Consider the following 53,904-nt stretch of genomic DNA (forward strand, 5'->3'; position numbering starts at 1 on the left):
GAGTTTGGCGGTGACGGAGGGATTCGAACCCTAAGTATAAGTTATTGATTTTAAACAATTCCCTTTTTTTAGTAAATTTTTTTACTGTCAATTTTACCGTTATTATCCAAAGTCACCCCTAAAAATCGCCATTTTTGCCCCTTTTTTTACCTTTTCTTGATACTGCCCAAAACTTCCAATTTCGCGGTCGTAAAAATTTTTTTAGGGGTCGGTGCTACAAGACAATCTTTCCAAACTTTTTACCCACCCCTAGCCATGCTTTTTAGTTGGTTGTTTCATTACTGGGATAACGCTTTCATCAAATCCGCCATCAAATCATCAAGAGTTAAACTTGGCATAATATGCACCTGCTATTTGATTGCAAAGTAAATCTAATTCGTGGGTCAATCTATAATAGTTTTTATGGTGCATTCCTTTTGGTCTGCCCCAATTCGGACTAGCAACACCCCCACCCCATCCCAAACGCTTTCTAATGGCATTTGCTCGCTGTATTAGGCGATCTGATGGCTGTATGAGCTGTGTTTGGTAGGGTAGCCCCACACAATGCCTACACTGCCAATAATGGCTAAAATAAAGCACACTTGCACGCCTGCCACACTTACAGACAAACCATTTACGGTAACCGCCATAATTACACGCTGTGGTGGCTAATCTTAAGCGGGTTTGTTTTTGATAATCACTGATTTTAAGCTTGGGTAAATCATCTAGGCTTGATTGTAGGGCAAGTTTTGGCATAATCTAAATCATTAAGCAATTTGTTATATTGTACCATCTTTCATAGGGTTGTTTTATTCTCTTACGATACTGGTCACAAAAGTCGTAAGCTGTCGTATTTCCTGACTATTATATATAACTGTAGTTGTATATACATATATGTATTTAAATATGAGTAAATCTATCTTTTTACCAATCGAAATTTAAAAATAAAATAAAAAACAGTGATTTTGGGGAAAGTGGGAAAGTGGCAGGCGATAAGCTTTGGTATATAAGGCTTTGCAAGTTTTCCCCCTATTGGGAAAGTAGGGGAAACTGGGGAAAGTATCAAACCATCCCCAATTTGGCACATCAGCTAAGGCAGTAAGATGGGGTTAAAAAACACCGTCTTTGGCTGTCCTTGTACGACGATATAATAATGACTTTCCAAGCTGTCGGTGGCGTTCTCCAAGATTTCTTTTTTCCTTAACTTTTTGGGCGTGATGGCGCTTTGCATATCGGCATAAAGTATGTAGCTCATTTGATGCTTGGGTATATATTTGTCGGCAAACCATTCAAGCACAGTTTGAGCATCTGACTTTTCATCATCTTTGCCATAGTTTATAAATTCTCTGACGGAGTGCCACACCAGTTTAAATGCACCGTCCAAGTATTGACTACTTAGCTTGGTAGCACCATCATAAAAGGCAAGCAAGGTGGCAATTCGGCTGGCGTTCTCTGCCATACGGTTTGCCACTTCTTTAGCAGTCTTTAGCTCGCCTAGTATCTTACATTCTATGGACTGCTGAAAATTGGCTAAGTGTTGTTTTGCACCATCAGCAAAGGGCATATTAAACCGCCCCTTGTCATCAGTGGGTAGCTCGCCATCAGTAAATGGATTATGCCCTGTGGGTAATAAATCCTGCATCAAGTAGCCACATCTTGTCCAATAGCCTTCTAATACGCTGTCGGTATATTCATCTTGGCTTAGCCTATCTTTACTGCTCCAATCACGAAAGCCCACTAAGGACGGCTCGGCAGTGAATAAAAAGCGTGCTAACAATCCTTGTTCTGCCATTAAACGATCTTTCAATACTGGTTCAAGGATTACACGCTGACCACTTAGGCAGAATGTTAATCTACAGTCATACGCCACGCCCTTTATGGCGTTTTTGCTATGTATTGAGCGTTTGCGTCTGACCGCTCCGCCACTGTATAGGCTTGTGATATTGCCCATCGCACTGCCTGCGGTATCTGATTTCATGGTATGACCACCAAAAAACTTCGCCGCCTCATCGGTTCGCCATACCAAATTATTAAGCTCTCCCATCACAAACCTATCTAAAGCTGGCTCAATGGTGGCATCATCTAAGATAAAATCAGGATCGTTGGGTTCTGGATTTTCCATTAGCCATGTTGCACAGTCTTTAGGCTTGATGCTGGCTAATTCTGCTTGCCATTGGTTTAGCTCGTCGCGATATGCTTTTTGAGCATTTTTTATGTGCTGATCGACGGCATGATATGCCAAATCTTGTAGTTTGGATTTACCGCCTCCGCTTTCGCCCTCGGTTAATAAAAATAAACTACTTGGCTTATAGGTGTTGCCCAATGGTGCATTTACCCTAGATTGTCCGATGGTAGATAATACGCCCAAAACTGCCATACCTGCCCATGATAAAGGCGTTTGAGTGTAATACGCCAACATCTTGACCACATCACTCAAAGGCTCGCCAAACGCCTCTACAGGATAGGGATTATCGTAAGATTTGGCAGGCTCTAGCGGTATGGGCGTTCTCCATTGAATGAGGCTAACGCTCGCCACGCTGAAAAAATCGGCATCAAGTAAGGCGTTAGGCGTCTGGCTTGGTCTGCTGATCGATGCGTAAATATTGGCATTAATTTTATTGACCAATTGGTCAATCAGATCATCTTTTTTATCCGCTGTACAATACACTTTCATTGGTTGGTAGTGACCAAAGGCGATCGCCAATAAGGGTAATTTGTCGGCAAATTTATCAGGCAAGGCGATGATGCAAGGATTTTCACCCTGCATCAGAATATGGCGATAGATGATCTCGCCATCGTCCACGCCTGCGATAACATGGTAGCTGGTAGCAGAATGTAGATCGCCAATGATGACGGCATGATTATCCCAAGCGCTCAAAGTGTGATGATAGGCATGATCATAAATAAACGCATTGGCAAGCCTGCCTTTGGCATCGTGCATCAGCAGGCAGGGCGTTTGGTTGTATAATCTACCGTTTAGCTCGGCATTGATAACACGCCATTTATCACCTTTGTAGATCTCTAGTGGGATGGCATCAGGTGGCAGGCGTGATAAATCATTCAATAGTGCATAAATATCAATTTTCATTCATCACCCCAAGTAAAAAATATCCTTTCACTCTTAAAATGTCATGGTGCGGGTAATCTATTTGTAATTGCTCGGCAAAGACTTGGGCATCTGATTTGTCATCAAACATTCGATAAATGCCTAACGCTTGGCACTCAATCCCATAATTTACTTGTGGGGCGATTTGTTCTTGGCTGTTTAGCTTGTGATATTTTTTCATCTAAACGCCCCTTTTGAATATTCATCATCTAGCACTTTGTAGCCATCATTTAGATATTGGCAAGCAGTTTCTAGCTCTTTCCACATAACAAAGGTTAGCGATCTGATGCACTCTATTTCTTTGGGATTAGCCTCACGCAAAATCCCAAAGATATTATTTAAATCTTCCATGATCGATTTTGCACTTTCAATGTTGGATAGTGCGCTGATTAATTTATCTTGTTTCATAGTGCACCCCCTGCAATAGCAAGCACAATCACAATGGCAGTGGAAATAACGCCAATGATAGAAAACGCCATGACAACACCAATGGCAAAAGATTGGGCTGGGGATAATCTGGCAAGGGTAAATAGCAGATGGTTCATTTGTGGGTTTCCTTTTAGTTTAGTTAGCTTTCGCCACCCAAAAATAGAGTGGCAGGTCTCAACTACCGCTAAAAGTCGGCTGGGGCTATTTCCTTTCGGTCTTGTATTTACCCCTATCAACCCGCCATAACTGGTGATACTGTCCGTATCTTGTAATGACGATATATTTACACCTGTGGCACTGTTATCGCTAACAGTAAGCGTAAAAATAGCCAAAGGATGACGGCTTGGCTTTACCGCTTTTAGTTTAGTAGTATGGGTATTTTGCCACAAATTGCCAATTAAGGCAATCGATAGCAATTCATGATGGTATCTTTGTTGTTTAATTTTGGTCATGTTATAATATCCTTGCTAGTAAGTTTTGCTCTATCATCTGATGATGGGGCATTTTTTATGGCGTATTGGGCGAACTGTCTTAGTGGTGTTTTTCATGCTGATTTAACCCCATTCACGCCCATTTGATCTTTAAGGCTGGCGATATAGTCACGATCTAGCCAATATTGAGCACACCGCTTGCCATTGGGTAGCTCAATCAGTTTGGATTAAATTGGCTTACCATGCGTATTTTTAAGCTCGTACACCCTAGCCGCTAACGAAAAACACCCAAACCGCTCTAAAGCCTCCAGTGGCGTAATCGTATTGCCTGCCATCAAATAATCTAGGATTTGTTGGTTTTGGGTCATTGGTTTTGCTCCCATGCAATTGGATCAGTAAGCCAAGCGTGGATATCTTGGTTTCGCCAAGCAGTGCAATTTGTACCAAATCGGACGGGCTGGGGGAACTTGCCACTTTTGACTTTTCGCCAAAGGGTCGATTTGCTAAAAGGCAAAAGCGGTAAAATGTCTTTGGCTCGGCTCATGCCTTGAGTAGGTAGTGTAGGTTCTGTCATGGTCTTACTCCCAAGTTGGTTAAAATTATCCGCTATACTGTCATGCGGTGCTTGGGGGTATGATAAGGGGTAGGTAGGGGTTGGAATAAGGCTAAATAGCCCCAAATTATTTGTTTTTGTCGTGATGCAAGGTGTTAATCTCGTTTAGCCATTTGGCGATTGTTTCCCTTGTGATTGGTACGTTGTACCTTGTAGTAAGGTTTTCCAAGGTGTTATTAGTTGCCCCTTTGGTTGTGCCATCTATGCTGTAATTATGTTCAAGTAATAAGGCATATAAAAGCTTGGTTACCGCTTTTTTGCTTGTACCTGTTAGCTCCATATCAGCAGGCGTGCTACGCTCATTAAGTTGGCGTTCAAGTTCAGCGATACGCTCATCTTTAGCTTTTTGTTCTTTATTGTTTTGTTCTGCTCGCATTAACGACTGTTGCAATCTTTCATTTTCTACTGTCAATGCGTCTAGTTTGGCGGTTAATGATAAATAATTTTCATGGCTGATTGGCTGTACTTTGTTAATTTCCACAGATGAAAACAAAGTTTTTGGCATATCGTTAGGGTGATGCTCTTGGATATACTCCTTTAAGTCATGAATCATGATTGTTCGTCTTGGGTAGGCAATATGCCCTATATCCTTTATATAATGACCTTTACCGCCATCACGCCCCATCTTTAATAAATTATTCTCAAATGCTTCATTTAATACCCTGCATCTTGGTTCTACACAAGAAATATAAGGGTGTTGGTATATTGTGCTAGCTACACCGCTATCGCCCTTTGGTCTGCAATCCTTGATGAAATTTGGTATATGTTCTTTAGCAACACCACACCAAATTAATGCGCTTTCCAAAATTGTTAATGCTGAAAAGTGATTAATTAAGTGTTCACATTGGTTAAATTGGTCATAGTTTGGCAAAAGTCCCATCTCTCATACCTTATTCATACCTTACCAATAAAAGATAGCAGGCGTGGCGGTCTAAGGTATGAAAAATAACCGCTGTTCGGTAGCTACTCCTAGCCTGCTAAAAAGATTAATTCAATTTTTTTATGTCTGCAATCTGCTGTTCATTTAGCTTATCGCAAATCTTGGTTAGGCTCTTAATAAAGTCTTGGGTATCTAAAAAGTAGTTTGGATAAGCTTTTTTGACTTGCTTTAAATTACCTGCTGATATTAGCACTACTTCAATATGCGGTATGTCTTTGGTTTCCATCTCACGGGCTTTGTAGAACATTTCTGCCAGTGCCAACTGCTTTTGATTAAACGCCAGTAGATTTACTGTGTGTTTTTCGCTGTCTAGCTCCATTAAATGATATTCGCCATTATCATTACTGCTTTCAATGTGTTTAGCAGTAATGATTAGCCCTTTTAATTTGCTAAATATTTGTAACTCTTGTTCAATATCTTTTAGCTCTTTAGCAATGGTGTGAATGTCCACGCCTGCCAGTTCTTTTAATATGGGTTGTTTTTCATCATAGGCAAACAAAGCACTAGCCAATTTAAAAAAGCGTTTAAACTCATCTGTGCCTTGCCCTGTCTTAAATGATGACTTTTCTAATATGCCCAATGTTTCAACGGCGGTTGCCCATGCGTGCTGTTTTTTGGTGCGTATCTGTAATTCAATAAATAAGCCGTTTAATTGGGGGTTGTCGTGGCTGTGATATTTAAATACTTGGTGTAAACTACGGTAGCCGTCATCTTTGGGTGTGGCGATATAGTCCGCTGGTGGCTCTAACGGGGTGTGCTGGTGTCTACCGTTTATCAATGATTGATGCAATCTATACACATCATCAACATTGCCTAACACTACTCTAAGCCCCCCGATGTCCTGCATTCTTGACAAATCCATATTGGGAAAGCGTTGTAATTTGGTGATGATAGATGGTGTGCGTTTTAGGCGTTGTGCAATAATGGGGCTTTTAAAGCCTAATTTTTTCACTCTGTTTCTTAGCAAGGCTTTAAAAGTATTAATAGGGTAGGTGTGTAATGAACGCCATTTAGATAGTATCGCCATGCTATCTATAAATTCTTGTCCTTGGGCGTTTTTGGCTAGGGCTTTACCTGCCTTTTGTACTTGTTTTTTACTTGGAATATCCATAAATTTTGCCTTTATCGTACCTGTTATTAAAATGGTAGTTCAGACTTAAACTGTGAATGAGAGCATTTACATGGCTCACACCTGCACCCAATTCTCCAATCTCACCCCATACCGCTCAAAATCTTTGGTATTGTTGGTTACTAGGGTTAATTGGTGAGCTTTGGCATGGCAAGCAATCAGCGTGTCAAAACTGGCTTTGTGGTTGGCGGTTTTCATATATTCACCAAAACATACAGCAGATTTTTCATCAAACGGCAGTACCTGAAGTAAGCCACGCAAACGCTCAAACTCTGCTTTATGCTCGTACTTATCCAAGCCTCTTAATAGCTCCGCCCATGTGATCGCACTAATGGCAACTTCGCCCACATGACAACTGGCAAAACGATCTAGCACGCTTTTTGGCTGGTGTTTTAAAAGATAAATACAAATATTGGTATCAAGCAGATATTTCACCAGTCACGCTCCACATCATCTAAATCCATGCGTTCAAATTCATCACTCATCTTATCGCCCAAGGCTTTAAAAATCTGTGGCACTTCACCTAAGGTGGTGACTGGTCTAATAGTGATCACGCCATTTTCTTTACTAAGAATTAATGGGGTGTTGGCAGGATAGGCAAACTCTTTGGGCAATCTTACCGCTTGAGAATTACCCGCCATGATTGGCTTGGTGTGTATGGGTGGCATGATGATCCCCTAAGTAATGATTATTTGTAGTTACATTATAAGGGCTTTTATCAAGTATAACAAGGTCAAAGGGCTGCCCAAAGGCATTAGATGGCGTTAGATTGTCGTTGTCTAATTAGATTTTGTCAATCTAAAACGATCTAATCTACAAATCAGCCTGTCAAAATGTAGCGGATTTTAAAAGGTGTTGGGCTAACTTTCCCTACTTTCCCCTACTTTCCTAGCAGGGGGAAAGCTTGAAAATCATTGGTATTAAAGGCTTTGCGTGGGTTACTTTCCCACTTTCCCCTTTTTTAGGTTTTTATATTTTAAACGCCAATACTGCGTTTATCTGCTCATCTGTCAAACCCAAGTCATACAATTTTTTTCTATCGCCATCTAATTGGGTGCGTGCCTGTTTGTAAGTTTCAAATTTGCCATCTTTTACCAAGTCCAAAAAGTCTGCCCATCCTTGCATGATCTCAAATCGTTTATCTAAATGCTTAGAATGGTCATATACCCCTTTAATGCCCTGTTTTACTTCATGGTGTAATTGTAGTTCAATGGCATCACTAGAATAGCCAAGCTCGTTTAAATGCGTACTACCAATGTGCCTAAACCCATGCCCCGTTTGCATACCACCATAGCCAAGATTTTTTAGGGCGTTAGTAACAAAGTTTTCGGAGTAAGGTTGTTGTTTGCTTTTGTTATAAAATACATAGTCATATTCACCCGTAAAAATCTCAAGCGTGCGTAAAATTTCTATCACCTGATGAGATAGTGGCACAATGTGCTTTTTATTTTTCTTAAGCGTGACTATATCCACATTCCAAATTTTATTTTTCCAATCTATATCCTGCCATCTCATTAAACGCATTTCTTGGGTTCTGCATAAAGTATAAGCCAAAAACTTCATAGCTAGCTTGGTTTGCTCGTTACCATGATAGCCATCAATATCATTTAGCAGGCGTGGCAAGGTAAAAATATCTACATGCTTATAATGGTGTGTTACGCCCTTGGGATAATCATCCTTTAGGTTGGCTGATACCACTTCAGCGATCAAATTATCATTAACGGCAGCTTTAAGCACACGATTAACCAAGTCAATGGTACGCCTTGTAAGCTCTCTTGGTGGTAAACCATCATTATGCTTTCTGCTTTCGATACGCTCGGCAATGGCTCTAATGTCCTTTTTGGTAAGTTCAATGAGTGGCTTATCACCAATCATGGGCAACACATCACGATTTAATTTTGATACCTCTTCTTTATAGGTGGCGGGCTTAATCTCGCCTTGTCGTTTGGCAAGATAAACAGTAATAAAATCACCAAAAGTTTGTAAGGCTTGTTTTTCTTGCTTAGCTTGATCATAAAACTGTTTGGGATCTATACCCTTAGCAATTAAAGCCTATATTTCTTTGCGTTTTTGTCTGGCATCAATCAATGATAAGGCAGGATATCGCCCTAGCGTATAAGTATTTGCCTTGTCATTTAGCTTATATTCCACACGCCAAGACTTCAGCCCCTTTGGACTGATCGCTAAATACAAGCCATCACCATCATAATAACGGTTATTTTTGCCTGCACTGTATTTGGCTTTGTCGATTTGGGTAGCGGTAAGAGGTTTGGTTTTTCTTGCCATAACAGTAAAAAATCCTGACCAATTTTTGTGATCTTGCTAGTAAACAGTAAAAAAATAAGGGTAAAAAATTATTTTACTGTCATTATCTTGGGCTTGCAAGCTAATAAATGGTAGTTACTGATAACATGTGATACAATAGAAAAACCCTTACAAGCTAGGCATTGTAAGGGTTCTATATAATTTTTGATACTGTCTGATACTGCTTGATACTCTATGAAATAAGAGTATTTTTCAGAGTTTGGCGGTGACGGAGGGATTCGAACCCTCGATACGCTATTAACATATACACACTTTCCAGGCGTGCGCTTTCGACCACTCAGCCACGTCACCAAGGTTGACTATTATACTCAATAATTGGGCATTTGTCATTGATTTTTTACGATTGAAGCAGCCCAATATCCGCCACACTCAAAAAAAGCTTACGCACTTGGCTAAGCAGTGCCAAACGATTCTGTTTTAAAGTTTCATCATCAGCATTCACCATGACATGATCAAAAAACTGCGTCAAAGGCTCCGATAAGCTCACAAGGGTCGTCAAAATGCCTTGGTAATCGCCATGATTATGCAAGGGCTGAACGCTGACTTTGGCAGATTCGATCGCCTGATACAGTGCCTGCTCAGCAGGTTCAATCAGATTTTGGGGCGTTACATCACCTTGCACAGTACCAGCTTTTGCCAAAATATTTGCCACACGCTTATTATTTTCGGCCAAAATAGCCGCTTGTGGCAACAATCGAAATGCTGTTACCGCTTGGATACGCTCATCAAAATCCATCGGCACATCTGCCTGCACCGCCTGCACCGCCTGAATCGTATCCACCAAGACGCCCTGCTCACTGTACATCGCCCGATAGCGCGCATTGATAAATTCCATGACTTCTGTTAGGGTCTGATCGATATTTTCAAGTGTATCGCCATAGCCCATTAAGGCTTGTTTAACCAGATGAGATAGGCTCACATGCAGGCGTTTTTCAATTAAAATACGCAAAATCCCAATGGACGCACGGCGTAAGCTAAATGGGTCTTTAGAGCCGCTGGGTATTTCACCAATCCCAAAAATGCCCACCAGCGTATCCAAACGATCTGCCAATGCAAGTGCAACACCCACATGAGTGGCAGGCAGCTTATCACCGCTAAATTTTGGTAAATATTGTTCTTCGATGGCATCCGCCACCACATCAGGCTCATCATTTAGGCGTGCATAGTAAGTACCTGCAATGCCTTGCAATTCGGGGAATTCACCCACCAATCTACTCGCCAAATCGCATTTGGATAACAATCCAGCTCGATACGCTGCATCGGTATTAGCACCTATCTGATCTGCAATATGGGCGGCCAAATTTGCAATACGCTCAGATTTTTCCCACAATGTACCAAGCTTATCTTGAAAAATCTGAGTTTTTAGATGATGACTTAGCTCAAACAGTGGCTGTTTTTGATCTTGTAAGAAAAAAAACTCTGCATCTGACAGACGAGGACGAACAACTTTTTCATTACCCGTAATAATCTGAGCAGAATCTTTAGAGTTGATATTACTGATAAAAATAAAATGCGGCATCAGCTTGCCTGCTTGATCGGTCAAGCAAAAATACTTTTGATCAGCCTGCATGGTGCTGATAAGGGCTTCTTGAGGAACGGCTAAAAATCGCTCAGGAAAGCTTGCTCTTAACGCAACGGGCAAATCCACCAAAGCTGTGACCTCATCAAGCAATTCTTGAGGCATGATTGCCGTGCCATTCACATCATCAGCCAATGTTTTGACTTGTGCTAAAATATCGGCTTGACGCTGATCAAAATCAGCAATGACATGATGGTTTTTGAGTAAATTTTCATAATAATCGGCATGATCAATGGCAAAAAAATCAGGTGAATGATAGCGATGACCACGGCTTTGGTTACCAGTTTTATGACCTTGAATAGTCGCCTCAATTACAACATCATCTGACATCAAAACCACCCAATGAACAGGCCGTATGAACTCATGGCGATCGATGCCAGAACGCATACGCTTAGCAATTGGCAAATCATCAAGCGCTTTTTGTAAGATATTTGGCATTAAATCGGTGATTTTTTCGCCTTTAATGGTCAAATCATAAGCGATGTATTCGCCTTTTTTATCAGCAATACGCCCCAAATCTTTGACGCTAAGATTTCGCCCAGTGGCATTTAAACCTTGCAAAAATCCTTGCCCTGCACGCGTTAAATTACCTGCGTCATCAAACGCTGCCTTAACACTTGGACCTTTTTTAGTTTCGATACGGTCAGGCTGAAACTCGCCCACACCTGTAATAGTAAGTGCCAAACGGCGTGGTGCGGCAAAGGCATGAATATCATCAAAGCTGATATTTTGATCATTTAGTAAAGTGCCAACGCTATTTTTAAGGGCATCACGCAGTGTTTTTAGGTTTTTTGGTGGCAACTCTTCGGTGCCAAGTTCAAATAAAATCGTGGTCATAAATCAGCCTTTTTTTGCCCCATAAGGCGGCAAAGTTTACAATAATCAATTGCCAAATTAGTCAAAAATTTACACTCATTTTAACACATTTTATGAGCTAAAAAATCAAGCCACCCAAAAAATCTGGACGGCTTTATCTATCAATTCATTTGCCTTATTCAGGTATACAGCTTGGATTGACTGTATTTACAATATTCATTGTATCATAAGATAAGTTTTGGTTCTTTTGGCAACCACTTCTCCAACGCTTCTGCCTTATGGGCATCATCTGCCAAAGGAAAGCCCAATTTTGCCCGAGCTTCGGTATAGCTGATTGCCACTTTGCGGGCCAGTGTGCGTACACGCAAGATAAAGCGTTGGCGTTCGGTAACGCTAATCGCCCCACGAGCGTCAAGCAGGTTAAAGGCATGACTGGCTTTTAACACCATCTCATAAGCAGGCAAGGGTAAATTGACCGCAACCAACTTATCTGCTTGCTCTTCATAAAAATCAAATAATTCAAACAATTTAGCCACATCGGCATGTTCAAAATTATAGGCGGATTGCTCCACTTCGTTTTGGTGAAACACATCACCATAAGTCACACGCCCAAATTCACCATCTGCCCACACCAAATCATACACACTGTCCACGCCTTGGATATACATGGCAAGGCGCTCAAGCCCATAGGTAATTTCACCTGTAACAGGGAAGCACTCAATGCCACCAACCTGCTGAAAATAGGTAAACTGGGTAACTTCCATGCCATTTAGCCATACTTCCCAGCCAAGCCCCCACGCCCCAAGCGTTGGACTCTCCCAATTGTCTTCAACAAAGCGGACATCATGGGTCAGCGTATCAATGCCAATGGCTTTTAAAGAGCCTAAATACAGCTCTTGAATGTTGGCAGGATTGGGCTTTAACACCACTTGAAATTGGTAATAGTGTTGTAAGCGATTGGGATTATCACCATAACGCCCATCGGTTGGACGGCGAGATGGCTGAACATAAGCTGCATTCCAACGCTCGGGGGTTAAGGCACGCAAAAAAGTGGCGGTGTGAAATGTCCCAGCCCCCACTTCCATATCATAAGGCTGCAGCACCACACAACCACGAGATGCCCAATAATTTTGCAGTGTTAAAATCAGTGCTTGAAAAGTCAAGGTCTCACCCGAATCCATATAAATCCTAAAACTGTCACAAATGAAACCTATTTTACTAAATACTGGGTATTTTTTCTATCAGTTTTTGAGTTTTTGTCGTTATCAAAGTTGGGTAAATAAGGGTAAAATCATTGATTTTAGCCATTTGCATGGCTTTCAATCATAACAATCAATTCAACCTTAAATCAAAATTACAGCGACTTACGGTCATATTGAACCAAATTCGTAGCATAAGAATTTGGTGTTGCATTTGGCATAATTAGCCAAAGCACCAAATAAATCAAAATTCCTGGTACAGCGGCCGATAAACTTGAGATAATCACAAATGCAATACGCACCATGTTAGGCGACCACCCTAAATATTCAGCAATACCACCCATCACGCCTGCAATCATACGATGGTTTTTTGAGCGGTGTAATTTTATCAGTCTTGGCATAAATTTCCCCATAGTTTATCATTGTGAGTGAAGGGCCAAAAAAGCCATCTTGGCAGGTACTTGACCTATTTTATTAAACTTAATTTATCAGTTAATCAGTTAAATAAATCTAATGATAAATAAATAATGGTTATTTTACCGACAATTTCAAGCCATTCATAGAATTTGGTTACCAAGTAGCATAAAAAGTTTACACAGCATGACACAATCTAGAAAAGACATTGATATGATAAGCGTATCAATTAATATTTGGGCAAGGCAGCTTTTGATGCGGTCTGATTTTGCCCAATGATGATGACAAAATAACATACCAAGGATATGATAATGCAACCAGACCACTTGATTTTAATTGGGGATTTTGCACCGCTCACGCTTAGCATGCTTGCCGATATTAATCATGCTGCAGGATTATCAAAGACATTACACATCATCATTCAAACGCCCAACCATGTACCTCTGCCCTGTGGTCGCACGCCAACACTTGCTGATGCGGTGCGTTGGGTTCAGATGGCTTGTCAATCATTTGGTTTTATTAAAATTCATACCTTTGGTAGTTTGGCTTTACCTGATATGTCATTTGATTATCGAAACAATACGCAGTTGACCAAACATCAATTTTTAGCCATTTGCCAAGCACTCAATATTACCGCTCATACGACCATGCTTGGTATTAAATCATCACATAAAGATACTTTACATCCATTTGAATTGGCATTACCCAAACACGACCATGCCTCAAATTATGATGATGAATTGGTACAAAACAATCCATTGGCTTATTTTCATCAACTGTCTGCCGTCTGCCGATATTTTTATACCCAAACGGTTTGTATTGTTGGCGGTGAAAGCTCGGGGAAAACTACCTTAGTACAAAAACTTGCCAATTATTATGGTGCCAGCATCGCACCTGAAATGGGTCGATTATACACACACTCCCATCTCGGCGGTAGCGAACTTGCCCTTCAATACAGCGACTACGCATCCATTGCCATCAATCACGCCAACGCCATTGAAACCGCTCGCACCACTGCCAGCTCTGCTGTTACACTGGTTGATACTGATTTTGCGACAACGCAAGCATTTTGTGAAATTTATGAAGGGCAAACGCATCCACTTGTCGCAGAATTTGCTAAACAAATGCGATTGGATTTTACGATTTATTTAGATAATAATGTTGCTTGGGTCGCTGATGGCATGCGTAGGCTTGGTGATGATCATCAACGCAGTTTGTTCGCCAATAAACTGCTTGAGATTTTGGCACGATATGATATTGGTCATCATATCATTAATGACACCGACTACCACAAACGCTATCTACAAGCATTAAGCTTGATAGACAATCATATTTTTAATCATTTTACAAAAATTCATGACAATTAATTAGGGAAAATCTGATGAAAATTGATATTTTAGATAACATCACAGGCTTTGGTAAACAAGATTGGACAACAAGCTGGGTGCTACTTTGGTTTGTTTGCGGATTTATTGCACTGTTTACTGGATTTTGGACCACAACAGCTCACACGCATTTGGATTGGTTTTATTTTGTCATCTCAGTCATCGGCTTGGTTTGTGTGGTAAGTTTGTCTTTTCGCAAAAATATCACAGGCAATGGACTTGGTATGGTTGCCACAGCAGGTGAGGTCATCGTACAAGGTACATCAGGCGCCGTTGGCCTTATGCTTGCACCGTTATTTAATTTTTTTACACATGTCTATGGTGTTAAATACTGGTCAAACCATACTGGTGCTGATGGCGATATGATTCCAAAATCTGCAGGAAAGTATGTTTGGCTCATCACCATATGTTTCATTATTTTGGGGCTGTTATTATTCCCAGCGGTCAATACATGGCTTGCGAATATGGGCTATGTGGTGGTTGAAAATGACGGCAGTCGATTTTTGGGACGAATTGACTTTTTTTGGATTAATGTCTTGGCATTTGTCTTGTCAATTACCGCACAAACGATGATGATTTTACGCTATTCCTTAAATTGGTGGCTATGGATTGTGGTTAATGCGGTTTGGCTGATTATTAATCTTATGACAGGTAATACCATTTTTGCCATTCAAACCGTGATTTATCAAATCAATGCCATTGTCGGATTATATGGCTGGTATCGCTCTGAGCAATTAGCTCGCTTACAATCGCCTTAACATTTGGCTATAGTAAGCAAAGGACCAGCCAAAGGCGTTGTGATGCCACTATTTTCAAGCCAAAAAACGCTCAAAACTTGGCTCAATGACTATGCCACAAGCCATCAAAATCCCACCAATAAACGCATTCATTAGCTGTGTGTGCCAATTATTTTTGCATTATTGCACTGATTGATCTGATACATCCTTATTTATTTGCTAAAGCCGTTTTTAAGACGGCTTTTTTATGGCTGCTTAAGATATGGCCAAGCAGCTTTTAGATAAATCATCATCGACCAAAGCGTCAAAATGACCGCAATGACCATCAGCACATAGCCGATCATCTCAAGCGATTGCCAATTAAGCAAAAATACCGTAATGGCAATCATCTGAAAAGTGGTCTTTAATTTCCCCACATAAGACACCGCCACGCTCGTGCGTGCACCAAGCTCCGCCATCCATTCCCGCAATGCCGATACCGCAATCTCGCGTGAAATAATCACAATGGCACTCGTTGCCATCACAATATTTGGATGCCACTGCACAAGGACAATTAACGCAGCTGCCACCATCAGTTTATCTGCCACAGGATCCAAAAATCGCCCAAACGCTGATGTGATATTCATACGCCGAGCCAAATAACCATCCAGCCAGTCTGTGACTGCCGCCAAAATAAACAGCAATGTCAAGATCAGATGTCGCAGCATACTGTCGCTATAGCCCATCATGCCCAAGCGTGCGATGGCATTATCAGGAATCGCAGGCACGCCAATGCCAAGTGCAGGCGGCCAATAGGCAATCGCAACAAATAGAGGAATCATCACAATGCGTGCGATGGTTAGATTATTAGGTAAATTAAATACCGAGGGGGTTTTAATTGACCGAGATTGTGGATTTAAACTCATGCAGCTTGGTTTTTGATAAATTTGTATTATGATACCGAATTTTTGGGTGATTTGCTATGGTTTTGCTGAATTTAGCTGATTTCAACTCGTGATTTTAAAATCCAAAAATGCTACCATAAGCCATCTTTTTATTTTATTGATCCAGCGGTGAGTTTTTGTGAGCATCAGTGTAGACACTCTTATTATCGGCGCAGGGGCATCGGGGCTGTTTTGTGCTTTTAATACGGCGGCATATGGCAAATCGGTACTCATTATTGATCACGCCAATAAAGCGGGCAAAAAAATTCTTATGTCAGGTGGCGGTCGTTGTAATTTCGTTAATAAACAAGTTGAACCATGCCATTTTATCGGTCAAAATCCGCATTTTGTCAAATCTGCCCTATCAAAATATCAGCCAGAAGATTTTATTGATTTGGTCAACCGCCATCACATTGCCCATCAAGAGCGTGAACATGGTCAGCTATTTTGTAAAAACAGTGCCAAAGACATTTTATCAATGCTACTAAACGAATGCCACATGGCAGGGGTTGATATTCATCTAAAAACAACCGTCCAAGATATTCAAGCAACTGATACTCATTTTTTGGTCACTGTCAAATCTCACCCTGATAATCGCATCAAAGTCATTCAAGCACACGCTTTAGTCATAGCAACAGGCGGGCTATCAATTCCAACACTGGGTGCAAGTGGTTTTGGCTATCAAGTTGCCACACAGTTTGGACATCAAATTATTCCAACTCGTGCAGGACTAGTCCCTTTTACTTTCACCGATAAAGTCGGTGAGATGATAAAATCATTAGCAGGGTTAAGTCTTGATGTGATTGCTTATAATGACAAAGCATCGTTTGATTTACCGATATTATTTACACATCGTGGTTTATCAGGCCCTGCCATATTACAATTATCAAATCACTGGCAAGCAGGCGAGCAAATTACCATCAACCTAGTCCCCACCCAAGATGTGTATCAGTATCTATTAGATGCAAAGCGAATACACCCTAAGCAATTACTGCGAACTGCCCTAGCAGCCTTATTGCCCAAAAAACTCATCAGTGGATTTGAACAATTGTTCTGGCAAGCTTATCAAAATATTGAACTTGCCAATTTAAAAGATGAAACCATGCATCACATTGGTCAGCAGTTAAATGCTTGGCGTCTTAAACCCAGTGGTACTGAAGGCTATCGTGTCGCAGAGGTGACTTTGGGCGGTGTTGATACGCATGATATCTCAGGAAAAACCATGGAATCACGCCGACAGCCAAATCTGTATTTTATCGGCGAGGTGCTTGATGTGGCAGGACAGCTTGGCGGCTATAACTTTACTTGGGCGTGGGCAAGTGGTTATGCCTGTGCTCAGAGCATTGGGGTGCGGTGGTAGCTGGTAAGATACTATTTTAAACCAAATTTAAACCAAAACCTTAAATAAGCAGACAACCCCACACCCAATCTTTAGGGCGTGGGATCTAAAAACGACCAAATACTTTTGGCAGTTTAGCTTAATTTTTTAATCTTAAAGCCCATATCGATGAGTGCCAATTCTTGTTCAATGGGGGCAAGTACCGCTTGATGACTTGGCTTATTTTTAAGATATTTTTGAGCCACATACTTTAAATCATCAATACTGACTGCCAAAATTTTGGCACGCAGATTTTGTTGCCATGCCTTATCACGATGATGTAGCTCATTAAAACATGACTTGACCGCTTCACCCGCAGGTGAGCCTGGTTTATCCATACCTGCAATAATCCCTAAAATTGCCTCATGCAATTGCTCAGTATCATGCTTTGTCTGCAAAAGCCAATCGATACTTTTGTCAAAATGTGCAAAAGTCTTGGCACAATGCGGATCACGGTAGCTATAAAACCGAAATGCAGCAGCATTGCTATCAAAACTGGCACCGCTGCCATAAGCACCGCCTTTTTCACGAATAGCACCATGCAAATAACCATTTCTTAAAAATGGGGCAAGCACCATTAAAGCAGGCGTATCTTCATGCTCTGATGTTGTTGCTTGATAGGCAGCTGCATTATAATAGACATTGCTTGAGATTAGCCATGCGGTTTTTGGTTCATCTTGTTGGCATAACAACTCATCGAGTGTATCAAAAACCAGCTTGTGAGATACTTTTTGACTTGGTGCGGGTGTTTTTTTGGTGCTGATATGTTTTGAGATTTCATCTAATAAATCTGGACTTACCTGCTCTTCACAAACAAGCAATACCTGTTTTGGCAAGCTTATTAAAGTTTGGTGCAACTCACTGAGTCGATGGCATAAGGTATCCCATAGGCTGTCATCGGCTTGTGCTGATGCCAAAAATGATTTGAGTGCTACCAACGCAGGCAATCCTGAATAAGCATACTCAATGCGTGCTTGGTGGCTCATCCGAGAAGAAGCGGTTTGCATGGCGTAAGCATGCCCTGCACTTGCCAAACGAGCCTGCCAGCTACTTTGTTTTTGTTGTAACAGTTCTCGGATACGGTCTGTTTCGCTAAATACAGTCTCATTCATCACCTCACTGACCAGCTCAATGGCTTCAAGTTTACGATTCAAGGCACGGGTGGCAACCACAAAATAACTGCTCAAAGACTCTTTGTCGGTTAATTGTGTCCGCTGACTGATACGAGCGGTTACGCCAGATGAATGCGATGCTTGCACCGCCTGAAAAGTACGGGCATCGTAGTTGTTTGTTCCCACTTCCGATAACAATGTCAAATACAGCGGCAGCAGCGGGTTATTAATCACCTCATCTGCCACCTTATCGGTCAGCGGTGTGATGACTTGATAATAATATAATCCATTGGTGCCTGTATGATACAAATGCACTGGATAAGTTTCACCGTCCAAGCTTAAGGTTGTTTTGATGCCCTTGGTAAATGCCACCTCACTTGGAATATCGGTAAGTCCAACTTTTGGCAAAATACTCACATCATCAGGGGCTGCTTGCCGAGCTTTTAATTGAGCGGCTTGTGTGAGCAGATTTTGTTTATCATCATCACTAAGCGTGGCATCAAGTGCCGCCAGTGCTTGATTTTCCTCATCAACCAATCGAGCCGCTTTTTTGGTATCAGCAGACAAGGTTAAGCGTACACGGTGCGGATTGTCAATCAAATATTGGCGAATCAAATTTTGTAGCCAATTTGGTTCACCTGCCTGTTGTTTTAGCCATGCCAAATGCTCATCAATCTGCCAAACATCCAAGGGATTACCGCCATGAACTGCGGTGCTAAATGCCTCTAGCATCAAGGTCAGTCCATACGGCATACTGTCACCACCAATATGACGCTGATCAATTTCAATTTGATGCAAAATGGTTTCAATGACTTCTTGGGAAATTGGGTTGTCTGCAATTTGGTTTAATAGTGCCAAAATCCCCTTTTCTAACACTTCGGCGTGTTCAGGCTCTGAGCCACGCACCCCTGCATAAAATACCATTTGGTAATGGCTATCATCCAGCCCAAGCAAGGGACTGGGTGCAACTGCCAGCGGATGACTTTCTAAATATGCACGCAAAGGCGAACCACTGTGTTCAGCTAACACACCCTCCATCAGTCGCAGTGATAGGCGTAGGCGTGGGTCGGTAATGGTTGGCAAAAGCCATGCCAAAACATGATGGGTCATCTGTTTATCATCACTATCTGCACTGTATGTATCATACACCTGAATCGGCTGGCTTAACGGTTTTTCAATGACGCCAGTGAACTTTTTGCCTTGTGCAGGTTTTTGAATATCATCAAAATGCGACAAAGCCTCGTCATGAATTTTAGCTTGAATTTCATCAACGGCAATATTACCAAAACTCATGATAATGGCATTGCTTGGATGATAATGCGTCTGGTGAAATGCCACCAAATCCTCATGCGTCATCTTTGGAATCTGAGCAGGGTCGCCACCAGAATTATAATGATAAGTGGTCGTTGGGAATAAATGTGGCATCAAGGCATAATACAGCTGATCAATCTCGCCGCTCATCGCCCCTTTCATTTCATTGAAGACGATGCCATGATACTCAGGCTGGTTATCTTGATTAATCTCAACTCGAACGCCTTCTTGGGCAAAATCAAGCGGATGAATATTGGGGAAAAATACCGCATCTAAATAAACAGACAATAAATTAAAAAAATCTTTTTTATTTTGACTAGCAAATGGGTAAACTGTCCAGTCGCTTGCTGTCATGGCATTCATAAAAGTGTTCAAAGAACGCTTAATCATACTAAAAAATGGGTCACGCACAGGATATTTTTGAGAACCGCACAGCACAACATGTTCTAAAATATGTGCCTCACCACGAGAAGTCATCGGCTGAGTTGCAAAGCCAATCATTAATGCATTTTCACTGTTATCGCACGCCAAATGATAATGAGTCGCGCCAGTTAAACGATGGCGTGATGTCAAAACTGTGATGTCAAGTGCTTCAATGCTACGCTTGTCAATTAACTCAAAACTTGAATGAAGTGTCGTCATAAAACTGTCCAAAATTTTAACCAATTTTCATTTTAACACACTTTTAAAGACATCATCATTTCATCAGATTAATTTTTAATGCGATGAGAAAATCAGATTGGCTTATGGCGTTTGATGATCCATGTTATTTTAGATACCAGATTAATCAAAATTCTTAACCAAAATTAAACTCATCAATCAATTTGGCTTTTTATCAAATCCAAGATGATTTATGACAAGGCTTTTGATATACTAAAATTAATCAAACAACTTGGCAAACTCAGGAGAAAGTGATGTATCAGCATGTATTACTCGTAACCGACCTAAAAGATGATACCGATTTAGTCGCTCAAAAGGCCAAATGGATTTTGGATCTGCAGCCACAAGCACAGCTCTCGGTGCTACATATTGTCGAAGAAACCATGCTTGGTTTTGGTTATGAGCTGATTCCTGCATCAGCCTTGCACGAACACATTGATGATGAACGCTGCCAAACGGCTCGCATACGCTTGGCCGATGTGCTAGCACGCAATCATTTACAAGCACATCATATTAATATCAAAACCGCCATTTCAGGGCGTAAAGGTATTGTTGACTATTGCCAAGCTCATGCAGTGGACTTGGTCGTAATTGGTCGTCATAAGCGAACTGGCTTATCAGCTTGGATTGCTGGAGCGACCGCAGATAGTATTTTGCCAGATATTGACAGCGATTTATTGGTTGTACAATTAACCGAAGATTAATAACCAAAGATTAACCAGCCAAATCTAAAACATAACCGATATCCATCATCCATATCGGTTAAATTAAAATCATTTCATCGTTAAATTTCATCGTTAAATTAATCATCAAAGAGACTGTTTTATGTATGATGTCGTTGCTATTGGTAATGCCTTGGTTGACACCGAATTCACCCTATCCGATGCCGCTTTAGATGCCACAGGTTTGGCTCGTGGCAATATGACCTTAGTAGATACCAATGGTCAAAATATGCTGTTTGCCGCCCTAAATGAACAAAACCTAAAACCTGCCAAACAAGCAGGTGGCGGCTCAGCAGCCAATAGCATGGTGGCGTTTGCCGCACTGGGCGGTCGTGCTTATTATCATTGCCGTGTTGGTGGTGATGATATGGGTGATTTTTATTTGGGTGATTTAGCCAATTTGGGCGTTGCAACCGATGCCACCTACGCTGTGCAAGCAGATGGGACAACAGGCTCTTGTGTGGTATTGGTCACACCAGATGCAGAACGCACCATGCAAACGCATTTGGGTACAAGCAGTGAAATTAATACTGACAATATTAATTTTCAGACACTCAAAGACGCAAAATGGCTGTATTTAGAAGGGTATCTTGCCATGTCACCTTCAGCCACTGATGCACTAAGCCAGCTGTACGAGCATGCACGCAAAACTGGTGCTAAAGTTGCGGTGAGCTTTGCTGATCCTGCTGTGGTAAAATTTGCCAAAGAAGGGTTAAGTGCCATCTTAAACCGTGGTGTAGATGCGATATTTTGTAATGCTGAGGAAGCGGCATTGTTTGCCGATGCAGATGCCGATCCTGTCAATACACTATTAAAATACAGTGACTTGGTGGTCATTACCAATTCAGATAAACCAACCACCATTGCCTGTCGCATCGATGATCGCATTATCGAGCATCACATTGATAGCTGTGTTGTCAGTCAAGTCATCGATACCAATGGTGCAGGTGATAATTACGCAGGTGCTTTTTTATATGGTTTATCGCAAAATCTTGATTTGCCAAATTGTGGACGCTTGGCGGCAGCTGTGGCGGCAGCTGTGGTGGGTCAGTTTGGACCACGATTAAGCATCGCAGAGTATCAAACCATTAAAAAACGCACCGTATCATTGACATAAATCAATCTTCTTAAAAACCCCTTTTTAAATGCCATAAGCTAAAAAAAGGGGTTTTATTATCATGATAAACTAATTAACAACAAGCTATTTGATTGGCTCTATCAAGCAATCGCCAAAAAATTATTTGTAATAAGCATGATCTGAGATACTGTGGTCGGTATCGTCTACCACTTGGGTAAGTTCTGGGATTTGTTGTTTTAACTGTACTTCCACCCCTTGGCGTAAAGTCACATCAACCGCCGAACACCCTTGGCAACCGCCGCCAAATTTCAAAACGGCTGTTAATCCTGCTTCATCTTCAATCACCTCCAACAAATCTACCGAACCGCCATGGCTGGCAAGATTGGGGTTAATCTCTGATTGCAGCACATAATTAATACGCTCTTCAATGCTGGCATTTTCGCCCACTTGCGGAACTTTGGAATTGGGCGCACGAAAAGTCAACTGACCACCGAATCGGTCTTTATTATAATCAATCACCGCATCATGCAAATAAGGAATGCTATCAGCATCAATATGAGCGGTAAACTTGGCATAATCAATGTGCAAATCTTGGTCATCGATTTCATCAGCATGGCAATAGCTCATGCAACATTCAGCACGGGGCGTGCCTGCATGTTCCACAAAAATACGCACACCAATCCCCTCTTCTTCTTGCTTGGCAAGCAAATCAGCTAAATACTCTTGGGCGGGTTCGGTAATTTTGATATTACTGGTTAATGCTTCACTCATGGCAACTCTCTTTTGTTTAATTAATTTAATTTATTGTGTTTTATGAAACTTTTTGGCTTTTTAGCAAATCGTTTGGCTGTGGTTATGGTGCGTATTTGTCAGATGAGAATGCAAACAGCCTGCAAGCTTAAACGACCAATATCTTTTTTGGCTTGTATGCTAACATCAATTTATATGGTAACATAACTTAACTTTATCAACCCAAATTTTTTAAATTCTTGACAATTCTTGGATAAAACCATGCATTCATCGCAACAGTTTGACTATTTGATTTTTATCGGACGCTTTGAGCCTTTTCACCAAGGTCATCATTATGTCATCACGCAGGCATTAGCACACGCACGACAAGTAATTGTTTTGATGGGTTCGGCAAATTCCCCTCGCACGATTAAAAATCCATTTCGTCCCGATGAGCGACAAGCAATGATTTTAAACAGTTTTGACAAAAAAAATCGTGAACGCATTCACTGCCTTGGTATCAATGACGCCACTTATAATGATAATAAATGGCTCATTGAAGTTCAAAATGCCATTGTCAGCATCACAGCCAATACACCCAATGAACGCATTGGTATTATTGGGCATGACAAGGATGAAAGTTCGTATTATCTGGCACTTTTTCCTCAATATAAGACATTTATGGTCAAAAATTTTGAATACATATCAGCAACACCAATCAGAGAAGCATATTTTGGTGATGATAGTGCCAAAAAACAGGCAAGCTTTAGCCAACTGACTAAAGCTTGTGTTGAATTTTTAACAGCTTTTGAGCATACCAAAGCTTACCATCGCCTCAAGCAAGAGTATCAGCACATTCAAGCCTATCAAGCAGCTTGGCAGACAGCACCTTATCCACCCAACTTCATCACCAGCGATGCACTGATTGTGCAATCGGGGCATATTTTGCTTATTGAGCGTGGCGGTGAATATGGGCAAGGACTGTACGCTTTACCCGGCGGTTTTGTGGATACCAATGAAGATTTTTATCAAGCATGTTTGCGTGAAGTTCACGAAGAAACAAATCTAGATATCAGCTTGCTCAAAAACAGTCTGATAACAGCAACTTTGTTTGATGCACCCAAACGCAGCCAAAGAGCTCGTACGGTGACGATGGTGTATTATTTTGAGCTACCAAAGCAGCAAACCCTACCTGATGTCCAAGCTGGTGATGACGCAAATCGTGCCTTTTGGCTACCTTTATCCGAATTAAATGCGGTACAGATGTTTGAAGACCATTATGGCATCATCTGTCAGTTACTTAAAATTTGACTGCGATACTATACAAAGTTTAAGATGTGGTTTTTTCCACATCTTAAACTCATGCCAAAACATCAATAAACTGTACTCAGCCATACACCGCCATGAGCGATGCTTACCCAAACTTTGCAAACAACTCATTTAACGCTTCGCTCATCGTTGGGTGAGTGAAAATATAATCCCTAACCTCTTGATAAGTCAGACCCTGACGAATTGCCAAATCCATAAAGTTAATCAACTCATGGGCATTGTCACATAACAACTGCACACCCAGTATTTTATCGGTTTTGGCATCAATCACCGCTTTTAATAGTCCATCGGTTTGCTCTAAGATTTTGGCTTTGGGAATGTTGACCGCCTCTAAAACAGCCGTCTTAACGGCATGCCCTTGCTCCTTGGCAACTTGCTCGGTCATGCCAACATTGGCAAGCGGTGGATTGGTAAACACCGCATAGGCAAAAGTGCGTCCTTTTGTGGTATATGTGCCATCACCCAACACTTGACTTTTGACCACCCGATAATCGTCCAAGGAAATATAAGTAAACTGTGGACTGCCTGCCACATCACCCATCGCATAGATATGTGGCACGCTGGTTTGTAGCCTATCATTAACGGCAATGTTGCCTTTATCCGTCAATATGACGCCTGCTTTATCAAGGTCTAACCCTTGCGTATTTGCCCGACGACCTGTTGCCACCAAAATCGCATCTGCCATCAATTCCCCATCTTCGGTTACAACCATCGCATGATTGTTGGCATCATTAACCTGCTTAATTTGTTGCTTGGTTTTGACAGTGATTTGTTTGTTTGCCATAATGCCCAACAAATTTTGGCGAATGTCAGCATCTTCTTTTGGTAAAAAAGTATCGGCAGTTTCTAAAATCGTGACCACACTGCCAAACCCAGCAAAGATAAAGGCAAATTCCAACCCAATATATCCCCCACCAATGATGACCAACTGTTTTGGCAATTGGGTTAACTGCATGATACTGGTGCTGTCATGGGCAAATTTGCTGTCTTTTAGCCCATCAATGGGTGGTTGCCAATTATACGCTCCTGTATTGATATGAATGTGGTCAGCGGTGATTTTTAGAGTGTCATCAGCTGTCACCACCTGCACGGTCTTATCATCAATAAAACTGGCTTCACCTGTGATGACCGTGGCGTTATCTAATTCATTGACTTTATCAAAATTGGCTTGATTAAGCTTAGCAATCAGTTGATTTTTACGGGCAATGGCATCGCTTAATGACACATCACGCTCATGTGATAAAAATGCCAATTTTTTTGATGGAATACACCCAATATTAATGCAAGTACCCCCATACATATCGGCAGATTTTTCTACCAAGATGACCTCTTTACCTGCTTTAGCAAGGGTTTGAGCCAAAGTTTTCCCTGCTTTACCAAAACCGATGATGAGATGCTCAGTGTGGCGGATATTGTGAGAATGTGTCATAACTTACCCTTAAATATTTACCCTTAAATAAATTGCCCTTAAAAAATGAAAATAAACCAAAATGGCTGTTAAACCAAACAACTTAAAAAAACCTAAAAAACCGAACTTAAGCTAAAACCAAACCTAAGCCAAGGCTTTAGATTTTACCCAAATTGAGCATTGTTATCCAGCCAAATCATAACCAAATCACCTTTTATCAACCAATCATTAAGGTGTTCCAAACACTGTTACATAAACAACACAAGCCAATAACGCATCATGCCTATTTTAAAAATGATTGGTTGTTATAATCAAAGGGTAAGTGAATTTTTTACTGTTTTACCGTTTTTAAGTGGCTTTTTTTAAATAACGGCTTAGTTTAGCAATGTTGCCTGCTTAAAAATGCTGCCCACTTAAATCAATCATTTGACTTAGATTTGGTTAAATTTTAAATTTAAGTTAAGAATTTCAATAAAAATTGACTTATTTGTTTATCACACATGAATATAAGGATAACATGATGACCACACAAAACAATCAACAAAACGGCAAAGTTGCCATCGTAACAGGGTCTGCCGCAGGTTTGGGCAATGCCATTGCCACTCGTTTGGCAAAAGATGGCTTTAAAGTGGTGTTGCATGACATCAGCGAAGACAATTTAAAAACGGCCAAAGATGAATTTGACAAAGCAGGCTATGAGAGCATCAGCGTTGTTGGTGATGCCTCTAAAAAAGACGACCAAATCCGCTTGGTTGATGAAGCGGTCAAGGCATTTGGACAGGTAGATGTGTTTGTCAATAACGCAGGGGTTGAGTCGGTTGAGCCATTTTTGGCAATTGAAGAAAAAGAGATTGACCGTGTGCTTGGAGTGAACATCAAAGGCGTGATTTTTGGCACCCAAGCGGCGGCTGAGCAGATGAAAAAACAAGACGGCATCGGCAAAATCATCAATGCGTGCAGCATTGCAGGACATGAATCTTATGAGATGCTAAGCTTATACAGTGCCACCAAGCATGCGGTGCGTTCGTTCACCCATTCTACCGCCAAAGAACTTGCCGAGCATAATATCCGTGTCAATGCTTATTGCCCAGGGGTTGCTGACACGCCGATGTGGGAGCGTATTGATGCTGCTTTTGTTGAGCATAAAGGCTATGAACCAAAACAAGCATGGAAAGAGTTTACCCAAGGCATCTTGGTTGGTCGTCCACAACAGCCAGAAGATGTTGCCAACTTGGTGTCATTTTTAGCGTCCAAAGATGCCGATTACATCACAGGTCAAACCATACTGACCGATGGTGGCATGGTATTTAGATAATGGTGTTTAGATAATTGACAATGTGATGACTGACATAATAACATTGGCGACATTGAAAGCAACATTAAAAAAAGCATTGGGAGAGTTGCCCAATGCTTTTTGTGGATAATAAGAAAGTCATTAAAAATATTTTAATTAAACCCAGAGAGATGATTTATGACAGTACACTCAGTGAAACACTCGGTTAAAAAAACCAAGCGGTTTTTTTTGCCCATGGTGATGTCGTTGACTGCCATGATGGCATTGACCGCTTATGGCAGCCACCTGACATCACAACCCAGCTCTGCTAAAACCATACCCACCCAAACCATGGAGCATCACGCCATGAACATAACATACACCACCAAAACCATCGCCAGCCGTTATGATTTTAATGACACCGTCAGTCGCTTGCAGTCTGCTTTTAAAGAGAAAAACATGACCATCTTTGCCACCATTGACCACCAGCACGCTGCCCAACAAGTGGATTTGGACATGCAACCTGCCACAGTCATCGTTTTTGGCACACCAAAAGCAGGCACGCCATTGATGAAAAAAGACCCTCATTTTGCGTTAAAATTACCCCTGAAAGTGTTGGTTACCGAAACAGATGGTCAGGTTTGGGTCAGCTTTGAAGACACGCACGCACTGATAGCAGGCAGTCAGATTGGCTTTGATGATGTTAAAGACACGCTTGCCAATGCTGAAAAATTAATTGAAAAAACCGTAACTCAATAGTGATGTTTTAATAACTTTTAGTTTTAATAACTTCAGAATCAATCCATTACATCAGGATACGATGATGAAACACGCCGTTTTATTGGCATTATCCGTGGCAACTTTTGGCTTAAGTGCCTGCTCATTCAATGCCACCGCCCAAAATCCAACCAAAACAACTGCCATAAGCCAGCCCCCTGCCAAAGCCGTGGGTGTGTGGATTGATGTTCGTAGTGCCGAAGAGTATGCCGATGGGCATTTACAAGGGGCATTAAACATCACGCCTGACCAAATCGCAAGCCATATTGAAGCCATTGAGCCGAATAAAAACGCCCCCATCAATTTGTACTGTCGTTCTGGTCGCCGTGCTGAGGTGGCTCGTAAGACACTCTTAGAAATGGGCCATACCAATGTGGTTAACCATGGCGGCTATCAAGACTTGTATGATAAAGGTTATCGTTGATGGTTAGTAAATGCCAATAAGACAGTAAGAGCAACCATCAGCTTAGGCTGATAAAATGAGTGTGCCAGTTATTTTTTGGTGATAGTGATTTTAAAATCTAATGTATTAAAAAACAACTTTAAAAAATAACTTTAAAAAATAACTTTAAAAAATAACTTCGGCACGCCCAAAGATGGATGTGTGATGACTGCGAGCGTCATGTTTACTGTTGTAATAACTCACATCAGTTTGTAAGAATAGCCATGGTCGCCATACAGGTTGGCGATAGCCTACATAAGGTCCATAAGTATTTAGGTATACTTTTTTATCTTGGATATTACCACCCACATATAAACCATAATTCAGCTCTGATTTGCCATGCTTGACAGGCACAAAATGACGCTGAAATAAACTGCTGTGCCAATAAAGATTTTCTTCTCCTTTGTGAGTATAATGCAGCTGGCTACGACTGACCAAATCACTATGCCCAGATTGTGGCTGAGTGAACTCAAGCGTTGAAACAGCAGTATGTTCCGTATGTGAGCCATAACGATACATTTGCTCAAAACGCATCGTAATATCATGCGGCATCTCCCATTTCTTTTCGGCTTTGGCACGGATATAGACATCATTTGACCTGACGCCCAAATCTATATCAATATCTTTATTACGACGAAATTTAGACCATCTGAGTGCCAAAGAAGAGTTACTCTCTCGTGTTTCACGGCGATCGTATCGGTGATCATTAGCATTTGGCATAACTTTACGATCATCACTCAGCGCACCATCACGGGTTTCATAATCCAATGAATCATCACCAAAAACCAAACTAAGGCGATTTTCAAGGGTTGGCAATTTAATACGACCTCGCACACGAGGTTTAATTTTTATACCATCATATTTATTCCATGTGGTGTCCATCATTACTCGTAAGCTTGCCTTAGCAGGTTTTGTTGATTGATTTTCTCCAAACCATCCATCTATATTAACAGCACTATTTTGAAGCCAATCTTGAAAACCTTGATGATTTTTATCAATCCAGCCCATGGTATTGATGTCAGGTTTTATGGCATTCATGCCAGTTTTTACCTTTGGTTGTGCCAGCTCATCAACCGCCGCTTTTGCTGTTTGATTTGCCCATACCAGAGGTGTACCCGCCATTATCAGCACATATACAACAGCTATTTTACACTGCATGATGCCCTCTCTTAACTCCACCAATCAATCAAGATGCTAAATTTGGCTGATCCATAGATTTACCCCAAACCCAATAAATAACATCGCAGCACTAAACATCGCAAGGCTACTCAAGACGGGGCGTTTTGAAAATTTTTCAGCCAACGCCTTACCAGTATACACCAATAAAGTCAAATAGCTAACACTTACCATCTGTAAAATCACCGCCAACACCAAAAAGCTTAGCAATGGTTTATCATAATTTGGGTCAACAAATTGTACAAAAAACGACAAAAAGAATAAAATCGCTTTAGGGTTGGTTACGCTAAGACTGAGTGAACGATAAAAATAATTTTGTTTTTTTGGTGGCTTAATTGATAACTCTGACTTCATGATGGCTTGGCGATTTTTAAAGGTATGGTAAGCTCCGATAATCAGGCGAGTGCCAAGATAAGCCAAATAAGTACCACCAATCAGCTTGATGACATCAAAAACTTGTGGATATTGCTTCAGTATGGCACCCACACCAAAAACTGTTGCCATAATCAGTATGAGATCGCCCAGTAAAACGCCTGCAATTGCCCGCAAACCTGCTGTATAACCATGTGATGCTGATACCGATAAGCAATACAAACTGTTTGGGCCAGGTAAAACGATGACCACAACCACCGCCAAAAAATAAGTCAATAAATTGATTGTACCGAACATTACACATCCATATTAACAGCTTATCAAAATTTGCTCACTATAGCGAATTTATTTTTTACTTGCAATCATTTCGTAAATTTTAGTCATAAAAATGCCCCAAAAATTATCTAACTTTTGGGGTGATTGCAATTTTTTACAATTTTTGAGTCAATGCCAATACGGCTAAAGGCTATCGTTGACCTTGCGATTCTTGAATGGCTTGCATTTGAGCATCAATGATTGCCTGCTGTTCGGCAGCTATGGCTTTTTCATCAGAAACTTTTTTTAGGTCAATCACAAAGACCAAAACACTGTTTGGACCAATGCCAGCATTGTACATACCGTGTTCACCATATGCCATTTGGCTTGGAACATACAGCTCATATTTGCCACCTTCTTTCATCAGTTGCAAGCCTTCAGACCAGCCTTCAATGACCTGACTTAGCATAAATGGCACAGCCTCGCCTTCAGATGAATCAAATACCGTACCATCAATCAATCTGCCTTCATAAGCTGCATAAACACCATCTTTGGCCGTGGGAGATTTGCCCGTACCCTCAGTAATAACTTTATATTGAAGACCTGATGGTGTTGTCTTTACGCCATCTTTTTTAGCATTTTCAGCCAAAAACTTTTCGCCATCAGCCTTATTGGTAACGGCAGCTTGTTGTTGTTTTTGAATGGCTTCTTCGGTTTTACGCTTTTCATATGCTTGACCCAATGTCTGAATCTGCTTTTTCGTTAAAGCACTATCAACACCTGCATAGCCATCTTTAAACGCTTTGATATAAACATCGATGTCTAAATTTTCTTCAATTTTTTTCATAGACTCGCCTGCGTCATAGCCAAACACATAGCTGACTTGTTCAATCTCTGTGCTTTTATCGCTAACGACGGTTGACTTTTCGCCTGCTTTAGGCAGCGAAGCTGAAGTGTCTTTTTGACAGCCTACCAAAATCAATGTTGCTGCCATGGTGGCAACCAGTGCATGTTTTTTCATAAATGGTCTCTGCATGATTTCTATGTAATATAAAAAGTGATGTAATATAAAAAGTGTGATATAAATAAAGTTGGCTAATCATACCAAAAATTACCATCGTTTACCATGCCTTAAGTAAGGTTTTTGAAGCAGATTTGATAACAATCTTGTATCGTTCTTGTGAATATTCTTACTTATGGCTTCTTATAAAATAAGCCAAAAATCATTTAATCTCTTGGGCTAAGCGGTGTCATTTCAAAAAAAGATTTTTTCCCATTTTGCCCAATTTATCCATCTGTGCAAATTTTTGATGACAGTGTTGCTTTTGAGTATTTAGGCAGTCATCACAGTAACAAAAAACCTGCCTAAGACTTTAGACAGGTTTTTATTAGGGCTATGACAAAGTAAATTTAAATCACCTATATAGTCATCAAGCTCTATCCACCAATCTTCTTATATTTCATACGCTTGGGTGCGGCATCTGCCCCAAGTCGCTCTTTACGCCATTTTTCATATTCGCTATAATTACCATCAAAAAACTCTGGCGCTTCGTTCTCAAATGACAAAATGTGCGTACAAATACGGTCTAAGAACCAACGGTCATGCGATACCACCATGACCGTACCAGGGAACACCTGCACCGCATCTTCTAAGGCACGCAAGGTCTCCACATCAAGGTCGTTGGATGGTTCATCCAGCAAGATGACATTTGCCCCTTGTTTTAGGGTTTTGGCAAGTTGCAAGCGGTTACGCTCACCGCCTGATAAATTACCAACGAGTTTTTGTTGGTCTTGCCCTTTAAAGTTAAAGCGTCCGATATAGGCACGGCTTGGCGTGGTATACTCACCCACAGTAATCATATCAAGCCCATCTGAGACCTCCTCCCACACGGTTTTTTTATCATCCAGCTCATCTCTGACCTGCCCCACATAAGCAACTTTTACGCTCTCACCAACCTCTACTGTGCCTGTATTTGGCGTGTCTTTACCTGTAATCATGTTAAAAAGTGTGGTTTTGCCAGCACCATTTGGGCCTACAATACCGACAATTGCCATGGGTGGCACAGTAAATGATAAGTTTTCGTACAACAAGCGTCCATCAAAAGATTTTGAGATGTTATTGACCTCAATGACTTTATTGCCCAAACGAGGCCCTGGTGGGATATAAATCTCCGCCGTTTCGTTACGCTGTTGAAACTCACGAGAGTTCATCTCCTCAAAGCGTTCTAGGCGAGATTTGGATTTGGCTTGCTGACCTTTTTGGTTTTTACGCACCCATTCTAGCTCTTGTTTTAGTGCCTTGGCAAAGGCCTCTTCTTGTTTTTGCTCTTGTTCTAAGCGTTTGTTCTTTTGTTCTAGCCACTCGGTGTAGTTACCTTGGTAGGGATAGCCATAACCACGGTCTAGCTCCAAAATCCACTCAGCGACATTGTCAAGAAAATAGCGGTCATGGGTAATCGCCACAATCGTCCCAGAGTAGTCTTTTAAGAAGCGTTCAAGCCATGCCACAGACTCTGCATCCAAATGGTTGGTCGGTTCATCCAAAAGTAGCATGTCAGGCTTGGACAGCAGCAAACGACACAAAGCAACACGGCGTTTTTCACCCCCTGACAGCTTGGAGACATCGGCATCCCACGGTGGCAGGCGAAGGGCATCCGCTGCTTTTTCAAGCTGAGTATTTAGGTTGTGGGCATCCCACGCTTGAATGATGTCTTCCATTTTGCCTTGCTCGGCTGCCAATTTGTCAAAATCAGCATCAGGCTCGGCATATTCAGCATAGATTTGGTTTAGGCGTTCTAGGGCATCTAAGGCCTCACGCACACCATCTTCCACATTGCCACGCACATCTTTGGCAGGGTCAAGCTGTGGTTCTTGGGGCAGATAGCCAATTTTAATGCCTGTTGCCGCTCGTGCCTCACCGCTAAATTCTGTATCCACACCCGCCATGATACGCAGCAGCGTGGATTTGCCAGCACCATTTAGACCCAGCACGCCAATTTTGGCACCTGGGAAAAAGGACAAGCTGATGTCTTTTAAAATTTCACGCTTTGGCGGAACAAGTTTTGACACTTTGTTCATGGTGTAGATATATTGAGCCATAATAAGCCTTAATTAGTTAATTTTTGATTGGATTGAGTTAAATGATTATTGATAAAAATAGTTAAGCTAAAAAGTAAAACAAGTTAATGCTTTATTATCGCATGCTTTAGAAAGTGGGGCAAGGTTATTCATTTGATAAATATCTGAAAATGATGCCTATAGAAAAGAGGTTAAATTTTAACATTAAAGATATAATTTAACTTGACTATAATATTATGTTATAGTACTGTATAGCTCGTGTTAAATATTATTCGCAATGTGTCAGCTATCCCAACCGATTAAACCCACATTTGATAATATTGGCACAGTAAAAAGTGTTAAACGCTTACTTGACAGTGAGCAAGACAAACTTACATCATCACATACTTATCAAAATTCGGAGTATATATGAAGTTAAAAGCTATTGCTACATTGGGTGCATTGGCATTATTATTACAAGCTTGTGCAACGCCACACGTGGTTCAAACCAAAAAAATTACAGACAACGAGCTGACCTGCAGTCAAATCAAGAGCGAAATTGCTGAAGCTGAGGAATTTGAGAAGAAAGCGCGTGCCGAACGCAAAATAACTGGCAAAAATGTTGCAGCAGCAGTATTTTTCTGGCCAGCCCTAATTGGCACATACTCAAATACCGAAGAAGCAATTACTGCCGCCAAAGAACGTCAAGCATTATTGACAGATTTGTATTCAAAGAAAAACTGTCAATAATACCAAATTAGACATTTGCGGTAAAATACTAAAATAATAATCAGTATTTTACCGCAATTTTGGAGTAGATCTAATGCCAACCATCACCCACAGCCCCGATACTCAGCGTTTTGAAACGACCATTGATGGGCATACTGCGTATCTCAGCTATGCCATTATTGATGATAATACGCTAAATTATCATCATACTTTTGTTCCGCCACAGTTAGGCGGTCGTGGTGTTGGTACGGCATTGGTGAAATACGCTGTTCAATATGCCAATCAAAATAATAAAACCATCATACCAAGTTGTAGTTTTGTGGCACATTACATCAATAAGCAGCACACAACATAAAACCGAGCAATCTAACATACCGCTGATTTGCAGCTTCATTAATCAACATAATCGGTCTGATGACTTAGACATTCTCAAGTGCCTCACTGTGATTTTAAGTATCATCGATTTTAATTATTGTTAATTTTAGTGATCAAGGATTATCAAGCGTGTATATGATTGGCTAAGCTGCATTTAAGTGACATATAAGTAACATAATTTTCATTAAGTGTTGTTAATTGATGGTATAATATCATTTTATCAATGACTGATTTTATCATCATACCAACCCGTACATTAACTGATTGGTGTGTGTTAAGTGATTGTCTGATGGTCTTATAAGGCTGATTATGTGGCATCGTTCTTATCACCTTTTAAACATTAAGTTTTATCCAAACGCCAAGCCTCATCAATTGTCTAAGCGTCACCGATCGTGGTTTGGCTGGGTATTGGCGGTTTTAGCTTGGTTGATGCTACTGATGCCCATGACATCTTCACTGTGGGTGGAAAAACCAAAGATTGGTTATAATATTTGTATTAAGCTTGCCCCCATTATCAATCATATCAATCAGTCGCACCAAACCCATACTCACCTTCACCAAGCACACACGCATTTTTCAAAAAAAGACAACCAAACTCCCCATCAACATGACTGCGATATTTGTCTAAGTGCCATGTCTTTTGCATTGCCAGCGGGTGCTTTGGGTTTGTCTGGTCATATTTTACAATTCAACAGACAATTGGGCGCTTTTTATCGTCAGTTGCGTTTGCAGTTTTTATTTTTCTTACGCCCACCAAGCCGTGCTTCTCCTGATTATTCTTAATCAAATCACTCCAAAATTCATCACAATTTGTCAATCATTACATTGACAAAAGCAGATTTATTTTGGTCTATAAAACCAATTCACACAATTTTACTGAGAATAGTTATGAGCAAAAGCATCCAATCCAATCTTTCATCAAAACACAGTCAATCAACAGCGCCACAGCATTATTTACGCATTTGGCGGTGGCATTTTTATGCAGGGTTATTTGTCATACCATTTTTGGTGATTTTGGCCGGCACAGGGCTTGGCATGATTATATTATCCAATACGGTTGGCAAACAAGGTGAGCTTATCAGCGTATCGCCACAAAACACCAGTATGGCAGTATCTCATCAAGCTCACATCGCCACATCAAACATCGCTGGCGGACAAGTGACGCAATACATCGCTCCAAAAGATGATCATCATGCCGCCGCTTTTTTAGTTAAAAATCATGATACCAAAGTTGCCAACTGGGTTGCCATAGACCCCTACACGGCCCAAATCGTTGGCACACAACCGCAAAAATCTGGCTTATATCACACATTAGACAGCATTCATGGTGATTTATTGATGGGTAAAACAGGAGATTTATTGCTTGAAACAGCGGCTTCTTTAACCATTTTATTAATCATCACTGGCATTTATCTTTGGTGGCAAAAACGCAAAAGTGTGATAAAAATGCTGACCGTACAAGACACCAAAACAAAACGCAACTTATGGCGTGAAATACACGCAGTTTTAGGCAGCTGGACTGCCATTGTGTTGTTATTTTTTTGTATCACAGGCTTGGCTTGGGCTGGGATTTGGGGAGAAAAAATCATGCAAGCATGGAATCAGTTTCCTGCTGGCAAATGGGGCGTAGAACCTGTACCTACCTCCAGTTTACCCGTTGATACTGCTCATGATGACGCATCATACCAGCAACAAAATACAGCAGATACACCCCATCATGCCACAGATATCTCAGCACCCACACACGGTGATGCTCTTAATGATGGCACAAAACAAGTGCCCTGGGTACTTGAAAAAACCCCCATGCCAAGCTCCACGCCCACATCAAACGCATGGCAAATGACGCAACCAGACATTGATTTTATTGATAACATGGCTAAAAACATGGGCTTTGTGGGACGATATCAAATCAACTACCCCAAAACACCAACAGGCGTTTGGAGCATCAGCCAAGATTCGATGAGCTATGACAGCCCCAATCCAACCGCTGACCGCACAGTACATATTGACCGTTATTCTGGCGAGGTATTGGCAGACATTCGCTACCATGACTATTCAGCATTTGGCAAGTTTATGGCGGTTGGTATTGCACTGCATATGGGGACAGCAGGAATTTTTAGTATTTTGGCAAACCTCTTATTTTGCTTAAGCGTCATTGCCATTTGTATCAGCGGTCTTGTGATGTGGTGGCAACGCAGACCCGCCACCAACCTGCATAAAAACAACAAATCCGCTTTACCGATGGGCTTAATCCCCCCAGCCAGTCAAAAAAACATTCCCATTTGGTGGGGTTTTGGTGGGGTGTTATTGTTAATTTCAGCACTCTTTCCCATGGGGTTGTTTGCCATCTTGGTTATCGTCATTTTAGATTGGCTCATCATCAGCCGAGTTCCATTATTAAGTAAACTATTAAAATAACCAAGCCTGACAATATCGTTTATCATATAAAAAGTGGCCTTAGCTTAATTGGCCACTTTTTATTATTTTTTGTCATTAATAACCAGCCTGACTGACATTATCGATCATCAGCCACCATCACGGTCATACTCACAGCAGTCGCTGCTGCCATCTTAGTTGTTGTATCTGGTTTTTGATCTCATCACCGATACTCATATGGGCATGATTTGGCTGATTAACATGGCATAATTTACACAGGCACATCAAATTATTTTGGCTATTATTCTGTTTTACGCCATCAATATGATGCACATCGGCCAAATGCTGATACCCAGATAAGTTAACGCCACAGACTTGACAAAGATAGTCTTTGCTTTTTTTAAAATTACGACTTATTGTCGACCAATCTTCTGTATAACCACCCTTATTTTGTCCCACATATTCGGGCAATTTGGTAAATTTGGTCTGATAATCACCATTAAAAAATGCCAAAAAGTCAAAATTTTGCCTAAAAATTGCTGGTGTTTTGATTGATAAATAATCATTATAATTAAGAATTTTTAAACAATTATGACATGGCATCAGCTTGGTTGTATGTGTATCGCCAACATTATTAACAATTTCAAATAAGCCATTTTGATTTTTATTAATGTGATAACGATTCAACCGACCATTGTTAGCCATATCATCAAGTGTCTTACATTGGGTAAAATGTACTTTTTTACCTACATTCAAATCACCATTTTTAACTTGATCAAAACTATTCCCATAGCCATGGTCAGGAATAAATAACACGACTTTTCTGCCATGATAGGCAAACACACCTGTTTCATCAGTCGCCAGCTCAGATAAACTATCAATCTGCACTCCCTTTGGTGTGGCAAGCTTCGTATCTAACTGTAAATCAAGAGGGCCTCTTGGCTGAAGCTTAAATTCAACAAGATGATCAACCATCCTTTTGGTGTTATTTATCAGCTCATCAAATACATTAGTTTTCTTCATAAGAACTCTTGCTTATTTTTTGTATTTGTTCATCGGCATTGGTCAAAATACGAAAAGTCACTCTTTTTGATGCACCAGCATTCTCTAGCCCAGACTCATTTTTGATGGTTTTGGCAGAAGATAAGCCCACTGCTGCCAAATGTGTCTTTATCCATGGACGATACTGACTGACCTCAGGTATGGCATAAGCAAATTGTAAAACGGTACGGGTGCGGTCTTGTGATAACCGCATGTTCTCAAAGTAAGCAATATCAGCATCCACTCCCGCCGCCCATTCGCTGCTGGTATGACCCTCGATACGGATTTCGTTAATGCTATCTTTATAGCGGTCGATGACTTTGATATAGCGTGGGAAAAAATCAGATAAAATTTCTTTATAATTATCCTGCAAATCAGATTGACCTGTTTTAAATAAAATATCAGGAGACAAAAATGAGATGGTTAATGTATCTTTATCTATCTTTGCTCCCCATTTGGGCAAATCGTCTGCAAATTCGTGTAACAATGCTTTATAAATTTGCTCTTGGGTATCCTGATATTCTTCAGCGATTTGCCGCACTTGCAAAATTAAGCTGATGGCAATGAACAAAAATAACACCATTAATCCACTCATCAAATCTGATATGGGCAACCACTGAGTACTCTCTTCTGATGACTGTCTTGAAGACGGCACACTTAATCTCATCTTGTTTATTATTGTCATCGCATTGGTCTTCCGTGACGAATGATATTATTCATATGATTGACCAACTCTTTATAATCTTTGGTAAATTGGCTTGTCATACTAATTAAGGCGCTACCCATTTGCTGCAAATCTGACTCAATTTTTTTGGCTTCAGCGGTATTAAAATTATTAATTTGACCCTCTATGCTGTCACTGATGTCCTCTAAGGTTTGGGCAGCGATATTTGATAACTGATTCATCTGCTCTTTGATACTGCCGGCGTGCTTTTCTGTGATATTTTTGATATCAATCTCAAGTTGACCAACCAGCCGCTCCAGTGTGTTTTTTAGCTCTTGAGTGGTGCTTTGCATGATGCTAGGCTGTGCTTTGATAGCTTGATGAATCTGATGAAACTGTTCGGTCAGCTTTTGGCTGGCATCATCCATGCCCTGAAGCATGGTATCGATTTGCTCACTTAAGCTCGGTAGAGCAGCAACTGCCTTATCTTTCATATCAGCAAAAGCAGCCAAGTGATCATACAAAGTATCAATTTGCGTATGGCTCAACTCAATAGCAACGGCAAGCCTTTCCATAGAATCTGGAATGCTCTGAGCATGATGTGCAATATGTGATAAATTATCATGAATATTGTCAATGGCTTGTTGTGTTGCTGCAACAGCATTGGTATGATTTTGATACTGAACCTGCATTTGTTCAAGCTGTTGTTTATAATTTTCTTGCCATTGAATCAACTCAAAGACGGCATGATTTAACTGCTTAAAGTTTTCCCAAACTGTTCGGTTAGCTGATGATTAAAGTCTTTGATAAGCTGATTGAGTGCCAAAATCACCTCTTCGGTGGCAGATTTGGTCAGAATTTGGGCAGTTTTCTCAAGTTTATCCCACAAATTAGCAGCAAATTGCTGATTATTTTGTTTGACATATTCATGATGCGTGGTTAATGCTTGTAACAACTCTTCATGAATAACAGCGGTCTTTTTTTGTGTGTTGGTTTGCTCTGTAAGATGGTGTTCAATAAATTTAAGTATATTGCTGGCATCCACTTGGTCTAAATCAAGATTTTCGCTTTTATCTTGATGAATAGATGCCCAAATTTTTAGGATAATTGATAATAATAACCCCGTCACGCTAGTAATAAAGGCGGTTTTCATGCCCGAGATGATGTCATTGATATGAGATTTGATATCACTATCATCAAAGGCAAGTAAAGCCAATACAATACCAAAAAAAGTTCCCAAAATGCCGATGGATGTCAGCAATGTGGGAATACTGTCGATAAAATGCCTAGGTTTATGACCATCATCACGACCGACAGCAACCCACCCTATGATAAATAACCCTAACATGACCAACAAAAATGCCATATTAATAGGTGCCGTGATGACATCAAATAAAAGTGCAAAAGTAGACATAATTCACCTTAATCCGAGTGCTTAATTGTGGGTATCTTATCACTAATCTTGTGATTCATGAGATAGCATTTCTGCCTGATGAGACGGTATTTTTACTTGGGGGTCGCTCGGTACTCGATGCCAGTGGGTGCGTGCCCCCAGTAAACCACTTTCACTATTTTTGGCTTCTTGCTGTAGATGCTTTGCATAATACGCCAAATCCTCTTCTGTATTATAATCATCATAAGGGTTATGTTTGATATGATCAGACATATAATCAAGGCGTTTTTGATAAATTACCTCACGATACTGTTCAAACTCTGCCAGCTTATCATAATAAGGTTTAAGTTTAAGGTTTAGCCCCTCAATCTCTTGGGTCAAATAGGTCATCTGTTTTGCCAATTTAACCAAATTTTCATCATACTCTAAATGTGCATCTTCCAACGCTTTGATTTGCTGCTTATGATAAGCAATAGACTTTTGGATATGCTCATAGGTTTTTGTTCCCTCTAGCGTATAATCATGCTCTGATCCTACAACTTTAACCTTTAAAATATCCAAATCCCTTTGGACTTGTTCAAGCTTAGCAAGCCGTTCTTCTTCATATTCCTGACGACCATTCTGCTTGCTTTTGTATTCTTTATCGATGGCTTGCAGCTCATCACTTAACGCCTGTTTTTCATGACTCCATTTATAATAATTTTTACCATACTTTGCCAAATAAGCCTGCTCTTGTGCATCTATTTCTGCCAATGCCAATTCTGTTACTTCTTGATTATACGCACGGTTATGAAACTCTGCATGTGAGTCTTTATATTCTTTGGCACGCCCCAAAAAATAAGCTTGCTGAGCCATATGGTCTGATTTTTCTTTATCTCGTTTTTGTCTTTCTTGAGACTCATATTCAGAAATATTGTTATTATACCTGACCATCATGGCTTCAAATTCAGCAGGAAATGCTGTTGTGGTAGGTAAAAGGCTACTGCTTCGCTCGGTAGGGTTTAAATATTCATCAAAAACCCCTCGCTCGTATTTTAGCCATTTTTCTTGTAGAATTTCTGAAAAATAAAGCTGTACAGATTTGGTCTGAAAAAACTTACCTAAAATCAAAATTAAGCCCAAACCCAGTAAGAAAAAATCCACTGCTTGTTTAACTTTTTGATAGGCGGAGTCTTTTTCTAACTGCTCAATGGCTCGTTCACGAAATAATGGACTGTCTTTGGCAACCTTAATCCCAAGTGCTGTTAATACACCTTCATCTAATGTCTTGTCATTATACCCAATGATGACATCCTCAATTTTCTTTTCTTTGTCATTACGATCTTTGATGAGTGTCTCTAATTCTGCTTTATGCTCAAGGATTTCATTTTCCAAATTTTGGGCAATAGGACCTTTGCCTCGACCTGTACCACGCCCACCACTAATTTCAGTATCCAATTTGACACGCAGGCTATTAATTTTCTCTTTTTTGGCACGAATTTCATCATCAATTTTACCGATGATCTCATTTTTAGCAGACTCAATACTCTGTTCGTATTGCTCAAACTGTTTTTGTTCAATATCGGTTTTAAATAAAATTTGTGTTAAAAATGGTGCGGTAACATACAAAGAGCCAAGAATAATAGCCAAACGGCACACCAAGAATAGATAAATTTTAAGGCTTCTTAAATAATACCAAAAACCCTGCACCTTACCCACAAAACCAGAAGACGCTTGAGGCTTTTCAATATTGTGAAGATATGGTAATAGCTGTCTTTTATGTTTATCTTCTAAAAAATCGGCTGTAATCATTTGCCGATCAAAAAATAGCAACGCAAAGCCAACAAAGCAGCCCAAGCCAATTCTACCCAGCCATGGGTTATCATGAGTAAAAGTACTGCCCAAATGCCCCCATGCAAAACCCTCAGCAAATGCAGCCATAAAAACAAGAACCGAGATAATGGTCAAATAACTTGCTGCCCCTTTGGTTAAAAGCTTATCATAGTACACTTTTAAAGTCAGCCAATACCAAAAACGCAACAAATACTGGGTTTTTTATTGATATTTGCTAAATTATCGGGGGGGGGGACTTGGTTCATTTTATATCATCTCCATGATGTTAACTGTCTGGCTTATCCATCAAAACCCGCCCAATATCGGGTGAATTTGGTAAATTTTTGCCAACAAAATAGGGGTATTTTTAAGTTAAAAAGATTAAATTAAGTTTTTCGAGGATTGTATAATCAATGCTTAATTAAAATAAAAAAAATAATCAATCAAGGTTGGTTAAGAAAAATTAAGCAAGCCAATAGCGTATTATCGCACGCTTTAATTCACCAATCAAGACAAAAAGCTTAGTATCACTTACAATTAAGCAATACATCAGTTAGTATATTTCGTACATTGATTAATCAATACAGTCATCAATAAATAGTCGTCAATAATCAATAAATAGTCGTCAATAAATAGTTAATACATCTGCTAAAGAATATGCTAAACTTGTGCCATCATCTTGCTTATTTTGGAGTTCATATGAGTAGCCTTACCGCCGATCAGGTCGCCCTTCAACTTGACAGCTTACCAGGATGGTCGCTTGATGGTCATAGCTTGGTTAAAACTTATCATTTTAAAAGCTTTGCTGATGCCATAAGCTTTATGGTGCGTGTGGCATTTTATGCTGAAATACTAGAACACTACCCCATTTGGGAAAATAATCACACCAGCATTTTGGTACGCATCGGTACAGCTGACCAGCATGCCGTTCAAAGCCGTGATGTCCAATTAGCCAAGCGGATGCAAAGTGCTTTTGCTGCCTAATTTTACTTTTACCCAAATCATTTTTAAAACAAACCGCCTTCTTTAAGATGCCAAGCGGTGTGCCATTGCTTTTTTATAACCAATCTTGGTATCATAGCCGATACATTTTGATTAAGTAATAATAAAGCAGTTTATGACAACACAGATTGATACTCGTTCGGTGAGCGACTTTACCGAATACGCTTACCTAAATTATGCCATGTATGTCATCATGGATAGAGCGTTGCCGCACATTGCTGATGGACTAAAACCTGTCCAGCGACGCATCGTCTATGCCATGAGTGAGCTTGGATTAAAACATACCGCCAAACCCAAAAAATCCGCTCGTACGGTTGGCGATGTCTTGGGCAAATATCACCCACATGGCGACAGTGCCTGCTATGAAGCCATGGTGCTGATGGCACAGCCGTTTAGTTACCGCTATCCGCTGATTACTGGACAAGGCAACTGGGGCAGTCCTGATGACCCAAAATCCTTTGCTGCCATGCGATATACCGAAGCTAATATGAGCCGATATGCCGATATACTGCTTGGTGAGATTGAGCAAGGCACGGTTGATTGGCAAGACAATTTTGATGGCTCATTGTCCGAACCTGTCACATTGCCCGCCCGCCTGCCTAATATTTTATTAAATGGCACGACAGGCATCGCCGTGGGCATGGCAACAGACATTCCACCGCATAACCTACACGAGGTTGTCAAAGCCTGTATTCGCTTATTAAAAAATCCAGAGCTGTCCACCAAACAGCTTGTACAAACACTGCCTGCACCTGATTTACCAACAACGGCTGAGATCATCACGCCCAAAAACGACATGATCGCCATGTACGAAACAGGCAAGGGCAGCTATAAGATGCGTGCCACTTATCACACCGACCCAAAACAAAACCACCTTGTTATCATCAACGCCCTGCCTTATCAAGTTTCAGGTAATAAAGTTGTCGAGCAAATCGCCAAACTGATGATGGATAAAAAATTGCCTTGGGTTACCGAAATCCGTGATGAATCAGATAACCTTAATCCTTGCCGTATTGTCATTGAGCTTAAAAAAAGCAAGCTTAATATTGATAAAATCATGAGCCATCTATTTGCCAACACCGACCTTGAAACCAGCTATCGGGTCAATATGAATATGATTGGTATCAATGGCAAGCCTGAGGTAAAAAACCTAAAAAGTATCTTACTAGAATGGCTATCGGTACGAAAAAGTGTGGTGATTCGCCGCTTGCAGTATCGTTTGGATAAAATCAATGAACGATTGCACATTTTGGCAGGATTACTGATCGCTTATCTGAATATTGACGAGATTATTGACATCATTCGCACCGCAGAAGACCCCAAGATTGAGCTGATGACACGATTTGGACTCACCCAAACTCAAGCCAATGCCATTTTAGATATCAAACTTCGCCAGCTTGCCAAATTAGAAGAAATTGAGCTAACTGCCGAACACGATCGCCTAGAAGCTGAGCGTCTACTCATCAGCGAGCAGCTAAATAACCCCGAAATGCTCACCAAGCTACTTATTGATGAGCTGACAGCCGATGCCAAAACGCATGGCGATGCTCGTCGCTCACCTGTGGTACAGCGAGCAGAATCCAGTAGCCTAAAAGCAGTGGATTTGATTGCCAGTGAGCCAATTACTGCTATTTTATCTCAAGCTGGCTGGATTCGAGCTGCCAAGGGTCATCATGCAGACCCTGCCGAGATGAACTACCGTACCGGTGATGCTTATTTAACACACGCTTTAGGCAAATCTACCGAGCGGCTTATTTTGGTTGATAATACTGGTCGCAGTTATGGGCTTGATAGCATACATCTACCATCAGCACGCACCCAAGGCGACCCTATTACCAGTCTTTTAAACTTGCCTGCGGGTGCCAAAATTGATCAATTGCTTTTTTATAATCAGACCAATGGTAGCCCAAATGTCTTAATGGCAAGCAGTTTGGGTTATGGATTTATCAATCAGCTTGCAAACTTAGACACTGCCCAAAAATCAGGCAAAAGTAGCATTAATCTTGCTGATGGTGTACTTTTGCCCATTGTTGTCATGCAAGATGATGACAGTTTGGTCGCTGTCAGCTTATCAAATGGTAACCTGCTTATCTTTGCAAGCGATGAGCTACCCAAACTTGCTAAGGGTAAAGGCAATAAGCTTGCCAACCTAAAAGCTGGCGAAACCATCACTGCCATCACAGCTTTATCGGATACTGATGCCTTGGTGATTACAGCAGGTAAGCGTACTTTAACGCTTAATCCTAATGATATCGCCAATTATATTGCACATCGTGCCAACCGTGGCAACCCATTACCAAAAGGTTTTGGCAAAGTCTCCAATATGACAAAGCTTAAAAAAGACACCGAATAACGCTGCGATTTCACCGCCCAAGCCATCTTAAGACCGCTTGGGCAAAATCGGCAGTTTTTATTTGTTAACCCAAACCTGTCTTTTATATTTGCCATAGCAATGGCAAAATCATTGTAATTTTTTAAATAAAAATATACAAAATTCACCTTGTACAAAAAAGCTCTCACAGCATTCAAGTGCAGCACGCCGCTCAGATTTTGCCTTATAGGCGTAAGGCGTCATAGCAATTAAGTTTTTAAGAGCCGTATTATCCAAGTGCATTGGTGCGGTGATATATGCCTGGTCAACCAAACAAAATTCAGGTGCAAGCCTTTGTATGGATTTGTTGGGGTGATGTGCAACTACCGTCTCAAATAACGCTGCACGCATATCATACAAATGATTGGGTGCAGCAACTGCCACCATCAAGTAGCCACCATCACAAAGCACTCGTCGTATTTCATCTTTTGGTAGCGGACTAAAAAAGCTGGTACACACATTCATAGACTTATCAGCAACAGGTAATACAGACCCTGTTGCCACCACCCAAGTGATTTGGTTTGACCCATCAGCTTTAGCGGCAGTCTGAATGGCTGATTTGGCAATATCAAGCCCAATCACATGATCACAAATGCTGCCCAAAGCTTGGGTATAATAACCTTCACCACACCCAATATCAAGTATCGTTTTGGGGCGAATATTTCCAATCATGTTTAAAATTTCTGATTTGAGCGGTTGATAATGCTCCGCTGATAAAAATGCACGCCGTGCTTGCACAGCAGCAGGCGTATCACCAGGATGTTTACTTTTTTTATGTTGTACTAAGTGTAAGTTTACATAACCGCCTTTGGCAACATCAAAACTGTGTTGATTGGCACATTGGTAGGTTTTCTTTGTAAAATTTAGCGATAAATGACAAATTGGACAGATAAGCATGGCATTGAGAATTAAGGAATGTGGCAGATAGTTTAACACAGTTATCAATAAACAAAAGGCTTAAGCGATGTGAGATCACGACGCTTAAGCCAAACACTTATTTTTTACCTGCCAAAATGCCACTTGCAATCACAAGTACGATACCAACCATCGCCATGACGGGTAAGACTTCATCAAAAAATATGACCCCATATAGCATCGAGAGTACCACCACCAAGTAGCCCAATGCTGATACCATAAATTTACGCCCAACCTTGTAGGCATGTGTCATCGATAACTGCCCTATCATCGCAAATAGACCAATACCAAATAAATAAGGTAGCATTTGGGGCTGTATGGGTGTCCATCCTACCACTGTACTGGCGATCGCTGAAATGAGTGTTGCAAGTACTGCAAAATAAAACACAATTCGCCAAGAAGGTTCGCCCAATAAAGACAACTCACGCACCTGTAGATACGCATAGCCTGCCATGGCACCACTTGTCAGCCCAATGAGCGTTGGCAATAGCCCATGTCCAAGGATACTGGGTCTTAAAATTAGCATAATGCCACATAAACCCAACATGAGTGCAAACCAAGTTAGGCGACTGGGAAATTGCTTCAGAAGAATGACTGAAAAAATTGCCAAAAATATCGCTGATGTGTGGCTAAAGGTAATGGCAGTTGCCAGCGGCAAATGCACCAAACCAAAAAAGAACATAAATAAGCTGATTGTACCAGCCAAAGAACGCCAAAAATGTGCTTGTGGATAGCGTGTTGAAAATTGTTTTTTTGTTAGTGCAGCTTGCAGACCTAAAACAGTTGCAGCAAAAACAACACGCCAAAAAACCAACTCATATTCATGCATCTCAAAGCGTGTGCCTGTCATCTTGACCAGCAGTCCCATGATGCTAAAACCAATCGCACCGACTACCATCCAAAGTGAACCTATGACCGAGCCTGTATCGGTATGTGTGGTAATTTTCATGTGATCTTTTTTCATGCGATCTTATCGTGCGACTAATGCTCCCTTGTTGCCCGAAACTCAACCTCTGGATATCGCTCTTGCATGAGTTGTAAATTGACACGGCTGGGAGCAAGATAAGTCAGATAACCACCGCCGTCTACCGACAGCTGGTCGTGGGCTTTTTTCTTAAATTTTTCAAAAGCGACTTTATCATCAGAGTAAACCCATCGCACCGTTGCAATGCTAATCGGTTCAAAGGTGCATTGCACTTTATATTCTTCTAATAATCTGTGTGCCACCACCTCAAATTGTAGCACGCCCACCGCCCCCAAAATCAAATCGTTGTTGATTTGAGGCATAAACACTTGGGTTGCCCCCTCCTCCGAGAGTTGTTGTAAGCCTTTTTGTAATTGTTTGGATTTCATCGGGTCTTTTAGCACCACACGGCGAAACAGCTCAGGGGCAAAGTGCGGAATGCCTGTAAAATTCAAGGTCTCGCCACTGGTAAAGCTGTCGCCAATTTGTATCGTGCCATGATTGTGCAGACCAATGATATCACCAGCATACGCCTCATCTAGCGTCTCACGGTCGCCTGCCAAAAACATGAGAGCGTCCGACACTCGCACCTCTTTGCCAAGACGCACATGGTTCATTTTCATGCCACGCTCGTATTTGCCCGAACATACTCGCATAAAGGCGACACGGTCTCGGTGCTTAGGGTCCATGTTGGCTTGGATTTTAAAGACAAAACCTGTAAAGGCAGGTTCGTCCGCTTTTACCGTCCGCTCTACTGCCACATGGTCTTTTGGGGGCGGTGCGTATTGGGTCAGCACATCCAAAATCATGTTCACACCAAAATTGCCTAACGCCGTACCAAACAGCACAGGCGTTTGACGACCTGCCAAAAATTCACGCTCATCCCAATCTTCATACGCCATTTGGGCAAGTTCAATGTTTTCTATAAATTCATCCCATAAAATCTGCCCAAGCCTGTCCTTAATGTCAGCATGATCATAGCCATCTTTACTCTCAATCTCTACAATTTGTGAACCAAAGCCTTTTTTATAAAAGTAAGTCTTGTTATCCACAAAACTATATACCCCCACAAAGTCCTGACCCATACCAATGGGATAAGCAAATGGCACGCATTTGATTTTTAGGACGCTTTCGATCTCATCAAGCAAGGCAAGCGGATTTTGAATCTCACGGTCAAGTTTATTGACAAATGAGATGATGGGCGTATCACGCATGCGACACACCTCCATAAGCTTAATCGTCCGCTCCTCAACGCCCTTAGCACCGTCAATCACCATAAGGGCAGAGTCCACAGCGGTCAGCGTGCGGTAGGTATCTTCTGAAAAATCGGCGTGTCCTGGGGTATCTAGCAGATTAACCACATGATTTTTATAGGGAAATTGCATGACCGATGTGGTGATAGAGATGCCACGCTCTTGCTCCATGCTCATCCAATCGGATGTGGCGTGGCGGTCGGCTTTGCGTCCACGCACCTCGCCTGCTACCTGAATTGCCTTGCCCCAAAGTAACAGCTTTTCGGTCATGGTGGTTTTACCAGCGTCGGGGTGGCTGATGATGGCAAATGTTCTGCGTTGGTTGATTTCATTGGTTAAATGGGTTGTCATTGCTTGCCTTTTTGTAGATGATGCATACATTGATGTGTACGGTGAGATACAAAAATTAAACCAGTCAAATAAAATGAAAATTATTATACCATAAATCACATCAAGTGATGACACGATTACAGTCGCTTAGGTAGCAACGACATAGTACAAACCATTCATCCAAACACTTGTTTTATCACAACTTAACACGCCAAACCTAAATTTATGCTATAATTTTATCTAAGCCATATTTCACTCTATTTTAATTTAGTATTAGCAATGATTAAGTTACTCAAGGTTATCTTATGAATAAATTTGCCCTTATAATCGCTACCGCTTTAGGTTTATCCGCCTGCGTTGCACCAGTCAGCGACCAAGGTAGTGCAATGATCATTGGCGTGCCTGTTGGCGTGCCTGTTCTTATCGACAAATCCACCCACAACCATCAAGATGACACCGTCCATGTCTGTAAACTCAAGGCATTTACAGATACCTTTACTGCCGAAAATCAGAGCCGTGGCAAGGCTCGCTTGGCAGTTAAGAAAAAATGTCTTGCCGCTAACCATGAAATGTTTTGCCGTGATAACATCATTGAATGTACCGAATATCACTAATCCAAGCCAAAGCCCATCCAAGCGGTGGGCTTTTTGATATCCAATGCCCCAAGCGGTGATTTTTTGGTTATAATATAAAATTCTTCATCCAATTTTTAAATCCAATGACTGCCATGACGAATACCGCTTACCCAAATATTAACAGTATCCCAAGTCTTGCCAAACTGTCCACAGACCAAGTTGATACCACTCGTCCGCCTGTGATTTTGGTAGACGGTTCTTATTATTTATTTCGCTGCTTTCATGGTCTACCACCGCTATCAAATTCTCAAGGATTGCCAACCAATGCCATCCGTGGCGTACTAAATGCACTCAACAAGCTGATTAAAAAATATCATCCCACCCATATGGCAGTTGCATTTGATACCAAAGCGCCTACTTTTCGCCACAATTTATCCGAAACCTATAAAGCACATCGTCCTCCGATGGACGAAGCATTACGCATCCAAATTCCTTATATTCATGAGATGATTGAAAAACTGGGCATTGCACTCATTAAGATTGATGGTTTTGAAGCGGATGATATCATCGGCACATTGGCCTATCAAGCCTGCCAACAAGGCCATCGGGTCATCATCTCCACAGGCGATAAAGACATGGCTCAGCTGGTGAATGATTGTGTCATGCTTGAAGACAGTTTTACTGGCAAGTTGACCGATAACGCAGGTGTGATAGAAAAATTTGGTGTGACCAGTGAACAAATTGCCGATTATCTGGCCTTGATGGGTGATGCGTCTGATGGTATTTCTGGTATTCCTAAAGTTGGTCAAAAAACAGCGGCCAAATTACTCAACGAATACCAAAATATCGATGGCATCTTAGCCAATCTTGCCAATATCAAAGGGGCAGTTGGTAAAAGCATTGCCGACAATCAAGACAGTATTCCACTCAATCGCATTTTAGCGACCATCGTTACCAACCTAAAACTTGCCATAAGCTTTGATGATATTACGCTCGACCACAGCCAAGAAACAACAATCAAGCGTGCACCTGCCTTGTATGCACTCTTTGAAGAATTAGAATTTAAAAAAGAAATGGCTCAAACCGCTCAGCTGCTTAATTTGCCCCATCAGCCAACCGATAAAGCCGTATCTATTGATATCCATGACAACACCCTTTCAAGCCAAACCCCAATACCGCCCATCAAAGATATCTCTTATCACACCATTACAACCCAGCAGGATTTTACCAAACTTTTGGATAAATTAAATCACACGCCCTACTTTGCCATTGACACCGAAACCACTGATATCAATTGGCAACACGCCAAACTGGTTGGCATTTCGGTGAGTACCGCTGATTATGAAGGCTACTACATTCCTGTCGGTCATACAGCAGATTTTGATGTTTTGCTTGATAATCAGTTGCCGATTGATACCGTATTATCAGCATTTAAACCCATTTTGGAAAATCCAAATATCGGTAAAATTGGGCAACACCTAAAGTATGATGCCCATATTTTTAAAAAGTATGGCATCAACATATCTCCTTGGCAAATGGATACCATGCTTGCCAGCTATGTCATCAATGCTGCTGCAACTCGTCATGGTATGGATGCACTGGCTAAGCATTATTTGGGCGTACAGACCACAACTTTTGAAGATGTTGCAGGCAAAGGTGCCAAACAGCTTAGTTTTGATAAGGTCGCCATGGATGCAGCAAGCCAGTATGCATGCGAAGATGCGGATATTACTTTTCGGCTATTTAATAGATTTAATCAACACATCAATCAAGATAAAACGGCTGCCCAACTGTTATACCATCTAGAAATACCTACCGCCCAAATTCTAACCCAAATGGAGCATGATGGTATTTTAATTGATACTGATTTTTTGGGGCAATTATCAGATGAATTTGATAAAAAAATTATGGCACTGCAAATTGAGGCTGAACGCATTGCAGATGAGCCGTTTAATTTGGCAAGCCCAAAACAGCTTGGTGAGATTTTATTTGACAAACTGGGCATTGCAGGCGGCAAAAAAACCAAAACAGGGCAATACGCCACTTCAGAAGCTGTATTATCAAAAATTGAACATCCGCTGATTGATGTGGTACTTGAACATCGCAGCTTATCAAAACTCAAAAGCACCTATACCGATACGCTGGCAAACGCCGCTGATGAGCAAGGGCGAGTCCACACCAGTTACCATCAAGCGCTTACCAGCACAGGTCGCCTGTCATCATCTGATCCAAATCTACAAAATATCCCCATTCGCACAGATACGGGGCGACTGATTCGTGAGGCATTTATCGCACCAAAAGGTCGTATGATTTTGGCAGCAGATTATTCACAAATTGAGCTTAGGCTGATGGCTCATTTTAGCGGTGATGAAAGCTTGATCCGTGCTTTTAATCATAATTTAGATATTCATACGGCAACCGCCGCTGAGATTATGGGCAAAGATATCAGCGAAGTTACACCAAGTGAGCGACGCGCTGCTAAGGCGGTTAATTTTGGGCTATTATATGGCATGAGTGCTTTTGGGCTTGCCAAACAGATTGAGGTTGATCGAGCCGTTGCCCAAGATTATATCAAGCGGTATTTTGCACGATATCCCGCCATTTTAGAGTATATGGAGCGTACCAAGACGATGGCAAAACAGTTAGGCTATGTGCAGACCATTTTAGGTCGTAAACTCTACTCACCTGATATCCAAAGTAGCAATCGTATGATTAAAGATGCTGCCGAGCGTGCAGCCATTAATGCACCATTACAAGGCTCAGCTGCTGAGATTATCAAACTTGCCATGATTGCGGTGGATGAAGTATTACCCAAAGATGATGCCAAGTTGTTACTACAAGTGCATGATGAGCTGGTTTTTGAGGTTGATACTGACAAGGCACATGATATCGGCAACCTGATCAAAACAGCGATGCAAAATGCCCTAACCGATACAGCGAAAAAGCTGGGCTGGGCGGTTGATTTTGCTGTCCCACTCGTGGTTGAAATAGGTATCGGTGAAAACTGGGAGCAGGCACACTAAAGCCATCATCTGAAACCGTACAATGTGCGACTAAATTGGTCGCATATTTTTTGCCTTTTTGTCTGGATGAATTTAATTAATTTAATTTTCGCCAATATAAAAGCAACAAGCTGCATCGTCACCAATGCAGCTTGCTACTTTACATGATTTTACCACCGTAAAATCTATATCCTTATCAACCTTCCATGAATAGCACTTCATCCTTGCCCCAATCCATCAGGGTTCTCCTTTGCTATGGGTATATTATGCAATAAAACCATGCTGATGAAAATACGCCAAAATCGTCAAACTTTGTGCGATATTTCCTACAAAACTCCCAAAGTGCGTAAAATAACTAGGCTTGTACCCATGCACCATCACGCCAAACCAAGGCGAAACGGGTCGCTTTACCGTCTTTTTCTGAACCAACATATTGCTCTTGATTTTTACGGCTCCATCGTAAAATTGTTGGGTTACCAACATCATCTGTATCTGGTGCATCAAACAAATAATAAAATTTTGGCTCAAGCTGATCTTTAATCTCACGAAGTTCACTTAGCTTTGGTGGACGAGTTTCACGAACTTTAGGAAATTTGGATGCCGCCAAAAATAGCCCTGCTGCACCTTCACGCAGCACATAATGGTCATCAAATTTTTGTGAACGCAGCTTGGGCATATCAATGGGTGTCATACGAGGAGGGGCCGCCTGACCATTTTTGAGTACTTTTCGGGTATTATCACACTTTCGGCAAGCAAAATATGCACCAAAACGCCCCGTTTTAAGCTCCATTTGACCATCGCATTTATCACAATCAATGGTCGGTGTATCACTGGTTGCACCCCCAATCTCAAATACACCTTTTTCAAGCACATGACCATCGCAATCAGGGTTATTACCACAGATATGCAGCTTTAGCCCACCGTCGACAATGTAGCCATCCATCGCAGTATTGCATTTTGGGCAACGCTTTTTTTCCATGAGGGCGTTGACCTCTGCTGAATCATCATCAGCATCAAACTCAAATGCCGAAACTGGCATCAAATTTTTGGTACCTTTACAGCGTTCTTTGGGTGGTAGATTATAACCTGTACAACCCAAAAATACACCCGTTGAACCTGTGCGTATCTGCATTGGGCGATGACATAAATCACAGTGAATATCAGGCACATTGGTTGGATTATTAGGACGCATGCCATCGGTGGTCTTGGCATAATCAAGCTTGTGTTTGAAATCATGATAAAATCTGTCAAGCACCGCTTTCCAATCTTCCTCGCCAACCGCCACCTCATCAAGCTTATCTTCAAGCCCTGCGGTAAAGGCATAATCCATCAAATCAGGGAAACTTTCTACCAACCTTTCTGTCACAATATCTCCCATTTTTTCAGCATATAGGCGTTTATTTTCAAGCTTAACATAGCCACGCTCTTGAATGGTTGAGATAATAGACGCATAGGTTGATGGTCGCCCGATACCGAGGCTTTCAAGCTCTTTGACTAAGCTTGCTTCACTGTAGCGAGCAGGCGGGCTGGTGAAATGCTGTGTTGGCAAAATCTCAATCAAAGGCAACTTTTCACCCACTTTAACAGCGGGCAGTAAGATATCATCAGTCTTAGCAGGCGGCTGCACCTTTGTATAGCCATCAAAAACCAAAGTCCGTCCTTTGGCTTTAAGCTCTATATCGCCAGCGGCAACCATCAAATTGACTGACTGATAGCGTGCTGGCATCATTTGGCATGCCACAAACTGCCGCCAAATCAACTCATAAAGACGCTGAGCATCACGCTCCATGCCAGTCAGCTGCGAGGATTTTACCAAAACATGAGAAGGCCGAATCGCTTCATGCGCCTCTTGAGCATTTTGTTTATTACCATAAAAATTGGGTTTTTGGGGCAAATAGTCATCACCAAAATGATCTGTAATGTATTCACGCACCAAATTTAGGGCGTCTTGGCTCAAAAAAGTAGAGTCGGTACGCATATAAGTAATATGCCCTGCTTCATACAAACGCTGTGCCAAA

General features: G+C 41.2%; 50 protein-coding genes and 1 tRNA gene. 17 read left to right on the top strand and 34 right to left on the bottom strand.

From position 1 onward, the window contains the following. Positions 1-318 precede the first annotated feature (318 nt). From HMPREF2573_RS09600 to HMPREF2573_RS06220, 17 genes are all read right to left on the bottom strand, one after another. Positions 319-735, bottom strand: a complete 417-nt coding sequence (locus HMPREF2573_RS09600; protein WP_227545224.1) for a hypothetical protein — start codon at positions 733-735, stop codon at positions 319-321. A gap of 334 nt (positions 736-1,069) precedes the next feature. Next, positions 1,070-3,067, bottom strand: coding sequence for a DUF3987 domain-containing protein (locus HMPREF2573_RS06150; RefSeq protein ID WP_070472915.1), 1,998 nt, complete (start codon positions 3,065-3,067; stop codon positions 1,070-1,072). Further along, the gene (locus tag HMPREF2573_RS06155) at positions 3,057-3,266 is read right to left on the bottom strand and encodes a hypothetical protein (RefSeq protein WP_003657041.1); all 210 of its coding nucleotides are present in this window, start codon (positions 3,264-3,266) and stop codon (positions 3,057-3,059) included. Before HMPREF2573_RS06155 ends, HMPREF2573_RS06150 begins: the two co-directional genes overlap by 11 nt. Beyond that, a complete protein-coding gene (locus HMPREF2573_RS06160; protein ID WP_042510455.1) occupies positions 3,263-3,493 on the bottom strand; it encodes a hypothetical protein in 231 nt (76 codons plus the stop codon). The genes HMPREF2573_RS06155 and HMPREF2573_RS06160 overlap by 4 nt, the downstream gene beginning before the upstream one ends. Further along, complete coding sequence (locus HMPREF2573_RS06165; RefSeq protein ID WP_070472919.1) at positions 3,490-3,966, bottom strand: hypothetical protein; 477 nt, start codon at positions 3,964-3,966, stop codon at positions 3,490-3,492. The genes HMPREF2573_RS06160 and HMPREF2573_RS06165 overlap by 4 nt, the downstream gene beginning before the upstream one ends. Before the next feature lie 206 nt (positions 3,967-4,172). Beyond that, complete coding sequence (locus tag HMPREF2573_RS09605) at positions 4,173-4,313, bottom strand: helix-turn-helix domain-containing protein (protein ID WP_227545468.1); 141 nt, start codon at positions 4,311-4,313, stop codon at positions 4,173-4,175. Further along, positions 4,310-4,519: a helix-turn-helix transcriptional regulator gene (locus tag HMPREF2573_RS06175; protein ID WP_003670252.1), complete on the bottom strand. Its 210-nt coding sequence runs from the start codon at positions 4,517-4,519 to the stop codon at positions 4,310-4,312. Before HMPREF2573_RS06175 ends, HMPREF2573_RS09605 begins: the two co-directional genes overlap by 4 nt. A gap of 106 nt (positions 4,520-4,625) precedes the next feature. Continuing rightward, positions 4,626-5,438, bottom strand: a complete 813-nt coding sequence (locus tag HMPREF2573_RS06180; RefSeq protein ID WP_070472922.1) for a hypothetical protein — start codon at positions 5,436-5,438, stop codon at positions 4,626-4,628. A gap of 106 nt (positions 5,439-5,544) precedes the next feature. Then, a complete protein-coding gene (locus HMPREF2573_RS06185; RefSeq protein ID WP_070472925.1) occupies positions 5,545-6,609 on the bottom strand; it encodes a GTP pyrophosphokinase in 1,065 nt (354 codons plus the stop codon). Between the two features lie 75 nt (positions 6,610-6,684). Next, a complete protein-coding gene (locus HMPREF2573_RS06190; protein WP_013108182.1) occupies positions 6,685-7,062 on the bottom strand; it encodes a type II toxin-antitoxin system VapC family toxin in 378 nt (125 codons plus the stop codon). Further along, complete coding sequence (locus tag HMPREF2573_RS06195) at positions 7,059-7,295, bottom strand: antitoxin (RefSeq protein ID WP_070472927.1); 237 nt, start codon at positions 7,293-7,295, stop codon at positions 7,059-7,061. The genes HMPREF2573_RS06190 and HMPREF2573_RS06195 overlap by 4 nt, the downstream gene beginning before the upstream one ends. Before the next feature lie 301 nt (positions 7,296-7,596). Then, on the bottom strand, positions 7,597-8,673 hold the full coding sequence (locus HMPREF2573_RS06200; RefSeq protein ID WP_310790399.1) for a tyrosine-type recombinase/integrase: 1,077 nt from the start codon (positions 8,671-8,673) through the stop codon (positions 7,597-7,599). A gap of 6 nt (positions 8,674-8,679) precedes the next feature. Continuing rightward, positions 8,680-8,913 carry an Arm DNA-binding domain-containing protein gene (locus HMPREF2573_RS09610; RefSeq protein ID WP_013108184.1) on the bottom strand — a complete coding sequence of 78 codons (234 nt, stop codon included), beginning with the start codon at positions 8,911-8,913 and terminating at the stop codon, positions 8,680-8,682. Positions 8,914-9,152: 239 nt separating this feature from the next. Next, positions 9,153-9,243: transfer RNA gene (locus HMPREF2573_RS06205), tRNA-Ser, on the bottom strand. 46 nt (positions 9,244-9,289) lie between these two features. Beyond that, entirely contained in the window at positions 9,290-11,368 is a 2,079-nt protein-coding gene (gene glyS / locus HMPREF2573_RS06210) for a glycine--tRNA ligase subunit beta (RefSeq protein ID WP_070472929.1), read from the bottom strand. A 203-nt stretch (positions 11,369-11,571) separates the two neighbouring features. Beyond that, positions 11,572-12,528: a glycine--tRNA ligase subunit alpha gene (gene glyQ / locus HMPREF2573_RS06215; RefSeq protein WP_003670262.1), complete on the bottom strand. Its 957-nt coding sequence runs from the start codon at positions 12,526-12,528 to the stop codon at positions 11,572-11,574. A 173-nt stretch (positions 12,529-12,701) separates the two neighbouring features. Beyond that, on the bottom strand, positions 12,702-12,947 hold the full coding sequence (locus HMPREF2573_RS06220; RefSeq protein WP_003657061.1) for a PspC domain-containing protein: 246 nt from the start codon (positions 12,945-12,947) through the stop codon (positions 12,702-12,704). Positions 12,948-13,271: 324 nt separating this feature from the next. On the opposite strand from HMPREF2573_RS06220, the gene nadR reads away from it, so the two are divergent. Together nadR and pnuC are read left to right on the top strand one after the other, a co-directional pair. Continuing rightward, the gene (gene nadR / locus HMPREF2573_RS06225; protein ID WP_003670264.1) at positions 13,272-14,327 is read left to right on the top strand and encodes a multifunctional transcriptional regulator/nicotinamide-nucleotide adenylyltransferase/ribosylnicotinamide kinase NadR; all 1,056 of its coding nucleotides are present in this window, start codon (positions 13,272-13,274) and stop codon (positions 14,325-14,327) included. Positions 14,328-14,341: 14 nt separating this feature from the next. Beyond that, a complete protein-coding gene (pnuC, locus tag HMPREF2573_RS06230; RefSeq protein WP_003670267.1) occupies positions 14,342-15,103 on the top strand; it encodes a nicotinamide riboside transporter PnuC in 762 nt (253 codons plus the stop codon). A 224-nt stretch (positions 15,104-15,327) separates the two neighbouring features. On the opposite strand, the gene pgsA is transcribed toward pnuC, so the two are convergent. Continuing rightward, on the bottom strand, positions 15,328-15,987 hold the full coding sequence (gene pgsA / locus HMPREF2573_RS06235) for a CDP-diacylglycerol--glycerol-3-phosphate 3-phosphatidyltransferase (protein WP_003657069.1): 660 nt from the start codon (positions 15,985-15,987) through the stop codon (positions 15,328-15,330). Positions 15,988-16,144: 157 nt separating this feature from the next. Here pgsA and HMPREF2573_RS06240 point away from each other — a divergent pair, with 157 nt between their 5' ends. Beyond that, on the top strand, positions 16,145-17,365 hold the full coding sequence (locus tag HMPREF2573_RS06240; protein ID WP_003662650.1) for a BaiN/RdsA family NAD(P)/FAD-dependent oxidoreductase: 1,221 nt from the start codon (positions 16,145-16,147) through the stop codon (positions 17,363-17,365). Positions 17,366-17,478: 113 nt separating this feature from the next. Here the strand turns inward: HMPREF2573_RS06240 and HMPREF2573_RS06245 are convergent, their stop codons facing one another. Next, complete coding sequence (locus HMPREF2573_RS06245; protein WP_070472932.1) at positions 17,479-20,448, bottom strand: insulinase family protein; 2,970 nt, start codon at positions 20,446-20,448, stop codon at positions 17,479-17,481. A 272-nt stretch (positions 20,449-20,720) separates the two neighbouring features. Here HMPREF2573_RS06245 and HMPREF2573_RS06250 point away from each other — a divergent pair, with 272 nt between their 5' ends. Both HMPREF2573_RS06250 and HMPREF2573_RS06255 read left to right on the top strand, forming a co-directional pair. Further along, positions 20,721-21,170 (top strand): universal stress protein, encoded by a 450-nt coding sequence (locus HMPREF2573_RS06250; RefSeq protein WP_003658675.1) that lies wholly within the window; start codon positions 20,721-20,723, stop codon positions 21,168-21,170. Positions 21,171-21,291: 121 nt separating this feature from the next. Next, positions 21,292-22,305, top strand: a complete 1,014-nt coding sequence (locus HMPREF2573_RS06255) for an adenosine kinase (RefSeq protein ID WP_003657074.1) — start codon at positions 21,292-21,294, stop codon at positions 22,303-22,305. Between the two features lie 120 nt (positions 22,306-22,425). Here HMPREF2573_RS06255 and nfuA read toward each other — a convergent pair whose 3' ends face one another. Next, on the bottom strand, positions 22,426-23,037 hold the full coding sequence (gene nfuA, locus HMPREF2573_RS06260) for a Fe-S biogenesis protein NfuA (protein ID WP_003657076.1): 612 nt from the start codon (positions 23,035-23,037) through the stop codon (positions 22,426-22,428). Positions 23,038-23,277: 240 nt separating this feature from the next. Between nfuA and HMPREF2573_RS06265 the strand changes: the two genes are divergently transcribed. Beyond that, a complete protein-coding gene (locus HMPREF2573_RS06265) occupies positions 23,278-24,306 on the top strand; it encodes a bifunctional nicotinamide-nucleotide adenylyltransferase/Nudix hydroxylase (protein ID WP_003657078.1) in 1,029 nt (342 codons plus the stop codon). 103 nt (positions 24,307-24,409) lie between these two features. Here HMPREF2573_RS06265 and HMPREF2573_RS06270 read toward each other — a convergent pair whose 3' ends face one another. Next, on the bottom strand, positions 24,410-25,753 hold the full coding sequence (locus HMPREF2573_RS06270) for an FAD-dependent oxidoreductase (protein ID WP_004463459.1): 1,344 nt from the start codon (positions 25,751-25,753) through the stop codon (positions 24,410-24,412). Positions 25,754-26,252: 499 nt separating this feature from the next. On the opposite strand from HMPREF2573_RS06270, the gene HMPREF2573_RS06275 reads away from it, so the two are divergent. The 3 genes from HMPREF2573_RS06275 to HMPREF2573_RS06285 all read left to right on the top strand — a co-directional run bounded on the left by HMPREF2573_RS06275 (position 26,253) and on the right by HMPREF2573_RS06285 (position 28,206). After that, positions 26,253-27,047: an acetoin reductase gene (locus tag HMPREF2573_RS06275; protein WP_003657080.1), complete on the top strand. Its 795-nt coding sequence runs from the start codon at positions 26,253-26,255 to the stop codon at positions 27,045-27,047. 156 nt (positions 27,048-27,203) lie between these two features. Then, on the top strand, positions 27,204-27,764 hold the full coding sequence (locus HMPREF2573_RS06280) for a DUF302 domain-containing protein (RefSeq protein ID WP_083297499.1): 561 nt from the start codon (positions 27,204-27,206) through the stop codon (positions 27,762-27,764). 64 nt (positions 27,765-27,828) lie between these two features. After that, the gene (locus HMPREF2573_RS06285; protein ID WP_004463463.1) at positions 27,829-28,206 is read left to right on the top strand and encodes a rhodanese-like domain-containing protein; all 378 of its coding nucleotides are present in this window, start codon (positions 27,829-27,831) and stop codon (positions 28,204-28,206) included. Positions 28,207-28,350: 144 nt separating this feature from the next. On the opposite strand, the gene HMPREF2573_RS06290 is transcribed toward HMPREF2573_RS06285, so the two are convergent. From HMPREF2573_RS06290 to ettA, 4 genes are all read right to left on the bottom strand, one after another. Continuing rightward, positions 28,351-29,346 carry a hypothetical protein gene (locus tag HMPREF2573_RS06290; RefSeq protein ID WP_003657083.1) on the bottom strand — a complete coding sequence of 332 codons (996 nt, stop codon included), beginning with the start codon at positions 29,344-29,346 and terminating at the stop codon, positions 28,351-28,353. 72 nt (positions 29,347-29,418) lie between these two features. Further along, complete coding sequence (gene leuE, locus HMPREF2573_RS06295; protein ID WP_003657084.1) at positions 29,419-30,069, bottom strand: leucine efflux protein LeuE; 651 nt, start codon at positions 30,067-30,069, stop codon at positions 29,419-29,421. Positions 30,070-30,238: 169 nt separating this feature from the next. Next, positions 30,239-31,048, bottom strand: coding sequence for an FKBP-type peptidyl-prolyl cis-trans isomerase (locus tag HMPREF2573_RS06300; protein ID WP_003665494.1), 810 nt, complete (start codon positions 31,046-31,048; stop codon positions 30,239-30,241). 416 nt (positions 31,049-31,464) lie between these two features. Continuing rightward, positions 31,465-33,126 carry an energy-dependent translational throttle protein EttA gene (gene ettA, locus HMPREF2573_RS06305; RefSeq protein WP_003658683.1) on the bottom strand — a complete coding sequence of 554 codons (1,662 nt, stop codon included), beginning with the start codon at positions 33,124-33,126 and terminating at the stop codon, positions 31,465-31,467. Between the two features lie 387 nt (positions 33,127-33,513). Between ettA and HMPREF2573_RS06310 the strand changes: the two genes are divergently transcribed. The 4 genes from HMPREF2573_RS06310 (at position 33,514) to HMPREF2573_RS06330 (ending at position 36,606) form a co-directional block, all read left to right on the top strand. After that, entirely contained in the window at positions 33,514-33,834 is a 321-nt protein-coding gene (locus tag HMPREF2573_RS06310) for a hypothetical protein (protein WP_003657087.1), read from the top strand. 73 nt (positions 33,835-33,907) lie between these two features. Continuing rightward, complete coding sequence (locus tag HMPREF2573_RS06315) at positions 33,908-34,168, top strand: GNAT family N-acetyltransferase (RefSeq protein WP_003657089.1); 261 nt, start codon at positions 33,908-33,910, stop codon at positions 34,166-34,168. A 329-nt stretch (positions 34,169-34,497) separates the two neighbouring features. Further along, complete coding sequence (locus HMPREF2573_RS06325) at positions 34,498-34,971, top strand: hypothetical protein (RefSeq protein WP_003657091.1); 474 nt, start codon at positions 34,498-34,500, stop codon at positions 34,969-34,971. 105 nt (positions 34,972-35,076) lie between these two features. Then, on the top strand, positions 35,077-36,606 hold the full coding sequence (locus tag HMPREF2573_RS06330) for a PepSY-associated TM helix domain-containing protein (protein ID WP_003658686.1): 1,530 nt from the start codon (positions 35,077-35,079) through the stop codon (positions 36,604-36,606). Between the two features lie 129 nt (positions 36,607-36,735). On the opposite strand, the gene HMPREF2573_RS06335 is transcribed toward HMPREF2573_RS06330, so the two are convergent. From HMPREF2573_RS06335 to HMPREF2573_RS06350, 5 genes are all read right to left on the bottom strand, one after another. Then, positions 36,736-37,587, bottom strand: coding sequence for an HNH endonuclease signature motif containing protein (locus HMPREF2573_RS06335; protein WP_003657094.1), 852 nt, complete (start codon positions 37,585-37,587; stop codon positions 36,736-36,738). Further along, positions 37,574-38,188, bottom strand: coding sequence for an OmpA family protein (locus tag HMPREF2573_RS06340; protein ID WP_003657096.1), 615 nt, complete (start codon positions 38,186-38,188; stop codon positions 37,574-37,576). The genes HMPREF2573_RS06335 and HMPREF2573_RS06340 overlap by 14 nt, the downstream gene beginning before the upstream one ends. A gap of 98 nt (positions 38,189-38,286) precedes the next feature. After that, positions 38,287-39,003, bottom strand: coding sequence for a hypothetical protein (locus tag HMPREF2573_RS09615; protein ID WP_227542842.1), 717 nt, complete (start codon positions 39,001-39,003; stop codon positions 38,287-38,289). A 17-nt stretch (positions 39,004-39,020) separates the two neighbouring features. Continuing rightward, the gene (locus tag HMPREF2573_RS09620; protein ID WP_226889949.1) at positions 39,021-39,683 is read right to left on the bottom strand and encodes a MotA/TolQ/ExbB proton channel family protein; all 663 of its coding nucleotides are present in this window, start codon (positions 39,681-39,683) and stop codon (positions 39,021-39,023) included. Between the two features lie 42 nt (positions 39,684-39,725). Continuing rightward, positions 39,726-41,684 (bottom strand): DUF4407 domain-containing protein, encoded by a 1,959-nt coding sequence (locus HMPREF2573_RS06350; RefSeq protein ID WP_038519006.1) that lies wholly within the window; start codon positions 41,682-41,684, stop codon positions 39,726-39,728. A 489-nt stretch (positions 41,685-42,173) separates the two neighbouring features. On the opposite strand from HMPREF2573_RS06350, the gene HMPREF2573_RS06355 reads away from it, so the two are divergent. Together HMPREF2573_RS06355 and parC are read left to right on the top strand one after the other, a co-directional pair. Beyond that, positions 42,174-42,458: a 4a-hydroxytetrahydrobiopterin dehydratase gene (locus tag HMPREF2573_RS06355; protein WP_003657103.1), complete on the top strand. Its 285-nt coding sequence runs from the start codon at positions 42,174-42,176 to the stop codon at positions 42,456-42,458. A gap of 133 nt (positions 42,459-42,591) precedes the next feature. After that, complete coding sequence (gene parC / locus HMPREF2573_RS06360; protein ID WP_003658691.1) at positions 42,592-44,829, top strand: DNA topoisomerase IV subunit A; 2,238 nt, start codon at positions 42,592-42,594, stop codon at positions 44,827-44,829. A gap of 108 nt (positions 44,830-44,937) precedes the next feature. Here the strand turns inward: parC and HMPREF2573_RS06365 are convergent, their stop codons facing one another. From HMPREF2573_RS06365 to HMPREF2573_RS06375, 3 genes are all read right to left on the bottom strand, one after another. Further along, positions 44,938-45,744, bottom strand: a complete 807-nt coding sequence (locus tag HMPREF2573_RS06365) for a putative RNA methyltransferase (protein ID WP_003662660.1) — start codon at positions 45,742-45,744, stop codon at positions 44,938-44,940. 97 nt (positions 45,745-45,841) lie between these two features. Continuing rightward, the gene (locus HMPREF2573_RS06370) at positions 45,842-46,726 is read right to left on the bottom strand and encodes a DMT family transporter (RefSeq protein WP_003657107.1); all 885 of its coding nucleotides are present in this window, start codon (positions 46,724-46,726) and stop codon (positions 45,842-45,844) included. 17 nt (positions 46,727-46,743) lie between these two features. Beyond that, positions 46,744-48,330, bottom strand: a complete 1,587-nt coding sequence (locus tag HMPREF2573_RS06375) for a peptide chain release factor 3 (RefSeq protein ID WP_003657110.1) — start codon at positions 48,328-48,330, stop codon at positions 46,744-46,746. Between the two features lie 284 nt (positions 48,331-48,614). On the opposite strand from HMPREF2573_RS06375, the gene HMPREF2573_RS06380 reads away from it, so the two are divergent. Together HMPREF2573_RS06380 and polA are read left to right on the top strand one after the other, a co-directional pair. Further along, positions 48,615-48,923 (top strand): hypothetical protein, encoded by a 309-nt coding sequence (locus HMPREF2573_RS06380; protein WP_003662663.1) that lies wholly within the window; start codon positions 48,615-48,617, stop codon positions 48,921-48,923. A gap of 104 nt (positions 48,924-49,027) precedes the next feature. Next, positions 49,028-51,907: a DNA polymerase I gene (gene polA, locus HMPREF2573_RS06385; RefSeq protein WP_070472934.1), complete on the top strand. Its 2,880-nt coding sequence runs from the start codon at positions 49,028-49,030 to the stop codon at positions 51,905-51,907. 334 nt (positions 51,908-52,241) lie between these two features. On the opposite strand, the gene HMPREF2573_RS06390 is transcribed toward polA, so the two are convergent. Continuing rightward, positions 52,242-53,904 (bottom strand): DNA topoisomerase (locus HMPREF2573_RS06390; RefSeq protein WP_210383688.1); only part of this gene is annotated, 1,663 nt, incomplete at its 5' end.

Origin of the sequence: Moraxella sp. HMSC061H09, from assembly GCF_001809255.1 — a bacterium.
GTDB classification, from domain to species: domain Bacteria; phylum Pseudomonadota; class Gammaproteobacteria; order Pseudomonadales; family Moraxellaceae; genus Moraxella; species Moraxella catarrhalis.

Excerpts from the sequence above, each read along its gene's own strand:
- HMPREF2573_RS09600 (WP_227545224.1), bottom strand. The coding sequence starts at position 735 with ATGCCAAAACTTGCCCTACAATCAAGCCTAGATGATTTACCCAAGCTT.
- HMPREF2573_RS06150 (WP_070472915.1), bottom strand. The coding sequence starts at position 3,067 with ATGAAAATTGATATTTATGCACTATTGAATGATTTATCACGCCTGCCA.
- HMPREF2573_RS06155 (WP_003657041.1), bottom strand. The coding sequence starts at position 3,266 with ATGAAAAAATATCACAAGCTAAACAGCCAAGAACAAATCGCCCCACAA.
- HMPREF2573_RS06160 (WP_042510455.1), bottom strand. The coding sequence starts at position 3,493 with ATGAAACAAGATAAATTAATCAGCGCACTATCCAACATTGAAAGTGCA.
- HMPREF2573_RS06165 (WP_070472919.1), bottom strand. The coding sequence starts at position 3,966 with ATGACCAAAATTAAACAACAAAGATACCATCATGAATTGCTATCGATT.
- HMPREF2573_RS09605 (WP_227545468.1), bottom strand. The coding sequence starts at position 4,313 with ATGACCCAAAACCAACAAATCCTAGATTATTTGATGGCAGGCAATACG.
- HMPREF2573_RS06175 (WP_003670252.1), bottom strand. The coding sequence starts at position 4,519 with ATGACAGAACCTACACTACCTACTCAAGGCATGAGCCGAGCCAAAGAC.
- HMPREF2573_RS06180 (WP_070472922.1), bottom strand. The coding sequence starts at position 5,438 with ATGGGACTTTTGCCAAACTATGACCAATTTAACCAATGTGAACACTTA.
- HMPREF2573_RS06185 (WP_070472925.1), bottom strand. The coding sequence starts at position 6,609 with ATGGATATTCCAAGTAAAAAACAAGTACAAAAGGCAGGTAAAGCCCTA.
- HMPREF2573_RS06195 (WP_070472927.1), bottom strand. The coding sequence starts at position 7,295 with ATGCCACCCATACACACCAAGCCAATCATGGCGGGTAATTCTCAAGCG.
- HMPREF2573_RS09610 (WP_013108184.1), bottom strand. The coding sequence starts at position 8,913 with ATGGCAAGAAAAACCAAACCTCTTACCGCTACCCAAATCGACAAAGCC.
- glyS (WP_070472929.1), bottom strand. The coding sequence starts at position 11,368 with ATGACCACGATTTTATTTGAACTTGGCACCGAAGAGTTGCCACCAAAA.
- glyQ (WP_003670262.1), bottom strand. The coding sequence starts at position 12,528 with ATGGATTCGGGTGAGACCTTGACTTTTCAAGCACTGATTTTAACACTG.
- HMPREF2573_RS06220 (WP_003657061.1), bottom strand. The coding sequence starts at position 12,947 with ATGCCAAGACTGATAAAATTACACCGCTCAAAAAACCATCGTATGATT.
- nadR (WP_003670264.1), top strand. The coding sequence starts at position 13,272 with ATGCAACCAGACCACTTGATTTTAATTGGGGATTTTGCACCGCTCACG.
- pnuC (WP_003670267.1), top strand. The coding sequence starts at position 14,342 with ATGAAAATTGATATTTTAGATAACATCACAGGCTTTGGTAAACAAGAT.
- pgsA (WP_003657069.1), bottom strand. The coding sequence starts at position 15,987 with ATGAGTTTAAATCCACAATCTCGGTCAATTAAAACCCCCTCGGTATTT.
- HMPREF2573_RS06245 (WP_070472932.1), bottom strand. The coding sequence starts at position 20,448 with ATGACGACACTTCATTCAAGTTTTGAGTTAATTGACAAGCGTAGCATT.
- HMPREF2573_RS06250 (WP_003658675.1), top strand. The coding sequence starts at position 20,721 with ATGTATCAGCATGTATTACTCGTAACCGACCTAAAAGATGATACCGAT.
- HMPREF2573_RS06255 (WP_003657074.1), top strand. The coding sequence starts at position 21,292 with ATGTATGATGTCGTTGCTATTGGTAATGCCTTGGTTGACACCGAATTC.
- nfuA (WP_003657076.1), bottom strand. The coding sequence starts at position 23,037 with ATGAGTGAAGCATTAACCAGTAATATCAAAATTACCGAACCCGCCCAA.
- HMPREF2573_RS06265 (WP_003657078.1), top strand. The coding sequence starts at position 23,278 with ATGCATTCATCGCAACAGTTTGACTATTTGATTTTTATCGGACGCTTT.
- HMPREF2573_RS06270 (WP_004463459.1), bottom strand. The coding sequence starts at position 25,753 with ATGACACATTCTCACAATATCCGCCACACTGAGCATCTCATCATCGGT.
- HMPREF2573_RS06275 (WP_003657080.1), top strand. The coding sequence starts at position 26,253 with ATGACCACACAAAACAATCAACAAAACGGCAAAGTTGCCATCGTAACA.
- HMPREF2573_RS06280 (WP_083297499.1), top strand. The coding sequence starts at position 27,204 with ATGACAGTACACTCAGTGAAACACTCGGTTAAAAAAACCAAGCGGTTT.
- HMPREF2573_RS06285 (WP_004463463.1), top strand. The coding sequence starts at position 27,829 with ATGAAACACGCCGTTTTATTGGCATTATCCGTGGCAACTTTTGGCTTA.
- HMPREF2573_RS06290 (WP_003657083.1), bottom strand. The coding sequence starts at position 29,346 with ATGGCGGGTACACCTCTGGTATGGGCAAATCAAACAGCAAAAGCGGCG.
- leuE (WP_003657084.1), bottom strand. The coding sequence starts at position 30,069 with ATGTTCGGTACAATCAATTTATTGACTTATTTTTTGGCGGTGGTTGTG.
- HMPREF2573_RS06300 (WP_003665494.1), bottom strand. The coding sequence starts at position 31,048 with ATGAAAAAACATGCACTGGTTGCCACCATGGCAGCAACATTGATTTTG.
- ettA (WP_003658683.1), bottom strand. The coding sequence starts at position 33,126 with ATGGCTCAATATATCTACACCATGAACAAAGTGTCAAAACTTGTTCCG.
- HMPREF2573_RS06310 (WP_003657087.1), top strand. The coding sequence starts at position 33,514 with ATGAAGTTAAAAGCTATTGCTACATTGGGTGCATTGGCATTATTATTA.
- HMPREF2573_RS06315 (WP_003657089.1), top strand. The coding sequence starts at position 33,908 with ATGCCAACCATCACCCACAGCCCCGATACTCAGCGTTTTGAAACGACC.
- HMPREF2573_RS06325 (WP_003657091.1), top strand. The coding sequence starts at position 34,498 with ATGTGGCATCGTTCTTATCACCTTTTAAACATTAAGTTTTATCCAAAC.
- HMPREF2573_RS06330 (WP_003658686.1), top strand. The coding sequence starts at position 35,077 with ATGAGCAAAAGCATCCAATCCAATCTTTCATCAAAACACAGTCAATCA.
- HMPREF2573_RS06335 (WP_003657094.1), bottom strand. The coding sequence starts at position 37,587 with ATGAAGAAAACTAATGTATTTGATGAGCTGATAAATAACACCAAAAGG.
- HMPREF2573_RS06340 (WP_003657096.1), bottom strand. The coding sequence starts at position 38,188 with ATGGTGTTATTTTTGTTCATTGCCATCAGCTTAATTTTGCAAGTGCGG.
- HMPREF2573_RS09620 (WP_226889949.1), bottom strand. The coding sequence starts at position 39,683 with ATGTCTACTTTTGCACTTTTATTTGATGTCATCACGGCACCTATTAAT.
- HMPREF2573_RS06355 (WP_003657103.1), top strand. The coding sequence starts at position 42,174 with ATGAGTAGCCTTACCGCCGATCAGGTCGCCCTTCAACTTGACAGCTTA.
- parC (WP_003658691.1), top strand. The coding sequence starts at position 42,592 with ATGACAACACAGATTGATACTCGTTCGGTGAGCGACTTTACCGAATAC.
- HMPREF2573_RS06365 (WP_003662660.1), bottom strand. The coding sequence starts at position 45,744 with ATGCTTATCTGTCCAATTTGTCATTTATCGCTAAATTTTACAAAGAAA.
- HMPREF2573_RS06370 (WP_003657107.1), bottom strand. The coding sequence starts at position 46,726 with ATGAAAAAAGATCACATGAAAATTACCACACATACCGATACAGGCTCG.
- HMPREF2573_RS06375 (WP_003657110.1), bottom strand. The coding sequence starts at position 48,330 with ATGACAACCCATTTAACCAATGAAATCAACCAACGCAGAACATTTGCC.
- HMPREF2573_RS06380 (WP_003662663.1), top strand. The coding sequence starts at position 48,615 with ATGAATAAATTTGCCCTTATAATCGCTACCGCTTTAGGTTTATCCGCC.
- polA (WP_070472934.1), top strand. The coding sequence starts at position 49,028 with ATGACTGCCATGACGAATACCGCTTACCCAAATATTAACAGTATCCCA.